Origin of the sequence: Aeromonas sp. FDAARGOS 1418, assembly GCF_019048585.1 — a bacterium.
GTDB lineage: Bacteria > Pseudomonadota > Gammaproteobacteria > Enterobacterales > Aeromonadaceae > Aeromonas > Aeromonas caviae.
The window spans coordinates 900,001-942,500 of sequence record NZ_CP077387.1; the positions used below are offsets into that span (position 1 = coordinate 900,001).

At 61.1% G+C, this 42,500-nt stretch carries 40 protein-coding genes, 1 tRNA gene and 2 rRNA genes (2 of these 43 only partly in view); 24 read left to right on the forward strand and 19 right to left on the reverse strand.

All coding sequences use genetic code 11. The annotated features are described in order from the left end of the window. The 4 genes from I6L48_RS04285 to tcdA form a co-directional block, all read left to right on the forward strand. Positions 1 to 1,335, forward strand: a 23S ribosomal RNA gene (locus I6L48_RS04285); it begins 1,554 nt to the left of the window's first position. Positions 1,336 to 1,416: 81 nt separating this feature from the next. Next, positions 1,417 to 1,531 (forward strand): 5S ribosomal RNA (gene rrf / locus I6L48_RS04290). Between the two features lie 99 nt (positions 1,532 to 1,630). Beyond that, positions 1,631 to 1,707, forward strand: a tRNA-Asp gene (locus I6L48_RS04295). A 147-nt stretch (positions 1,708 to 1,854) separates the two neighbouring features. Further along, positions 1,855 to 2,691, forward strand: coding sequence for a tRNA cyclic N6-threonylcarbamoyladenosine(37) synthase TcdA (gene tcdA / locus I6L48_RS04300; RefSeq protein ID WP_113069361.1), 837 nt, complete (start codon positions 1,855 to 1,857; stop codon positions 2,689 to 2,691). 21 nt (positions 2,692 to 2,712) lie between these two features. Here tcdA and I6L48_RS04305 read toward each other — a convergent pair whose 3' ends face one another. After that, positions 2,713 to 3,147 carry a SufE family protein gene (locus I6L48_RS04305; RefSeq protein ID WP_162726132.1) on the reverse strand — a complete coding sequence of 145 codons (435 nt, stop codon included), beginning with the start codon at positions 3,145 to 3,147 and terminating at the stop codon, positions 2,713 to 2,715. A 13-nt stretch (positions 3,148 to 3,160) separates the two neighbouring features. Next, on the reverse strand, positions 3,161 to 4,381 hold the full coding sequence (locus I6L48_RS04310; RefSeq protein ID WP_113069364.1) for a cysteine desulfurase: 1,221 nt from the start codon (positions 4,379 to 4,381) through the stop codon (positions 3,161 to 3,163). 152 nt (positions 4,382 to 4,533) lie between these two features. Between I6L48_RS04310 and rep the strand changes: the two genes are divergently transcribed. Further along, a complete protein-coding gene (gene rep, locus I6L48_RS04315) occupies positions 4,534 to 6,546 on the forward strand; it encodes a DNA helicase Rep (RefSeq protein ID WP_113069366.1) in 2,013 nt (670 codons plus the stop codon). Here rep and I6L48_RS04320 read toward each other — a convergent pair. From I6L48_RS04320 to I6L48_RS04340, 5 genes are all read right to left on the reverse strand, one after another. Beyond that, positions 6,533 to 8,836, reverse strand: a complete 2,304-nt coding sequence (locus I6L48_RS04320) for a bifunctional diguanylate cyclase/phosphodiesterase (RefSeq protein WP_113069368.1) — start codon at positions 8,834 to 8,836, stop codon at positions 6,533 to 6,535. The genes rep and I6L48_RS04320 overlap by 14 nt on opposite strands. Before the next feature lie 84 nt (positions 8,837 to 8,920). Next, entirely contained in the window at positions 8,921 to 9,373 is a 453-nt protein-coding gene (locus I6L48_RS04325) for a cytochrome c5 family protein (protein ID WP_039041132.1), read from the reverse strand. A gap of 219 nt (positions 9,374 to 9,592) precedes the next feature. Continuing rightward, positions 9,593 to 10,618, reverse strand: a complete 1,026-nt coding sequence (gene tdh / locus I6L48_RS04330) for an L-threonine 3-dehydrogenase (RefSeq protein ID WP_010672427.1) — start codon at positions 10,616 to 10,618, stop codon at positions 9,593 to 9,595. 89 nt (positions 10,619 to 10,707) lie between these two features. Beyond that, the gene (locus I6L48_RS04335) at positions 10,708 to 11,898 is read right to left on the reverse strand and encodes a glycine C-acetyltransferase (RefSeq protein ID WP_039041133.1); all 1,191 of its coding nucleotides are present in this window, start codon (positions 11,896 to 11,898) and stop codon (positions 10,708 to 10,710) included. Positions 11,899 to 12,081: 183 nt separating this feature from the next. Further along, entirely contained in the window at positions 12,082 to 12,726 is a 645-nt protein-coding gene (locus I6L48_RS04340; protein ID WP_010672429.1) for a TetR/AcrR family transcriptional regulator, read from the reverse strand. Between the two features lie 154 nt (positions 12,727 to 12,880). On the opposite strand from I6L48_RS04340, the gene rfaD reads away from it, so the two are divergent. From rfaD to I6L48_RS04365, 5 genes are read left to right on the forward strand one after another with little or no spacing between them, the layout of a single operon-like run. Beyond that, positions 12,881 to 13,840 (forward strand): ADP-glyceromanno-heptose 6-epimerase, encoded by a 960-nt coding sequence (gene rfaD, locus I6L48_RS04345; protein WP_039041134.1) that lies wholly within the window; start codon positions 12,881 to 12,883, stop codon positions 13,838 to 13,840. A 49-nt stretch (positions 13,841 to 13,889) separates the two neighbouring features. Beyond that, the gene (locus I6L48_RS04350) at positions 13,890 to 15,653 is read left to right on the forward strand and encodes a polysaccharide deacetylase family protein (RefSeq protein WP_216987800.1); all 1,764 of its coding nucleotides are present in this window, start codon (positions 13,890 to 13,892) and stop codon (positions 15,651 to 15,653) included. A gap of 22 nt (positions 15,654 to 15,675) precedes the next feature. After that, a complete protein-coding gene (locus I6L48_RS04355) occupies positions 15,676 to 16,998 on the forward strand; it encodes an O-antigen ligase (RefSeq protein WP_225159993.1) in 1,323 nt (440 codons plus the stop codon). Beyond that, positions 16,979 to 17,710: a glycosyltransferase family 25 protein gene (locus I6L48_RS04360; RefSeq protein WP_042864640.1), complete on the forward strand. Its 732-nt coding sequence runs from the start codon at positions 16,979 to 16,981 to the stop codon at positions 17,708 to 17,710. The genes I6L48_RS04355 and I6L48_RS04360 overlap by 20 nt, the downstream gene beginning before the upstream one ends. Continuing rightward, entirely contained in the window at positions 17,707 to 18,402 is a 696-nt protein-coding gene (locus tag I6L48_RS04365; RefSeq protein WP_039041138.1) for a glycosyltransferase family 32 protein, read from the forward strand. Before I6L48_RS04360 ends, I6L48_RS04365 begins: the two co-directional genes overlap by 4 nt. Positions 18,403 to 18,423: 21 nt before the next feature. Here I6L48_RS04365 and I6L48_RS04370 read toward each other — a convergent pair whose 3' ends face one another. The 4 genes from I6L48_RS04370 to I6L48_RS04385 form a co-directional block, all read right to left on the reverse strand. Next, entirely contained in the window at positions 18,424 to 19,473 is a 1,050-nt protein-coding gene (locus I6L48_RS04370) for a glycosyltransferase family 9 protein (protein ID WP_113069374.1), read from the reverse strand. 224 nt (positions 19,474 to 19,697) lie between these two features. Then, positions 19,698 to 20,954 carry a PTS ascorbate transporter subunit IIC gene (locus I6L48_RS04375; RefSeq protein ID WP_113069376.1) on the reverse strand — a complete coding sequence of 419 codons (1,257 nt, stop codon included), beginning with the start codon at positions 20,952 to 20,954 and terminating at the stop codon, positions 19,698 to 19,700. Between the two features lie 60 nt (positions 20,955 to 21,014). Then, positions 21,015 to 21,302, reverse strand: a complete 288-nt coding sequence (locus I6L48_RS04380) for a PTS sugar transporter subunit IIB (protein ID WP_016349013.1) — start codon at positions 21,300 to 21,302, stop codon at positions 21,015 to 21,017. A gap of 32 nt (positions 21,303 to 21,334) precedes the next feature. Continuing rightward, positions 21,335 to 21,778, reverse strand: coding sequence for a PTS sugar transporter subunit IIA (locus I6L48_RS04385; RefSeq protein WP_005307534.1), 444 nt, complete (start codon positions 21,776 to 21,778; stop codon positions 21,335 to 21,337). A 252-nt stretch (positions 21,779 to 22,030) separates the two neighbouring features. Between I6L48_RS04385 and I6L48_RS04390 the strand changes: the two genes are divergently transcribed. The 3 genes from I6L48_RS04390 (at position 22,031) to I6L48_RS04395 (ending at position 23,948) form a co-directional block, all read left to right on the forward strand. Next, complete coding sequence (locus I6L48_RS04390) at positions 22,031 to 23,053, forward strand: LacI family DNA-binding transcriptional regulator (RefSeq protein WP_041212112.1); 1,023 nt, start codon at positions 22,031 to 22,033, stop codon at positions 23,051 to 23,053. A gap of 265 nt (positions 23,054 to 23,318) precedes the next feature. Further along, positions 23,319 to 23,441, forward strand: a complete 123-nt coding sequence (locus I6L48_RS20890) for a hypothetical protein (RefSeq protein ID WP_010672437.1) — start codon at positions 23,319 to 23,321, stop codon at positions 23,439 to 23,441. A 168-nt stretch (positions 23,442 to 23,609) separates the two neighbouring features. Continuing rightward, a complete protein-coding gene (locus I6L48_RS04395; protein WP_041212113.1) occupies positions 23,610 to 23,948 on the forward strand; it encodes a DUF2799 domain-containing protein in 339 nt (112 codons plus the stop codon). A 57-nt stretch (positions 23,949 to 24,005) separates the two neighbouring features. On the opposite strand, the gene I6L48_RS04400 is transcribed toward I6L48_RS04395, so the two are convergent. Next, positions 24,006 to 24,176, reverse strand: coding sequence for a hypothetical protein (locus I6L48_RS04400; RefSeq protein ID WP_010672439.1), 171 nt, complete (start codon positions 24,174 to 24,176; stop codon positions 24,006 to 24,008). Between the two features lie 56 nt (positions 24,177 to 24,232). Beyond that, entirely contained in the window at positions 24,233 to 24,664 is a 432-nt protein-coding gene (locus I6L48_RS04405) for a flagellar basal body-associated protein FliL (protein WP_201927896.1), read from the reverse strand. A gap of 145 nt (positions 24,665 to 24,809) precedes the next feature. Between I6L48_RS04405 and I6L48_RS04410 the strand changes: the two genes are divergently transcribed. Both I6L48_RS04410 and ubiA read left to right on the forward strand, forming a co-directional pair. After that, positions 24,810 to 25,361, forward strand: a complete 552-nt coding sequence (locus tag I6L48_RS04410) for a chorismate lyase (RefSeq protein ID WP_029313450.1) — start codon at positions 24,810 to 24,812, stop codon at positions 25,359 to 25,361. Beyond that, complete coding sequence (ubiA, locus tag I6L48_RS04415) at positions 25,358 to 26,221, forward strand: 4-hydroxybenzoate octaprenyltransferase (RefSeq protein WP_010672442.1); 864 nt, start codon at positions 25,358 to 25,360, stop codon at positions 26,219 to 26,221. The genes I6L48_RS04410 and ubiA overlap by 4 nt, the downstream gene beginning before the upstream one ends. A 63-nt stretch (positions 26,222 to 26,284) precedes the next feature. On the opposite strand, the gene plsB is transcribed toward ubiA, so the two are convergent. Continuing rightward, positions 26,285 to 28,708, reverse strand: a complete 2,424-nt coding sequence (gene plsB, locus I6L48_RS04420) for a glycerol-3-phosphate 1-O-acyltransferase PlsB (protein WP_042014713.1) — start codon at positions 28,706 to 28,708, stop codon at positions 26,285 to 26,287. Between the two features lie 204 nt (positions 28,709 to 28,912). Between plsB and lexA the strand changes: the two genes are divergently transcribed. The 4 genes from lexA (at position 28,913) to I6L48_RS04440 (ending at position 32,382) form a co-directional block, all read left to right on the forward strand. Beyond that, the gene (gene lexA, locus I6L48_RS04425; RefSeq protein WP_010672444.1) at positions 28,913 to 29,539 is read left to right on the forward strand and encodes a transcriptional repressor LexA; all 627 of its coding nucleotides are present in this window, start codon (positions 28,913 to 28,915) and stop codon (positions 29,537 to 29,539) included. A gap of 431 nt (positions 29,540 to 29,970) precedes the next feature. Then, positions 29,971 to 30,180, forward strand: coding sequence for a hypothetical protein (locus I6L48_RS04430; RefSeq protein ID WP_080560358.1), 210 nt, complete (start codon positions 29,971 to 29,973; stop codon positions 30,178 to 30,180). 190 nt (positions 30,181 to 30,370) lie between these two features. Further along, entirely contained in the window at positions 30,371 to 30,997 is a 627-nt protein-coding gene (locus I6L48_RS04435) for an SCO family protein (protein WP_216987801.1), read from the forward strand. A gap of 14 nt (positions 30,998 to 31,011) precedes the next feature. Further along, positions 31,012 to 32,382: an MATE family efflux transporter gene (locus I6L48_RS04440; protein ID WP_201895272.1), complete on the forward strand. Its 1,371-nt coding sequence runs from the start codon at positions 31,012 to 31,014 to the stop codon at positions 32,380 to 32,382. A 31-nt stretch (positions 32,383 to 32,413) separates the two neighbouring features. Here the strand turns inward: I6L48_RS04440 and trmL are convergent, their stop codons facing one another. From trmL to I6L48_RS04455, 3 genes are all read right to left on the reverse strand, one after another. Next, entirely contained in the window at positions 32,414 to 32,878 is a 465-nt protein-coding gene (gene trmL / locus I6L48_RS04445) for a tRNA (uridine(34)/cytosine(34)/5-carboxymethylaminomethyluridine(34)-2'-O)-methyltransferase TrmL (protein ID WP_039041146.1), read from the reverse strand. A 70-nt stretch (positions 32,879 to 32,948) separates the two neighbouring features. Further along, positions 32,949 to 34,304, reverse strand: coding sequence for an ATP-binding protein (locus I6L48_RS04450; RefSeq protein WP_216987802.1), 1,356 nt, complete (start codon positions 34,302 to 34,304; stop codon positions 32,949 to 32,951). Further along, positions 34,301 to 34,996: a response regulator gene (locus I6L48_RS04455; RefSeq protein ID WP_010672450.1), complete on the reverse strand. Its 696-nt coding sequence runs from the start codon at positions 34,994 to 34,996 to the stop codon at positions 34,301 to 34,303. Before I6L48_RS04455 ends, I6L48_RS04450 begins: the two co-directional genes overlap by 4 nt. A gap of 87 nt (positions 34,997 to 35,083) precedes the next feature. Between I6L48_RS04455 and I6L48_RS04460 the strand changes: the two genes are divergently transcribed. From I6L48_RS04460 to I6L48_RS04475, 4 genes are all read left to right on the forward strand, one after another. Further along, on the forward strand, positions 35,084 to 35,995 hold the full coding sequence (locus I6L48_RS04460) for a cation diffusion facilitator family transporter (RefSeq protein WP_216987803.1): 912 nt from the start codon (positions 35,084 to 35,086) through the stop codon (positions 35,993 to 35,995). An 8-nt stretch (positions 35,996 to 36,003) separates the two neighbouring features. Next, positions 36,004 to 36,783 (forward strand): serine O-acetyltransferase, encoded by a 780-nt coding sequence (gene cysE, locus I6L48_RS04465; protein WP_010672452.1) that lies wholly within the window; start codon positions 36,004 to 36,006, stop codon positions 36,781 to 36,783. A 21-nt stretch (positions 36,784 to 36,804) separates the two neighbouring features. Next, positions 36,805 to 38,085: a hypothetical protein gene (locus tag I6L48_RS04470; protein ID WP_216987804.1), complete on the forward strand. Its 1,281-nt coding sequence runs from the start codon at positions 36,805 to 36,807 to the stop codon at positions 38,083 to 38,085. A 221-nt stretch (positions 38,086 to 38,306) separates the two neighbouring features. Next, complete coding sequence (locus tag I6L48_RS04475; RefSeq protein ID WP_010672454.1) at positions 38,307 to 38,516, forward strand: cell division protein ZapB; 210 nt, start codon at positions 38,307 to 38,309, stop codon at positions 38,514 to 38,516. A gap of 72 nt (positions 38,517 to 38,588) precedes the next feature. Here the strand turns inward: I6L48_RS04475 and elbB are convergent, their stop codons facing one another. Next, the gene (gene elbB, locus I6L48_RS04480; protein ID WP_041214118.1) at positions 38,589 to 39,239 is read right to left on the reverse strand and encodes an isoprenoid biosynthesis glyoxalase ElbB; all 651 of its coding nucleotides are present in this window, start codon (positions 39,237 to 39,239) and stop codon (positions 38,589 to 38,591) included. A gap of 401 nt (positions 39,240 to 39,640) precedes the next feature. Between elbB and polA the strand changes: the two genes are divergently transcribed. Beyond that, positions 39,641 to 42,391, forward strand: a complete 2,751-nt coding sequence (polA, locus tag I6L48_RS04485) for a DNA polymerase I (protein ID WP_216987805.1) — start codon at positions 39,641 to 39,643, stop codon at positions 42,389 to 42,391. Between the two features lie 77 nt (positions 42,392 to 42,468). On the opposite strand, the gene I6L48_RS04490 is transcribed toward polA, so the two are convergent. Further along, a protein-coding gene (locus tag I6L48_RS04490) for a gamma carbonic anhydrase family protein (RefSeq protein WP_041212350.1) crosses the window boundary here: on the reverse strand, positions 42,469 to 42,500 show its 3' portion. It continues 508 nt past the right edge of the window; 32 of the gene's 540 nt are visible here — the last part of the coding sequence; its start codon lies beyond the right edge, outside the window — the gene reads right to left on this strand; its stop codon occupies positions 42,469 to 42,471.

Sequence of the window (42,500 nt, forward strand, 5' to 3'; positions counted from 1 at the left end):
AAAAGCCTCTAAGCTTCAGATTACAAGTCATCGTACCCCAAACCGACACAGGTGGTCGGGTAGAGAATACCAAGGCGCTTGAGAGAACTCGGGTGAAGGAACTAGGCAAAATAGAACCGTAACTTCGGGAGAAGGTTCGCTCTTGATGGTGAAGTCCCTTGCGGATGGAGCTGTCGGGAGTCGCAGTGACCAGATGGCTGGGACTGTTTATCAAAAACACAGCACTCTGCAAACACGAAAGTGGACGTATAGGGTGTGACACCTGCCCGGTGCCGGAAGGTTAATTGATGGGGTTAGCGCAAGCGAAGCTCTTGATCGAAGCCCCGGTAAACGGCGGCCGTAACTATAACGGTCCTAAGGTAGCGAAATTCCTTGTCGGGTAAGTTCCGACCTGCACGAATGGTGTAACCATGGCCATGCTGTCTCCACCCGAGACTCAGTGAAATCGAATTCGCCGTGAAGATGCGGTGTACCCGCGGCTAGACGGAAAGACCCCGTGAACCTTTACTACAGCTTGGCACTGAACATTGAACCTACATGTGTAGGATAGGTGGGAGGCTTTGAAGGCGTGACGCCAGTTGCGCTGGAGCCGTCCTTGAAATACCACCCTTGTATGTTTGATGTTCTAACGCAGGGCCCTGAATCGGGCTCGCGGACAGTGCCTGGTGGGTAGTTTGACTGGGGCGGTCTCCTCCCAAAGAGTAACGGAGGAGCACGAAGGTTGGCTAATCCTGGTCGGACATCAGGAGGTTAGTGCAATGGCATAAGCCAGCTTAACTGCGAGACGGACAGGTCGAGCAGGTACGAAAGTAGGTCATAGTGATCCGGTGGTTCTGAATGGAAGGGCCATCGCTCAACGGATAAAAGGTACTCCGGGGATAACAGGCTGATACCGCCCAAGAGTTCATATCGACGGCGGTGTTTGGCACCTCGATGTCGGCTCATCACATCCTGGGGCTGAAGTCGGTCCCAAGGGTATGGCTGTTCGCCATTTAAAGTGGTACGCGAGCTGGGTTCAGAACGTCGTGAGACAGTTCGGTCCCTATCTGCCGTGGGCGTTGGATGATTGAAGGGAGTTGCTCCTAGTACGAGAGGACCGGAGTGAACGAACCTCTGGTGTTCGGGTTGTCACGCCAGTGGCACTGCCCGGTAGCTAAGTTCGGAATCGATAACCGCTGAAAGCATCTAAGCGGGAAGCGAGCCCTGAGATGAGTCATCCCTGACCCCTTGAGGGTCCTAAAGGGCCGTTGGAGACCACAACGTTGATAGGTGGGGTGTGTAAGCGTAGCGATACGTTGAGCTAACCCATACTAATTACCCGTGAGGCTTAACCATACAACACCCAAGAAGTGTTCTAAGGCTTGTAGCAAATACGAACGAATTACTTACATCAGCTTTTTCAGATTGAAGATTTTGCCTGGCGGCAATAGCGCAGTGGAACCACCTGACCCCATGCCGAACTCAGAAGTGAAACGCTGTAGCGCCGATGGTAGTGTGGCATTCGCCATGCGAGAGTAGGACACTGCCAGGCACCCAATTAAACGGTGACGTGAAAAAATCACGTTACTGGCTGCGAGGATGACACCTCACAAACAAGCAGCAAATGATTTAGCGAAAGCTAACCGAATGCGGAGCGGTAGTTCAGTCGGTTAGAATACCGGCCTGTCACGCCGGGGGTCGCGGGTTCGAGTCCCGTCCGCTCCGCCACTACTTAAAAAGCCCAGTCTAACGACTGGGCTTTTTTTCGTTCCCGAGACCGCACCTATTTCCCCTCACATCAACACCGCCATCATCCGATCATCGCCCCTGAGAGAGGTTGCCGCTATAATGGCCGCCCTCAAGCAAGGTGGTGGTATGAAAGCAGAGTATCTACAGCGATTCGGGGGCATTGCCCGTCTTTATGGCCAGCGTGCCCTTGGCTCCTTCAGCCAGGCGAAAGTCTGCGTGGTCGGGATCGGTGGTGTCGGCTCCTGGGCGGCCGAGGCGCTGGCTCGGGCCGGCATCAACCAGATCACTCTGATCGACATGGATGATATCTGCATCACCAACACCAATCGCCAGATCCATGCCATGCAGGGGACGGTCGGCCGTCTCAAGACGGAGGTGATGGCCGAGCGCATTCGCGCCATCAACCCGGATTGCGAGGTGATCGAGGTGGATGACTTCGTCACCGCCGACAACCTGGCCGAACATATCAAGCGGGAGTTTGACTATGTGGTGGATGCCATCGACTCGGTCAAGGCCAAGGTGGCGCTGATTGCCTTCTGCAAGCGCAACAAGATCCCGGTGATTGTGGCGGGCGGTGCCGGCGGGCAGATGGACCCGACCCAGATCACCGTGGCCGACCTGGCCAAGACCATTCAGGATCCGCTGGCCGCCAAGGTGCGCTCCGACCTGCGCCGACTGCACAATTTCAGCAAGAATCCGGCGCGCAAATTCGGGGTGGAGTGTGTCTTCTCAACCGAGCAGCTGAGTTATCCGGATGGCAATGGCGGCACCTGCCAGGCCAAGGCGGCCAGCGACGGCACTATGAAGATGGATTGCGCCTCCGGCTTCGGTGCCGTGACGCCGGTGACGGCCACTTTTGGCTTGGTTGCCGCGTCCCGGGTATTGAAGAAGATTGCCGAGCGGGGAGCCCGCGCCGAGAAAGAGGCCGGAAATGAAGACGCAGGGTCGATTGGCGAAGCCTGATCGACCACTGTACAAGGTGGGTTAGGCAGCCTGCTCCCGGATTGCCAACACGATTGCCCTGAGCCCGTTGCCTCGCGACGGGCTCAGGTGTTTCTCGAGCCCCAATTCGCTGAAATAGGCATCCATATCAAAAGCTTGGATAGCGTCGGCACTCTGATGATTGAGTGCCGCCAGCACGATGACGATAAGACCGCGCACGATGCGGGCGTCTGAGTCGCAGGCAAAATGCCAGTTGCCGTCCTCACCTACCTCTCCCTTGAGCCAGGCCTGGCTCTCGCACCCTTTCAGGCGGTTCTCTTCCTGCTGCCACTCTGCTGGCAAGGTGGGTAGCAGCTTGCCGAGCTGGATGATGAGGCGGTACTGGTTCTCCCAGCCGTTTGCTGCCGCAAACTGCTGACGGATGCTATTTGCGTCGGGCTCAACGCCTATCCGGGTGTAGGTTGCGAGGCTGTTCATGGGGTTGTCTGCCTTAGAAGAAGTCACGGAGTTTGTGCAGGGCGGCCAGCAGGGCGTCGACATCGTCCTGATTGTTGTAGCAGGCCAGCGAGGCGCGCATCGTGCCGCCGATACCGAGCGATTCCATCAACGGCATGGCGCAGTGATGGCCGACTCGCAGGGCTATGCCCTGCATGTCGAGCAGGGTGGCGGCGTCCTGCGGGTGGATATCCTCCAGCAGGAAGGAGACGGCGCCGGCGCGCTGGCCGGGTTCGCCGACCAGACGCAGCCCCGGCACCTGTTGCAGTCCGGCAACCAGATAGTCGGTCAGCGCTGCTTCATGGCTGGCCAGTGAGTCCCTGTCCTGCTTCATCACAAAGTCGATGGCTGCGGCCAGGCCGATGGCGCCGGCAATATGGGGGGTGCCTGCCTCGAATTTGAAGGGCAGGGTGTTGAAGGTGGTACCGGCAAAGCTGACCCTGTCGATCATCTCGCCTCCCGCTTGCCAGGGCGGCATCCGCTCCAGTAGTTCGGTGCGGCCCCACAGCACACCGATGCCGGTCGGGCCATAGAGCTTGTGACCGGAGAAGGCGTAGAAGTCGCAACCTATGGCCTGCACATCCACCTCGAGATGAGCCACCGCCTGAGCGCCATCGAGCAGGGTCAGAGCGCCGACCGCCTTGGCCGCTGCCACCATCTCTTTGACTGGATTGACGGTGCCAAGGGCATTGGAGACGTGAGCCACGCTCACCAGTCGGGTACGTGGTCCCAGCAGGGCCAGATAGGCAGCGATGTCGAGATCGCCCCGCTCATCGAGGGGGATGACCCGGATGACGGCACCGGTACGCTGGGCGACCAGCTGCCAGGGGACGATATTGGCGTGATGCTCCAGGGTGCTGAGCACGATCTCATCCCCCGCCCTCAGCTCGCTCATCCCCCAGCTCTGGGCCACCAGATTGATCGCCTCCGTGGTGCCACGGGTCCATATCACTTCGTGGCTGCGAGGGGCATTGATAAAGCGGGCAACCGTCTCGCGGGCATCTTCGAAGGCGCGTGTGGCCCGGCCGCTCAGGGCATGGGCGGCGCGGTGCACGTTGGCATTGTCGGCCCGATAGTAGTGATTGATCGCATCCAGCACGGCTTGCGGTTTCTGGGTGGTGGCGGCGTTGTCCAGATAGACCAGAGGGTGGCCGTTCACCTCCTGCGCCAAGGCCGGAAACTGGCCGCGCAGCCGAGCGTGCTGTTGCTGATTCATGCTCCCCTCATCTCGTCTGGAAAAGTCGGTCATGATCCGGAAAATGGCGGGCAAACACAAGATGAAGTGGCGGGATCTCGTGCCCGGTTTCGGCTGCCCGCGGGATCTCTGCTACAATGCCGCCCCTCATCATAAGCCAAGAGATCCGGCCCATGAAGCTCAACCCCAATCAGAACGAAGCGGTCAAGTATGTCTCCGGCCCTTGCCTGGTGCTGGCGGGTGCCGGATCGGGCAAGACCCGCGTCATCACCAACAAGATTGCCTATCTGGTACAGCAGTGCGGCTACAACGCACGCAACATAGCGGCGGTCACTTTTACCAACAAGGCGGCGCGGGAGATGAAGGAGCGGGTCGGCCAGACCCTGGGTCGCAAGGAGGCGCGGGGACTCATGGTCTCCACTTTCCATACCCTGGGGCTCGAGATCATTCGCCGCGAGCACAAGAGCCTGAACCTCAAGGCGAACTTCTCCCTGTTCGACGACACCGATCAGCTGGCGCTGCTCAAAGAGCTGACCGAGGCGGAGCTCGACAACGACAAGGACAAGCTCTCGGCCCTCATCAGCCAGATCTCAAACTGGAAGAACGACCTCATCCTGCCGGCTCGGGCCATGCGCATCGCCCGCGGGCCTGAAGAGGTGCTGATGGCCCAGCTCTACGAGCGCTACCACCGCCAGATGGTGGCCTACAACGCGCTGGATTTCGACGATCTCATCGTGATGCCGACCCTGCTGCTCAAGAGCAACGAGGAAGTGCGCACCCGCTGGCAGAACAAGATCCGCTACCTGCTGGTCGATGAATACCAGGACACCAACACCAGCCAGTACGAGCTGGTGAAGCAGATCGTCGGCGAGCGGGCCCGCTTCACCGTAGTGGGAGACGACGACCAGTCCATCTACTCCTGGCGCGGGGCCAAGCCGCAGAACCTGGTGCTGCTGAACGAGGACTTCCCCAATCTGCGGCTCATCAAGCTGGAGCAGAACTACCGCTCCAAGCGGCGCATTCTCAAGTGCGCCAACATCCTGATCGCCAACAACCCCCACGTCTACGACAAGGCCCTCTTCTCCGAGCTGGACGAGGGGGTGAAGCTCAAGGTGCTGTTTGCCAAGAACGAGGAGCACGAGGCGGAGCGTATCGCCGCCGAGCTGATGGGCCACAAGTTCATGAATCGCACCCGGTTCAAAGACTATGCCATCCTCTACCGGGGCAACCATCAGTCGCGCATCTTCGAGAAGGCGCTGATGACCAACCGCATTCCCTACCGTATCTCCGGCGGCACCTCGTTTTTCTCCCGCACCGAGATCAAGGACATCATGGCCTACCTCAAGCTGCTGGTGAACCCGGACGAGGACACTGCCTTCCTGCGGGTGGTCAACCTGCCGCGCCGCGAGATAGGCCCCACCACCCTCGAAAAACTGGGCCAGTATGCCAACCAGCGCGGCAAGAGCCTGTTTGCCGCCAGCTTCGAGCTGGGGCTGGAGCAACACCTCTCCGGGCGCGGTCTATCCGCCCTGCAGGCCTTCACCAACTGGCTGGTACGGCTTGGCGATCAGGCGCTGCGCGGCAACCCGGTGGAGGCGGTACGAGACATGATCAAGGAGATCCACTACGAGGAGTGGCTCTACGAGACCTCCCCCAGCCCGAAGGCGGCCGAGATGCGGATGCAGAACGTCTCCACCCTTTATCGCTGGATCAGCGAGATGCTGGAGGGGGATGAGCTGGAGGAGTCGATGACGCTGGCTCAGGTGGTTACCCGGCTCACCCTGCGGGACATGATGGAACGCAACGAAGGGGAGGATGAGGCGGATCAGGTGCAGCTGATGACATTGCACGCCTCCAAGGGGCTGGAGTTTCCCTATGTCTACATGGTGGGCATGGAGGAGGGGCTGCTGCCGCACCAGACCAGCATCGACGAGGACAACGTGGAGGAGGAGCGGCGCCTCGCCTACGTGGGGATCACCCGGGCCCAGACCGAGCTGACCTTTACTCTCTGCAAGGAGCGTCGCCAGTTTGGCGAGTCGGTACGGCCGGAGCCGAGCCGCTTCCTGCTGGAGCTGCCCCAGGATGACCTGGAGTGGGAAAACCAGAAGAAGGTGACGGCAGAGGAGCGCCAGCAGAAGGGGCAGGTTGGTGTCGCCAACCTGCGGGCCCTGTTCAAGAAGGATTGAGGCCGGAAGGCTTGGCCTCTCGGACGGCCTGACCCAGCAGAGGGGGAATATCGGCTCCCGGCAGCGGGGGGGAGATGTGGCGCCCCTGCCCGAGGGCACAGCCAAGCTCGATGAGCTTTTGCAACTGCTGCTGATTTTCGATCCCCTCGACCACCAGGGTGAAGTCGAGGTCCTGACAGATGTCCCGCATGGCGCGGATCAGCGCCAGATCCTTGGGTGAGTTCAACATGCGATGGGTGAAGCTGTCGTCCACCTTGATGTAATCCACCGGGAAGTGAAACAGGGCGTTGAGAGAAGAGAAGCCGGTGCCGAAGTCATCCAGGCTGACCTGGATCCCTTTCGCCCTCAGTTCATGCAGGGCAGTGAGGGAGTCGGCACTCTGCCGGGAGAGCTCGCGCTCGTTGAACTCAAAGATGAAACATGCGGGGATGACACCCTCCTCCTCCATGATGGTGAGCAGTTGCATGATCTGCTCGTGGCTGGCCAGGTGCTTGCCGGAGAGGTTGATGGCTATCCTGAAACGACCGACCCCGGAGGCGGGTTGCCAAAGCTTCAGTTGCTGGCAGGTGCGCTTGAGGATCTGGCGGTCCAGATCCTGAATGAGGCCGCACTGTTCCGCCAGAGGAATGAAGTCGAATGCATCCTTGAGCTCCCCTTCCTCCGTTATCCAGCGCGCCATCACCTCCAGTCCGACGAGGCGGCTGTCACACAGCCTGATCACCGGCTGGAAGTAGGGCACAATCCGCCCTTCCCGCAAGGCTCTGAAGAGCCGCTCTTCCGGTGACCCCGCCTGTTCGGTACAGGCCTCCGAATACATGACGATGCGGCTGCGACCGTTGCGCTTGGCCTGGTACATGGCGAGGTCTGCCTGGTGCAGCAGTTCACTGACATCGGCCGTTTGCTCCGTCACGCTGGCGACCCCCAGACTGACGGTGATGGTCAGTTCGTTGCCCTGGAGCCGGAACGGATGGCCGATACGGCCAATCAGGCGATTGAGCACGGGGCTGATGTCCTCTTCCCGCTGGCTGTTGTCCAGATAGATGACGAATTCGTCCCCTCCGAGCCTCGCCACCATGTCATTTTGCCGGATGCAGCCTTGCAGCCTGCTGCCCAGCTCCTGCAGCAACTGATCGCCGGCACTGTGGCCCAGGGCGTCATTGACCTGCTTGAAGTGATCCACATCGACGAAGATCAGGGTGAAGCCGGCTGTCTGGTAGCGGCGGTAGCGGGTCATGGCATGATGCAGGTGATTCATCAGCAGCGCCCGGTTTGGCAACTGGGTCAGCGGGTCGTGCAGGGCATTGAACTGGAGCCGCCGCTCCAGCTCCTGATGATGCTTGAGCCGTTTCTGCAACCTCAGGTTGGTTTGGCGCAGCTGTTGGAGGCGCTGGTTGATGGACTCCTCCGAGTTGAGCTCATCGAGTTGCTGTCGCACCCTTTTGAGCTCCAGCAACAGGGTCAGCTGATGGCGCAGGAAATCGAGGAACAGCCTGTCATCGGTTTCCAGAGGCCGGGTCATGTTGAGGATGAGGTGGGCAAAATATTGCTGCTGCTGGCGCAGGGGCAGGCTGTACCAGTAAAGTCCCTCTTCATGGCGCTCTACGCTGTTGGTGCTGTGGCACATGGCCCGAATGATGTCATCGTCGTATGTCAGGTGTGGTGGATAGAGTCGCTCCAGTCGCTGGTTTTCCAGCCGGATCAGCAACATGTCGCTGACCGAGAGCATCTGGCGCAACACAGCTTCCAACTGGGCAAACAGGGCATGCTGAGGCAGGTTGTGAGCCAGGCGCATCACTCGGCCGATCTTCTCGATTTTCTCCTGCCACTGGGGATCCCGTTGCATGAGAGGGGAAGCCTGCCCCGTCAGCTGGGTACCGGTCTGGGTTTCGTGCAGGCGTTTGGCCAGGCACTCCAACAGCAACCTCAGGGTGGGTGCCTGATCCGGGGTGCTGCGTGCCAGCAACCACTGCACGTCGATATGCTCCACAGGCTGCACGCACCAGCCCTGACCTTCATCGAGCCGGGTGAGCTGTTCGGTGAGGCGAGGTTCTTCCCGTCCCAATTGTTGCTTGAACACGTCGGGAAGCTGATAGGTGTAGCGCCAGTTCAGCCCCCCGTCGGCCAACCCCAGCATGGCGAAATGTTGCAGAGGGCAGAGTGTGTCCAGCAGACCGACCAGTCGGGCGTAATCCTCGGGGGAGGCAATGCCGGGGGCGGGGAAATCCATGATGGAGGAAACGACCGCCAGCAAGGAGTGCGAGTCTGGCGGTGTGGTGGGCTGAACTGACATGCAACACTCCCGAAAAAACTTACCTTCAAGCGTAGTCGGAAGTGATGGGATTGAAAGGGCTGCAAGAGGAGCCCTTTCAATTACTTAGAGCTTGTCGATCATGTAGTGAATGGCGTTCTCGATCTCTTCGTCACTGCAGGTGGCGCAGGTCCCCCGCGGTGGCATCATGCCAGCCTTGCCGGTGAAGCCTTCGATGGCGTGTTTGCGCAAGGTGTCGAAGCCCTGGGCGATGCGTGGCTCCCAGGCGGCCTTGTCACCTCGCTTGGGGGCGCCGGCGGCACCGGTATCGTGGCAGGCGAAGCAGGCACCCTTGAACACGGTCTCTCCGTCACGTGGGCCGGAGGAGGCTGCCGCAGGCGCGGCCGCGGCGGTCGCAATGCCTTCCAGATCCTTGGCGGTATAAACCTGGCCAACCGGGGCAATACGCTCGGCGATGGCCTCTGTCGACATGTCATCGGCGGCAAGGACGGCGCCGGACAGAGTGGCGGCCGCCATCCCGGCAGCCAGCAAATAGCTCAGTTTTTTCAACACGCTCATGTACTCCCAGCAGGCTCTTATTATCCCCAGAAAACGACGGGATTATAACCGAATAGTTACAGTCATTTAAACGCTTGTGTGTGAAGTGTTAAGCAATCTGCAAACAAAGTGGCAGAGCAGGAAGGTGTGATCCCACATAAAAAAACCCGGCATGCGCCGGGTTTCGTGAGGCTGAACAAAATAGGGCGCGCTGATTGCCCAGACGCCCCTCGCGCGTCGTCAATCCCAGTTCAGGATCACCTTGCCGGACTTGCCCGAGCCCATGGCTTCGAAGCCCTGCTGGAAGTCATCGATATGGAAATGGTGGGTGATGATGGGGCTGAGATCCAGGCCAGACTGGATGAGGCTTGCCATCTTGTACCAGGTTTCGAACATTTCGCGGCCGTAGATCCCCTTGATGAAGAGTCCCTTGAAGATCACCTTGCCCCAGTCGATGGCCATGGTGGAGGGAGGAATGCCGAGCATGGCGATTTTGCCGCCGTGGTTCATCTTGTCGATCATGTCCTGGAAGGCGCTGGGCACCCCGGACATCTCCAGCCCCACATCGAACCCTTCGGTCATGCCGAGATCTTCCATGACATCGGAGAGCTTCTCCTTGGCCACGTTGACGGCACGGGTGGCGCCCATCTTGCGGGCCAGTTCCAGCCGGTATTCGTTGACGTCGGTGATCACCACGTGACGGGCGCCAACGTGACGGCAGACGGCAGCGGCCATGATGCCGATGGGGCCTGCGCCGGTGATGAGCACGTCTTCACCCACCAGGTCGAAGGAGAGGGCGGTGTGCACGGCATTGCCGAACGGATCGAAGATGGCGGCCAGCTCATCGGGGATGTTGTCCGGCAGCTTGAAGGCGTTGAAGGCCGGGATCACCAGGTATTCGGCGAAGGATCCCGGGCGGTTCACACCCACACCAATGGTGTTGCGGCACAGGTGGGTGCGACCGGCACGGCAGTTGCGGCAGTGGCCGCAGGTGATGTGGCCTTCGCCGGAGACGCGATCGCCGATGGCGAAGCCGCGCACTTCCTGGCCGACGGCGACCACCTCTCCCACATACTCGTGCCCTACCACCATGGGGACGGGAATGGTCTTCTGGGCCCACTCGTCCCAGTTGTAGATGTGCATGTCGGTGCCGCAGATGGCGGTCTTGCGGATCTTGATGAGCAGATCGTTGTGGCCGAGCTCGGGAGCCGGGACATCGGTCATCCAGATGCCGACTTCGGATTTGAGTTTGGAGAGTGCTTTCATGACAGATTCCTCACGGCGCCATGCCGGGTACAGAGGGTAATAAAATGGGGCCCAACCTTGGCCCCCGTTTTAATCAGCCAGCCATGTGATCAAATCACACCGAGCTCGCGACCGATGCGAATGAAGGCATCGATCGCCTTGTCCAGTTGCTCCCGGGTATGGGCGGCGGACATCTGGGTCCGGATGCGCGCCTGACCTTTGGGTACCACGGGGAAGGAGAAGCCCACCACGTAGATACCGGCGGCCAGCATGCGGCTCGCCATCTCGGCGGCCAGTTTGGCATCCCCCAGCATGACCGGAATGATGGCGTGATCGGCGCCGGCCAGGGTAAAGCCGGCGGCGCTCATGCGCTCGCGGAAGTAGGCACTGTTCTCCTTGAGGCGGGCACGCAGGTCGTGACCCTCGGCCAGCATGTCGATCACCTTGATGGTGGCCGAGACGATGGAGGGTGCCAGGGAGTTGGAGAAGAGGTAGGGACGGGAGCGCTGACGCAACCAGTCGATCACCTCTTTCTTGCCGGAGGTGTAGCCACCGGACGCGCCACCCAGCGCCTTGCCCAGGGTGCCGGTGATGATGTCGACCCGTTCCATCACCTCGCAGTATTCGTGGGTACCGCGGCCGTTCTCGCCGATGAAGCCGACGGCGTGGGAGTCATCCACCATCACCAGCGCGTCGTACTTGTCGGCCAGATCGCAGATGGATTTGAGGTCGGCGATGACGCCATCCATGGAGAAGACACCGTCGGTGGCGATCAGCTTGAAGCGGGCGCCGTCGGCATCGGCCTGCTTGAGCTGGGCTTCCAGTTCGGCCATGTCGTTGTTGGCGTAGCGATAGCGCCTGGCCTTGCACAACCGCACCCCATCGATGATGGAGGCATGGTTGAGTGCGTCGGAGATGATGGCGTCTTCGGCACCGAACAGAGTCTCGAACAGGCCGCCGTTGGCGTCGAAGCAGGAGGAGTAGAGGATGCTGTCTTCGGTGCCGAGGAAGGCGGACAGCTTCTGCTCCAGCTCCTTGTGCTGGTCCTGGGTACCGCAGATGAAGCGCACCGAGGCCATGCCGAAGCCGTGGCTGTCGAGCCCCTGATGGGCGGCGGCAATCAGGTCGGGATGGTTGGCCAGCCCCAGATAGTTGTTGGCACAGAAGTTCAGTACCTGCTCGCCGCCCACCGCAATCTGGGCCTGCTGGGCCGAGGTGATGATGCGCTCCTGCTTGTATAGCCCTTCCGCCTTGACCTGTTCGAGCTGTTCGGTCAGGTGACGATAGAATCCGTTAGACATCCTCGGTCCTCATTGCTGTATCGACTGTGTTATCAGGATCCCGGGCCGTGCAACCCGCACGGTTCGGCGTCGTCACGGTCGCGACGAAACGCCGACAGACCCTAGAATGGGCAACATTTTACTGTAATCCCTGCGTATAAATTCAAATTTTTATGCTGATAATCAACAATTGTGAAACAGATCTCACCCGGCTGGTTGGGCCAGTTGGTGATAATGTTGCTCCAGTTGATGTATCTGGGGGGCCACTTGTGGCTGCACGTAGGGGCGCAGCAAAAACAGCACCCGCAAGACCCCCTGGTAGAGCAGGGGTTTGGTGATGCGGGTGGCCGGGGCCTGGGCGATCTGGAACGGGATCCAGCAGGTGACGACCATCTTGATGGTCTGGCCGAGATCCGGCAGGTCTTCATCGCTGACGGCGATGATGCCGCCTTCGCGCAGGCTTCTGAGCAGCGTCTCCACGGTGGCACGGAGCTGCTCCTGTGCCTTGAGGTATTTCTGCTGCAGCAGCTCGTCGCGACTCAGGATGTCCGGCAGATTCGCGTAGAAGAAGCGGAACTGCCACATCAAATAGAAGATGGCATCCAGGTAGCCCATCAGATCCTCCAGCCGGATCTCGCTGCTGCGGATCGGAGTGAAGCTGTCGCTCAGGTGGCGGGCGTACTGATCGAAGATGGAGTGGATGATGTCTTCTTTGTTTCTGAAGTGGTAGTAAAGGTTGCCCGGGCTGATGCCAAGGTGTGCGGCAATGTGGTTGGTGGTGATGTTGCGCTCGCCCTGATCGTTGAACAGCTCGGTGGCGCTGTGGATGATCCTGTCTCTGGTCTTCATCGCTGGTCCCTCTGCCGGGCCCGAAGGGGAAAAGTCATCGAGGTCGAATCCCCTTGCGGCCCGTGATAAACTTTTCGGCAATTTCAAATTGGCCCACTATACACAGCTTTAACAGGCAGTCACACGGGGCCACAACGTACGCGAGGCAAACTCCATGATCGTAGTAACTGGCGGTGCTGGCTTTATCGGCAGCAATCTGGTCAAGCAGCTGAACGCTCAAGGACGGACCGATATCGTGGTCATCGATGACCTGACCGACGGCACCAAGTTCGTCAACCTGGTCGACCTCACCATCGCCGACTACATGGACAAGGACGAGTTCCAGGCGCGGATCGTCTCCGGTGACGAATTCGAGGAGTGGGATGACGGCATCGAGGTGATCTTCCACGAAGGGGCCTGCTCCGCGACCACCGAGTGGAACGGCAAGTTCATCATGGAGGTCAACTACGAGTACTCCAAGGATCTGTTCCACTACTGCATCGAACGGGAAATCCCCTTCATCTACGCCTCTTCCGCCGCGACCTATGGCGGGCGCAACGACAACTTCATCGAAGATCCCAGGTTCGAGCAGCCCCTCAACGTCTACGGCTACTCCAAGCAGTTGTTCGATCAGTACGTGCGTCGCTGGATGCCGGAGATCAACTCTCAGGTGGTGGGTCTCAAGTACTTCAACGTCTATGGTCCCCGCGAGCAGCACAAGGGATCCATGGCGTCCGTGGCCTTCCACCTCAATACCCAGGTGAAGCAGGGTGACAATCCCAAGCTGTTCGAGGGCTGTGACGGCTTCCCGGATGGCGGCCAGATGCGCGACTTCATCTACGTGGACGACGTCTGCAAGGTGAACCTCTGGTTCTGGCAGAATCCGCAGCACTCCGGCATCTTCAACTGCGGCACCGGCCGGGCTGAGCCGTTCCAGAACGTGGCGGAAGCCGTGATCAGGCATCACCAGAAAGGCGCCATCGAATACATTCCCTTCCCGGATCACCTCAAGGGTCGCTACCAGAGCTTCACCCAGGCGGATCTCACCAAGTTGCGCGGCGTCGGCTATGACGGCGAGTTCAAGACTGTGGCCGAAGGCGTGGCCGATTACATGGCCTGGTTGAACCGGGCTTGATCCCCCTCTGGCGGGTGGCTCTGGCCACCCGTCGATCGGATGCGCTTGCATGAACATATTGATGGCTCTCTCCCAGCTCGAAGTGACGGGCGCGGAGGTCTATGCCACCACGGTCGGCAACGAGCTGACCCGCCGTGGCCACCAGGTTTTCTACGTCTCTGACACCCTGACCAAGCCGACTCTGGGGCCGGTCTTTCGGTTGCGCTTCAACAAGCGCAGTATCCTGCGCCGCTTCTGGCACGTCTTCTATCTCATCTATCTGATCCGCAAGCACAGGATCCAGCTTGTGCACGCCCATTCGCGCGCCTCGGGCTGGAGCAGCTACGTCGCCTGCAAGCTGACCAGAACCCCCATGATCACCACGGTGCACGGGCGCCAGCCGGTACACGCCTCCCGCAAGGCATTCCATGCGTTGGGCTATCGGGCGGTGGCGGTGTGCGAGGATATCGCCAGCCAGATCATCGACAACCTGGGGGTGGACCCGGCCATGGTGCAGGTGCTGCGCAACGGCATCGAGACCGACAAGTTCCAGCCCGTGCCGATACCGGACAACGACAAGCCGGTGATCGCCATCATTGGTCGGCTGAGCGGTCCCAAGGGGGAGCTCTGCTACCGGTTGCTGGACGAGGTGCTGGATCTGGAAGCCTGTCGGGTGCGCGTCGTCAGCGGCACCCAGGTGCCGGCGCGTTTTGCGCGTTTTCAGGACAAGGTCGACTTCGTCGGTTATGTGGACGATGTGCCCGCCCTGATGGCGGGCTGCGATCTGGTGATCGGTGCCGGTCGGGTGGCGATGGAGGCGCTGCTGTGCGGTCGTCCGGCGTTTGCCATCGGCGAAGCCAGGGCCATCGGTCTGGTGACGGAGCAGAATCTGGACGAGGCCCTCGCCAGCAACTTCGGCGACATCGGCCCCAGGGATCTGGCCATCGACTTTGCCGGGCTGAAGGCGCAGATCCCCTCGGCGCTGGCCTCCAAGGTGGTGCCAGACCCAGTGCGCCAGCGGATCCTGCAAGAGTATGATTTGCAAGGCGTCGTGACCGGGCTGGAATCCGTCTATCAGGATGCCGTGGTCGAGACCCTGCGCCGGGAGATGCCGGTCATCATGTATCACCGCTTCATCGAGCACGAGAGCGAAAAGGGAGTGCATGGCACCTGGCTCCCGGTCGCCATGTTCGAGAAGCACCTCAAGCTGATGAAGTGGCTGGGCTACGAGACGCTGACATTTGCCGACCTGGCGGAGAACGGGTTCATCCACCGGCTGCAATACGGCAAGAAGTACCTGATGATCACCGTGGACGACGGCTATCGGGACAACCTCACCCGCATGCTGCCGCTGCTGGAAAAGTATGGCTACAAGGCGGTGGTCTATGTGGTGACCGGTGAGGATCACAATCGCTGGGATGTGGAGCACCCGACCCACCCCGATACCCCGGTGACCCTGATGACCCCGGAGGAGATCAAGGCGCTGGTGGCCTCCGGTCATGTGGAGATCGGGGGCCATACCCTGACTCACCCCCGCCTGAGTACGCTCCCCCCAGAGGAGCAGGCCCACCAGATCCAGGCCAACAAGGCCTGGCTGGAGCAGTTGCTCGGCCATCCCCTGATCTCGTTTGCCTATCCCTACGGGGATCTGAACGACAGTGCAAAATCCCAGGCCGTTGCCGCCGGTTATCGCTATGCTGTGGCCACCAACAGCGGCCCCAGAGCCATGCACCGGGATCCGTTCCAGATCCGCCGGATCGCCATCTTCCCCCGCACCGACATGTTCGGTCTGTGGCGCAAGATCCGTGGCAACTATGTCTTCCGAAAAACCTGACAGGGAATACACCTTGCTCCGTATGACAGATCATGACTCATCGACGAGTGACGATTTTCTCCGCATCTTTCACGGCCAGGCGTTCGGCAACTTCATCTTCCTGAATATTCTGGGTTACACCCTGTTCAAGGATTCGATTCAGCTGATCGCCGACGTCTGCCAGACCATCATAGTGTTGGCCACCCTGATGGCCTTCTATGTGGAGAGGGCCTTCTTTACAAGGAACAGGATCTTTCAACTGCTCTGTCTGGCCCTGGTGGTACAGAGCCTGAGCTGGGTCGCATCCAGACAGCTCGTGCCCGACTATGCCCTCAAATACCCTTCTGTGAAGTCGATGGCATACCTCTTCTTCTTCCTTGGTCTCGCCTACTGGCTGAAGGGGGACCCGCGCCGGATTGTCACCACCCTGCTGACCTTCTGCCTCGGTGTCATTTTCACCTTTGCCTATCACTCCTCCTTCTTCTCCATCGTCGAGACAGGTCTTGATGGGGCCAGGGTAGATTTCAATTACCGCAATGCCCAGCACGGCTCCCTGATCGCGGGTGCCTGCTTCCTGTTTTTTGTGCTCTTGTTGCTTACATCGAAATTCAGGAAGCTGTCGCTGGGCAATGCCGGGATCCTGCTTGGTATCCTGTTGTTCGGGGTCTTCTCCGTCATTCTGCAGTCTCGTCAGTCCTGGCTGGCGATCTCGGCTTCGCTGGCCATCCTCCCCTTGCTGGGGGGAGGAGAGCATTGGCCAAGGCGCAAGGTGGTGTTGACCTACGCCATCTTGCTGATGACCATGCTGGCGCTGTATCAGGTTTCGTTCATCCGGGAGCGGCTGCTGGCCGGCTTCGTGCATCAGGGGGATGTGCATGCCATTCTGACGGGTAACTGGAACGAGGTACGGGACTTCAGCATCGGGGTGAGATTGAAGACCTGGCTGGAGGCCATCCAGTGGTTCCTGGCTCACCCCTTCTTCGGGACAGGTTATGGCAGCCAGTCGTTGGTGATCACCCTCTCCAAGACGCTGCCAGACTACATTACCCGGGAGTTTCGTCACCTGCACAATTCCAACATGGAAACCCTGGTGTGCTGGGGGGTAGCCGGTTTCCTTGTGCTGTATGGCACGCTCTTCTCGGTGCTCCGCCAGGTGCTGTGCTGTCCGGTTTCGTCCCGTTTCATCAAGATGCTGGCCATCTCCTTCATCCTCTATTGGCTCATCATCAACAACTTCGAATCATTCTTCTACATGCGTTCCGGGCAGTGGGTATTCAGCGTCTTCATGGGCGCCATCTACTCGGCCGCATTGCATTGGGAACTGAACAGGCTTGGAAAGGAAGGTCATGAAAATTTACGTCATTAGTCTGGACAGGGCCGTCGAGCGGCGCAGTCGTGTCGAGTCTGTGCTCTCTGCCAGAGGCATCCCCTTCGAATTTTTCAGCGCAGTGAACGGCTTTGAGGGGCTGCCCGAGCGGCTGCAGGCCCTGCCGGATGATCAGCACAGGATCCGGTTTCGCAGCAGACCGCTGACGCCCGGGGAAAAGGGGTGCTATGCCAGCCACTATCTGCTGTGGGAGAAGTGTGTCGAGCTCGACGAGCCCATCCTCATCCTGGAAGACGATTTCCTGCCCACCCAGTATTTTGAAGAGGTGGTGGGTACCCTGCCGAAGATCCACGAACAGTACGAGTACGTGAAGGTGGAACCCCAGATCGGCACCGCCACGGCCCTGACTACAGTGGACAACATGCAGCTCATGTTCTGGCACAACAACTCGTGCTGGACCACGGGATACAGCATCTCTCCCCAAGGGGCCCGCCGGTTGCTGGCCCACAGCCAGCGGTGGCTCTGTTCGGTCGACAACTTCATCGGTGAGTCCTATCGCACCGGGCTCATCTGTACCGGCCTGATTCCCTATGCCATCTACAGTCCGCGGGACATGGGCAGCGACATCCAGAATCAGGTCGTGCTGAAGAAAGTTCCGCTGGGATTCAAGTTGACCCGTGAACTCTATCGTTTCTACCGCTTCGTCAGGATGGCCCTGTGGAACATGAAACAGGCGGGGGGCAAGGCATGAGTGCGACCAACAGAACCATTCACGCCATCTGGCTCGGCAGCCGCTTGCCTCCTCTGGCGCACGTGTGCATCGATGACTGGCGCAAGCAGGGTTACGACTACAAGCTGTGGTTGGACACGGATCCGCAGGTCAAACGCTGGATACAGGAGTGCACCTTTGCCCGGGAGTGCTACCGGCGAGGCCTGCTGGCCTTCGTGACCGATTACCTGCGGCTCAAGATCCTCGCTCAGGAAGGGGGTCTGTATCTGGATACCGATGTCACCATCAACCAGGATCCCTTCCCGCTCTTCGAGTCCGTGGCCTTTGGCGTTGGCTACGAATCCGATCGGCTGATCGGCACCGCGGTCATCTACGCCAGACAGGATTCGGCCATGCTGTCCGAACTGGTGCGCTTCTATGAACAGGAGATCATGTCCTCTCCCATGTACATGGGGCCGGAGATCATGACACACCTGGTCTCGGAGAAGCTGGCATCATCAGGGGATACCGCCCTGATCGCCCCCGTGCACTATTTCTACAACTACCAGGGGGAGGCGATTCATTTCGAGCCGGCGGCAGAGCGCTACATGACCCACTGGTTCCAGCACAGCTGGAAACGCTCATCCGGTCTTGTGTTCCTGCGTGCCAAGGCCAAAGGCTGGTCAGGGTATCTCTATGAATGGCAGAAGGAGTTCTTCCGCCTGCGCAAATGACGGCGACATGGCATCACCGTGCTAGACAGTAGGCAGGGGAGTCGTGTCTCCATCTGCCTGCTTGCCGGTGACGGGAGTGACTTGACTCCAGAGCTGATCAAGCTTCATCTGTACCTCGCGCACTTCCTGCTGCGGATCCTGACGACCCGTGTCGACGAAGCGATAACGGGGGTGAGAGACGGGATTGGCAATGGCGGAGTGTCCGAGGGGAGAGACGATGGTGAGCAGGGGGATATCCAGCGCCTGCGCCATATGCCGTGGGCCTGTGTCGTTGCCGACGAAAAGCTGGCAATGGGCGAAGAGCCCCACCAGCTCCCGTACCGAGCGGGTCTGAACATGGTCAAACACGCTGGCCTGCAGCGCTGCTGGCAGTAACGGCTTCAGGCTGCGGTTGTACTCCTCTTCCCCCGGCCCGCAGTAGATCAGGATCTGGGCGTCGTGCTGCTCGATCAGCCAGCGCGCCACCTCGGCGAAACAGTCGATGGGCCAGCGCTTGTAGTGACCGAGGGAGTTCACTCCCATGGCGATGAGTGGCCGGGTCGGGTCGACGCCAGCGGCCAGCAGGGTCTCGCGCCCCCGTTGTCTCTCCCCGTCGCTGAGCCAGAGGTAGTAGTTGCGATCCTCGCTGGCCAGCTTGAGCGGCTTGAGCAGTGAAAACCGGTCGTCCACCAGGGTGCTGTTGCCCTGATGCTCGGTGTCATGGCGAAAGCGCACGATGCGGTTGTGGCCCAGGCGCCATGGGAAGGAGTCGAAGCCGATCCGCAGGCGGGCGCCGGAGAAGAGGCAGGTGAGCAGGCCTATCATCTGGCCCTGGCTGTTGATCACCACATCGTAGCGTTCGCGGCGAATGCCCAGCAGCAAATCCTTCATGTAGCGCCACTCGTTGCGGCGCGCCTTCTCGATGATGATCAACCGATCGATGTTGGGGTTTCCCTCTGCCATGCCCGCGCAGTAATCCATGACCAGATAGTGAACTTCCCCGGCAGGATCGTGCTGCTTGAGGTTGTTGCACAGGGCGGTGGAGATCAGCACGTCCCCTATCTGTTTGGTTTGTACTACTAGGTATTTCATGGAGAAGGCCTCATGTGAGGTCATGGTTGAACGACAGCGAAACAGCATATCGTACTCGACCGTCAGATGCTGCCGCGACGGCGTGAAAATCCGATCCTTGGCACTGTGCTGACCCGATTTTTTTATCGCTGCTGGATTATTCGCCACTCAAGGCGGGTCAGCGCGGTGAAATGCAGAAGGCACGACCTTGGGTCGTGCCTTTGCTTGGCAAGATGTCGGTGTGATCAGCGCACGATGAGGCCGAGCAGGATCCCCACCACGCCGAAGTCGGCATCGCTGAAGGTGGTGTTGGCAAAGCCGAGATCCCCCAGCACCGGCAGCAGGAACACCGGCAGGAAGGTGATCAGCAGGCCGTTGGCGAAGGCCCCCAGCAGGGCGCCGCGACGGCCGCCGGTGGCGTTGCCGAACACCCCGGCCGCCGCGCCGACGAAGAAGTGTGGCACGACGCCTGGAATGATGACGGTGAGCCCCAGCAGATAGAGCAGCACCATGCCCACCAGACCGGCGGCAAAGCTCGACAGGAAACCGATCAGCACCGCATTGGGGGCGTAGGGGAAGACGATGGGGCAGTCCAGCGCCGGCTTGGCGTTGGGCACCAGCTTGTCGGAGATCCCCTTGAAGGCCGGCACGATTTCGGCGATGACCATCCGCACCCCCTGCAGGATCACGTAGACCCCGGCGGCGAAGGTGATGGACTGCATCAGGGAGAACATGAACCAGTGCTTGCCCTTGGCGACTTCCGATACGTAATCCGCACCGGCAAACAGAGAGGTGATAAGGAAGATGATGCCCATGGTGAAGGAGATGGCCACCGGGGTATCGCGCAGGAACAGCAGGCTCTTGGGCACCTGCACCTCTTCGCTGCTGTGGGCCTTGTTGCCGAACTTGGCGCCGATCCAGCCGGCCAGCACGTAGGAGCAGGTGGAGAAGTGGCCGAGCGCCACGTCATCGGAGCCGGTGATCTGCTTCATGTAGGGGTGGGCGAGGGCCGGGAACAGCACCATGGTCACGCCGACCACCAGGCTGCCCACCGCGATGAGCGGGATGCCGCTCATGCCGCCTGCGGAGAGGATGGCCGCCACCATCATCGACATGAACAGAGTGTGGTGACCGGTCAGGAAGATGAATTTCCACGGGGTGAGCCGGGCGATCAGGATGTTCACCAGCATGGCGAAGAACATGATCATCGCCATCTCTTTGCCGAACGCCTGCTGGGCGATGGAGACGATGGCCTCGTTGTTGGGCACCACCCCCTTGATGCCGAAGGCGTGCTGGAAGATGGTGGCGAAGTCGCCCAGCGAGTTCACCACCAGGGTGGCGCCGGCCCCCAGGATGACGAAGCCCATGATGGTCTTGACCGTGCCCTTGATGCACTCGGTCACCGGTTTCTTCTGGGCGATCAGGCCGATGAGGGCGATCAGGCCAACCAGCACGGCCGGCTCCGACAGCACGTCAAACATCAGAAAATTGAAAAATTCCATGGTCAGCTCCAAGCAGATGGAAGCGGCGGCTCACCAGCCGCCCAGACAGTCGCAAAGGGGTTAGAGTGCGCCCAGCTCGCGCAGGGCGATGGCGAGTTTTTCTTTCATGGCGGCCTTGTCGACCATGTTGTCCAGGGATACCAGCCGGCCGTCGACCCCCATGCTGACCAGCTGTTCGGCGATGTCGCGGGTGGCGACAAAGATCTCGGCGCTCTCGCTGCCGGCGGAGGCGAGATCCCGGTGATCCACCTCGGCCGTCACGGCCAGCTCCTTGAGAATGCTCTTGATGCTCATCTCCATCATCAGGCTGGTGCCCAGGCCGTGTCCGCATACAACCAGAATTTTCATGCTCTCTTCCTCTGTCGGGCGCAGGGCGCCACTCAATAACGCGCCAGGATGCGCAAGATGTCGTCTTTGCTGGTGGCCGCCATGATGGCCGCCACGTCTTCTTCATTCATGAACAGCTCGGCCAGCTGGGCGATGGTCTCCACGTGGGAGTTGCTGTCGCTGGCGGCCAGGGTGACCAGCAGCCGGACTGGGTCGTTGCCCTCGGAGCCGAAGTTGACGCCCTCCTTCAGCACGGTCAGCGCCAGTCCCAACCGGTTGACGCCGTCTTCCGGGCGGGCGTGGGGCATGGCCAGGCCCGGTCCCAGCACGTAGTAGGGGCCGAGCTCCTCGTGGGAGCGATAGAGCGCCGCCACATAGGAGGGCTCTATGGTGCCGTTGGCCAGCAGGGGGGCGGTGGCCAGCTCGATGGCGTGACGCCAGTCGCGGGCGCCCGCTTCGATGGAAATGACCTCCTCGGTCAGCAATTGGGTCAGCATGGCAGTGTCCGGGCTGGATAGGATGGCGCCAATCTAGCGATCTTGCCTCTTGATAACTGTGAGCTTGATCGCGAAAGTTAGCGCTACCAGATAGCGCTAACATTGTTCTGTGATAGCGCTATCATTTTTCTCACAGAAGGGATTCATCCTGCCCCTTATCGGCCTCAAAGAAGGTAAAATCCGGTTTGAGCAAATAGTCAGTGCCCCGCTTTTGCCTTAAAGTGAATGCCCGTATGCCGAGGAAGGGAAAGGATGTCAGAAGCGAAAAAACGCCGCAGCACGGGTCGGGTGACCCTCAACGACGTGGCCCAGTTGGCTGGCGTGGGAGCCATGACGGTGTCGCGCGCCCTGCGCACCCCCGAGCTTGTGTCAGACAAGATGCGAGAGCGCATCGAGGCGGCGGTGGATGAACTCGGCTACATCCCCAATCGGGCGGCGGGGGCGCTGGCATCCGCTACCTCCCAGACCATAGTGGTCATCGTCCCCAGCCTGGCGGAGCGCGCCTGCGGTGACATGATTGCCGGGCTGCAGCAGACCCTGCTCGCCGAGGGCTACCAGATCATGCTGGGGGATGCCCAGCACCTGAAGCAGCAGGAGGCCAGCCTGCTCAGCAATTTCCTGCAGCACAATCCGGCCGCCGTGGTGTTGTTTGGGGGGGATCCCGGGGAGGTCATCCGGCAGCGCCTGCAGGCGGCCCGCTTGCCGGTGGTGGAGGTGGGAGCCATGGCGCGCCATCCCATCGACATGAACGTCGGGGTCTCCAACTTCGATGCCGGTTATCAGCTGACCCGCCACCTCATCGAGCGCGGTCATCGCAACATCGGCTTTCTCTGTGCCCGCCAGGAGCAGTGGATGCTGCAGCAGCGCATGCAGGGTTGGCAGAAGGCGCTGCTGGACAACTACCTCTCTCCGGACGCCATCATCAATACCTCTGAGCTGCCGAGTTTTAGCACGGGGGCGGCCATGCTGGGGGAGTTTCTGCTGCGCTGGCCCGAACTGGATGCGCTGATCTGCGTCAACGACGAGCTGGCGGCCGGGGTGCTGTTCGAATGCCAGCGCCGCCATCTGAGCGTGCCGGGCAAGCTCGCCATCGCCGGTTTCGACGATCTGGATGTGGCGCGCGCCTGTCATCCTGCGCTGACTTCGGTCAGGATCCCCTATCACCAGATGGGCAGGGAGGCGGCGGAGCTGATCCTGCGCCAACTGGCGGGCGAGGAGGTGGCCGGCATGAGCCTCGCCCTGGATTTTCAATTGCAAAAGCGCCAGAGCACCTGACGAGCGATGCCACGACAGGGCGAGGCAAGCATGTTCAAGGCGTTGTGACCTAAGACCCGGTCGGTGCACCGTCGTCCTGCGCGGAAACTGCCAGCCGGCGTGTTCGCCCGGTCTGTCACCGGGTTGGAGCAGAGCGTGGATGCCACCGGAGCCATGACTCCAGGTGGCTGGCTGCACCCAGGTAAAGCTCTGATCGGAACCACTGGCGAGCCCCATTATTCTGGATAGACTTTGTAGGCCGGTGCACTATCCAAGGAGAATGAGCATGGGTACGCAGACGCCTGATTTCGATCTCGATGATGACTGGGAGCCGGAATCCTGGGAAGACGAGCTGGAGGAGCTGGATGACGAGAGCTGGCAGGACTATGACCCTCTCGACGATCAGTGACTCCCTGTAACGCCTGAGGGCGGGCCTGGTGCCCGCCCGATTTTTTGTGTGGCGAGGGGGGCAGCCCTTGGTGAGAACGGGGCGGGCTGGTTAGAATGAACTGCTCAAATGACGCTGTACGAGGCAGGCAGCGGCTCAACAACGATTCCAACGACGCCAAGGATGAATATGCGCTCACTCGTCATCATGTTTTGTGCCGCCCTGCTCGGGGGCTGTGTTTCCAACTCCGACGACCCTTGCGAGAAGGTGTGGAGTGACGTGGGAGAGGCGGACGGCAAGCTCGGTTTTGCTGGCGATCGGGTGGCTTTTCACCAGACCCAGTGCGGGGAAAAAGTGGACCTTGCCCTTTGGGAGCTGGGTCGCCAGAAGGGGCTGGCCTGGTATTGCCGACCCGAGCATCTCTATCTGGCAGGACGGTCGGGAGAGGAGTATCGCGGCGTCTGTCCCAACGACGTGCAGGCCCGTCGCCTGTTTGAACAGGGTCGCCATGGCTGGACTGATCAATAAATCAGCCTTCCTCTCTCTTCTGAAATCTTGCGTGAACCTCTTCGTGAGAAGAGGGAGCTACCCTTCTTTATGCTTCAGCCGCAGCGGCTGGCACAGGTAATCCTTGTCATTGGCGCTGCGGGCACACTTGCCACACACGAATTTGGGTTTGCGCACAATCTTGCGCAGCGTCTTGAGATCGGCGGGGATCTCGTGACGGCGCCACTCACACAGCGTCTTGTGACCCATGACGTCCTCGACAGTGAATGCAACGGGTGAGAGGGGCAGGACCCCTCCCGGTGTGGTTACTGGTACAGGTATTTGGTGAAGATGAGCTCGCGGACCGCCTTCTTGCCCGTCTCCTTGACCAGCAGTTCGTTGACCTTGGCCTCACACTCCTTGCGCAGCTCTTCCCGGTTCACCAGGGACTTGATCTGTGCGCCCGTCTTGCTGCCAATCAGCCGGATGATGGCGTCGCGGATCAGGGGGTCGTGCTGCTCCAGCAACTTGAGGTCGGCAGCGTCCGTGGCCATCAGCTCTACCGTCACCCGTACATAGCCGAGGGTTTTGCCGTCGCCAAGGTAGTTGGTGATGATGTCCGGATCCAGAGCGTGATAGGCGAATCCCGGCTGGACGGCGGAGGAGGCGGGATCGGTGGCCTCTTCCTCATTGGCGAAGGCATGTGTATTCAAGAGGGTACACCCCAGGGACAGCAGCAGAATTCTGAAGATCTTCATCTGGATGGCTCGGCAGCGACGGATGCCCCATTTTTGATGCTGCCATCGGGGCCGTCAAGCACGGATGTTCTTACAATTCGCCATTGATTTACGGATAATAAACCGGTTTTTAACCTGACAACGGAAATCTCCGGATGGTGAAGCTGTGAAGTCCGAGTTGACTGTTCCCCTCGTCCAGCTCGTCCCGTGGCGGGCGCCTGCAGAGTGCGAACCACCCGAGGCGCTGCGTCCCTGGTTGCTGGAGGCCGATTCCATGACCCGGCGCCTGCGTCGTTACAATCATCACCTCTCGGTGCAACTGCTCGGCAATCGCGCCGTGTCGCTGACGGTGGACGAGCAGGCGCTGGTGGCGGTGTCGGCCCCCGTGGGCATGTGCCGCGAGGTGATCCTGCACGGTGATGGCGGGCCTGCCATCCTGGGTTGGACCCTGTTTGCCGAAGCGGCCTTGCAGGGGGGCGGTTTGCAGGATCTGGGAGAGCAGCCGCTGGGAGAGCGCATTTTCGGTGATGCACCGGCGCGGCGGGATCACCTGCAACTGGCCTGTTTCGAGATAGCGAGCAATCCCTGGTGTCCGGCCGCCACCGTCTGGGGGCGTCGTTCCCGCCTGTTTCTGGGGCAATGGCCACTGCTGGTCCATGAACTTTTCCTGCCCTCGCTATCGTCTCATTCGTTGCCATCGGATAAGGAGCTGGAGTGAAGCTGTTAACCAAGGAGCGGGGACTGGCCTATGCGCAGTTGGCCCGCATCGACAAGCCCATCGGTACCCTGCTGCTGCTGTGGCCGACTCTGTGGGCGCTCTGTCTGGCGGCTGGTGGCCTGCCTGACCCCTGGATCCTGACCGTGTTCGTGGTGGGCGTCTTCCTGATGCGCTCCGCCGGCTGTGTCATCAATGACTATGCGGATCGCAACTTCGACGGTCATGTGAAACGCACCGCCGGGCGACCGCTGCCCATGGGGCGGGTCGCCGAGCGGGAAGTGCTGGTACTGTTCGCCGTGCTGGCGCTTCTCTCGTTCGCCCTGGTGCTGACGTTGAACCCGCTCACCATCAGCCTGTCCTTTGCCGGTCTGCTGCTGGCAGTCTGCTACCCCTTCATGAAGCGCTTCATCCCCATCCCCCAGCTGGTGCTCGGCATGGCCTTCTCCTGGTCCATTCCCATGGCCTATGCGGCCCAGGCCAATGCCCTGCCGCCGGAAGCCTGGCTGTTGTTTCTTGCCAATTTGCTGTGGACCATCGCCTATGACACCGAATACGCCATGGTGGACAGGGATGACGACCTCAAGCTCGGCCTGAAATCGAGCGCCATCCTGTTCGGCCGCCACGACAAGCGGATCATCGGCGCGCTGCAACTGGCGACCCTGCTGATCCTGCTGGGGGTCGGGCAGCTGATGGGGTTGGGATCCGGTTATTACTGGGGGCTGCTGGGGGCGGCGGCGCTGTTCGTCTACCAGCAGCGACTGATCCGGGAGCGGCAGCGGGAAGCCTGCTTCCAGGCGTTTCTCAACAACAACTACGTGGGGGCGCTGGTGCTGCTCGGGGTGATGGTTCACTACCTCTAACCTGCCCCCTTCCTTGATGAAAAAAGGCCGCATGATGCGGCCTTTTTGTTGGGTGTCGACGCCTCAGAGCCGGTTGCCCGCCTGGATGGTGCGGCGGATCTTGTTGCTGAGCAGCGGCACTATATTGTCGGCCAATGCCTGGAAGCGGCCGAGATCCGGTTTGCAGCCCGGATCCAGATAGCCTTCGCTGCGCAGGGTGTGGATCAGGGTGCTGAACAGCTTCTGGTCGAAGAACTCGGGGGCGTTGATGCCGTGCAGGGTGCCGAGGCGCTCCGCCATCATCAGGCCGTCCGCTTCCAGCTGCTCCGCCTCGATGTGGGGCTGGGCCAGCATGCGGGTCAGCACGATGGCGTAGCGCTGCAGGGTCTCCTGGATGCTTTCGGCCAAGAGCAGCAGGCGCATCTGGTTGCCGGGGTTGACCCAGTAGCCGCCGTCGCGTGCCTCGACCAGTTGCTGGCGTAACAGCTCGGCCAGCAGGGCATCGATCAGTTCCGGCAGCTCCTCCTCTTCATAGCGCAGGAAGAGTTCGGTCTTGAGCAGGGGGTAGATGTCGACACAGCGGGCGACGATCTCGCTGCGGGAGATCCCCTCGCACCGCTCGATCAGGGCCGCCACCAGGGAGGGCATGGCGAACAGGTGCAGTATGTTGTTGCGGTAGTAGGTGAGCAGGATCGCCTGATAGCGGTCCAGGCTGATGATCTGGCCCAGCTTGTCCTCGCTCACCTCGAACTTGTTGAGCTCCATCGCCTGCTCCAGCAGGGTCCTGGCGTCCTCGTCCGGCATGGTGCTGTGCGGGCTGTAGGGCACCTGCTTGAGCAGGTCCAGATAGGTGTTGAGCTGGGCCTGGAGTTCGTCCCGGGTCAGGGCGTGGCGCTCGGCGGCCAGCAGGGCCAGGGCACTCAGGGTCAAGCCGTTGACGGCGGCGGCATCGTTGATGCGGGTCATCAGCAGCTCGGCCAGCTGGTTGACGGTGGAGGCCATCCACTCGGGACGTTCCTCCCGGCCGATGCTCTCCTTCCAGGTGGGTACATGTTCGCCGAGGTAGCTGTTGAGGGTCAGCGGTTCGCCGAAATTGACGAAGCCACGGCCATAGTTGCGCAGCTTGCGCAGGATGCCGAGCACCTGCAGGAAGCTTTCCTTCTCCTTGCGGCTCCCCTTGAGTTCGTTGTGGTAGGTGTTCACCTCCATCACGTGCTCGTAGCCGAGGTAGACGGGGACCAGGGTCACCGGCCTGTCCAGCCCGCGCATCATGGCCTGCAGGGTCATGGCCAGCATGCCGGTCTTGGGGGGCAGCAGGCGACCGGTACGCGAACGCCCGCCCTCGGTGAAGAACTCCACCGAGTAGCCCTTGGCGAACAGCAGGTTGAGGTACTCCCGAAATACCGTGCTGTAGAGCGGATTGCCCTTGAAGGTGCGGCGGATGAAGAAGGCGCCGCCGTGGCGGAAGATGGGGCCTGCCGGCCAGAAGTTGAGGTTGATGCCCGCCGCGATGTGGGGCGGTACCATGCCCTGGTGGTAGATGACGTAGGAGAGCAGCAGGTAATCCATGTGGCTGCGATGGCAGGGGACGTAGACGATCTCGTGCCCTTCCTGGGCCAGCTGACGCACCTGCTCTGCTCCGTTGACCGAGAGGCCGCGATAGAGCTTGTTCCACAGCCAGCCAAGGAAGCTTTCGCCGAGGCGGATCAACCGATAGGAAAAATTGGAGGCGATCTCGTCCATGTAGCCGTGGGCACGCTTTTGCGCCTTCTCCAGGCTGATCCCTTCCCGTCTGGCCTCCTCCTCGATGGCCTGCTGGATCACGCTCGAATCCAGCAGTTGCTTAAACAGCAGGTTGCGGTTCGGCAGCTTGGGCCCGGTGGCGGCCAGCTGCTGGCGGCTGAAGTGGGTGCGGGCCACCCGCGCCAGCTTGTGGGCGATGGCCTCGTCGGTGCCGTGCTTGTCCGCCATGTAGCGCAGGGAGAGGGGCGGGGAGAAGCGCACCAGGTTCTCGCGCCCTTTCAGGATCACGATCAGCGCCTTCTTCAGGCGGTTTGGCGCCAGGCTGCTGATGATGTTCCAGCCGGAGGCCTCCTCGCCTTCCCGGCCCGGTGCGCGGCCCCAGAACAGGGTGACGGGTACTACCTGGATGTCCAGCGCCGGATCCTGCTTGTGCAGGTCCAGCAACTGGTGGAACTCCTGCAGGAAGGGGAGTGGCTTGTTGCGTGTGCCGAACAGGGGAGGCGGACGATCCAGACAGACGTAGCGTGGCAGCAGTTGACCGTTCAGCTCCAGCGGCGTGAAGGGGCCGGGCAGGCCGAGATCCTCGCAGCACTGTTGCAGGGTCATCAGGTCGGTGATCGAGCTGGTCTTCAGGGCATAGACGATGGGTCTGGCCGGATCCAGCTTGAGCTCGGTGATGGGGTTTTCCGGCAGGCTCTTGTGATTGACCAAGCCGCTGACCGGCCATTGCAGGATGGCTCTGGAAATCTTCTGTCCAAGGGACATGTGCGTCTGCTCTCCAAAAAAATGCGGCGTGAGCATAGCAAATCACCGACTGCTTGTCGCCGAGAGGTACGATGAGTCGGTACTTCAGAGCGGGGGGAGGGGCAAATGTGCGTCGGGTCGCGACAAATGCCAGTTGCGCCTTGCCTTGGCCCCAGCACTGTATATACTGCCAGTGTGCTGTATAAAAAGACAGGTGCCCATGCTATGAAACCCCTTACCCCTCGCCAGGCTGAAGTACTCGAGCTCATCAAGGCGAACATGAACGAGACCGGCATGCCGCCGACTCGCGCCGAGATTGCCCAGAAGCTTGGCTTCAAGTCGGCCAACGCGGCCGAAGAACATCTGAAGGCCCTGGCCAAAAAAGGGGTCATCGAGATCATGCCGGGCACGTCCCGCGGCATTCGTCTGCTGCTCGAAGAAGAGGACGTGCAGCCTGAAGAAAACGGCCTGCCACTGATTGGCAAGGTGGCGGCCGGGGAACCCATCCTGGCTCAGGAACACATCGAGAGCCACTACCAGGTGGATCCCGCCCTGTTCCACCCGCGGGCAGACTTCCTGCTGCGGGTGCAGGGCATGAGCATGAAGAACATCGGCATCATGGACGGGGACCTGCTGGCGGTACACAAGACCCAGGAGGTACGCAACGGCCAGGTCGTTGTGGCACGGCTCGACGAGGACGTCACCGTCAAGCGCTTCCAGCGCAAGGGCAGCCAGGTGTGGCTGCTGCCGGAAAACGAAGAGCTCTCCCCCATCGAGGTGGATCTCGCCAGTCAGCACCTCACCATAGAGGGCCTGGCGGTCGGCGTGATCCGCAACGCCGACTGGATGTAAGCATCCGATGCGATGAAGAGGCCTCCTGCGGGAGGCCTCTTCATTTTCATCTGCCGATGGCATCTCCCTCCCCACCTTTTCGCTTCTCCTTCCTGTGCACATAGTCTCGCCGCACGACATGCATTTCGGATATATCCTTTGATAAGGCCCCTGTCATGGTCGGTGATCAGGGAAGGGGGAGTCGCACCGGGCAGTACGCCATGGCAGGGATGCATGATCGCCGGGTCGGTGCGCAGAAGGGAGAGTCGCCTCACACTGGGGACTCGTACAGTCAGTACGCTGCCGTGGTTGGTTCGTCGTTGGGGACAAAGAGACCCGTCAGCGTGACCTGTTGAGCAAGGAGGACAGGTATGGCTTCAAGCTCGCCGTGGGATCCGGTGCCGGCCGCAGCGCCCGCATCTTCCATCACCCGATTCATCAAGGGCAGTCGGATGACATGGTTCTATGCGCTCTGGGTCTATCACAAGGGAGATGGCTGGACCATCTGGCTTGGGTGCCCCAAAGACAAGATTGTCCGCCTGGTTCGTCTGTTTCGCCGTCATCACGACATCGGATTGCCGGATGAACCCTGGACTGCCCCCGTCATCCCGCTGCGCGTCCCCCTGAGACGTGCCCAGCCGCAGCACAGGCTGCGGCCCTGATCCCTCTTCCTGTACAAACAAGAGCCCCGCCAGAGCGGGGCTCTTGTTTTGGCGCCGATGCGGCTTATCCATGGCACAGACGCTTTCCCGCCGGGATGCAAGACTAGCCATCGGCGGGGGCAGGCGGGTTACAATGACCCCTACCGGTTTTGCCCCCTGGGCTTCTAACATAAGCAAGGCTTTGTTTTATATGGTTAAACCACGCTTTTACCTGCTGCTATTGCTGTTCATCGGCGCCATTGCGGCGGCTTATTACTGGAGTCAGCCCGCGGTGCCGGAACAGGCCGATTACTACCCGGCGGGGCGAGACATCAACCCGTTTACCCTCACGGATGCGGATGCACAGCCCTTTACCCCTGCCAACCTGACGGGACACTGGAGCTTTCTGTTCATCGGCTACACCTACTGCCCGGATGTCTGTCCGACCACGTTGGCGGATCTGCGCAGCGTCTATCCGGCGTTGAAGAAGATAGCCCCCACTAGCCAGGTGGTATTCATCTCGGCGGATCCCCAGCGGGATGACAGCGCCCGCCTGAAGAGCTATACCGCCTTCTTCGAGCCCGAGTTCAAGGCGGCGACAGCACCTCACAGTGCCCTCTTTCCTCTGGTCCGCAATCTGGGGCTGGTCTATTCCATCGTGGAAGGGAATCGCAAGGACTACCTGATCGACCACTCCGCCTCCATCGTGCTGATCAACCCCGAGGGGAAGCTGGTGGCCACCTTCCGACCCAAAGTGGCACCGGGTGAGGTGCCCCACGTGGACATGCAGACCATGGTGGCCGACTTCGCGCGCATCGTGCGGCTGGCTGGCGAGTGATCCCGGCGCGCACCATGCTGATTCCCGCCTGGCTGAAGGATCCTCGCCGCCACCGAGCCGTCTTCGCCCTGGCCTTGCCCATGGTGTTCTCCAACGTCACCACGCCCTTGCTGGGGTTGGTGGACACCTGGGTGATCGGTCATCTTGGCCAGGCCTGGTTTCTCGGCGGCGTCTCGGTCGGTGCGACCTTCATCAATCTGCTGTTCTGGTTGCTTGGCTTCCTACGTATGTCCACCACAGGGCTGACCGCCCAGGCTCAGGGTGCAGCCCATGCCGAAGGGCAGCTCGACACCCTGGCGCGGGCCCTGGGCTTGGCGATCGGACTGGGCATGGCGCTGTTGCTCCTGTTGTTGCCGTTCCTGCCTGCCATCATCGCCCTCGGTGGCGGCTCTTCCGAGGTACAGACCTATGCCGGTCAGTATGTATCGGTACGGGTCTGGAGCGCCCCGGCGGCCTTGTGCAATCTGGTCATCATGGGGTGGTTGCTGGGCATGCAGGATGCACGCAGTCCCATGCTGCTTCTGATCCTGGGCAATCTCGTCAACATGGTGCTGGATGCCTGGTTCGTGCTGGGATTGGGCTGGCAGGTGAAAGGGGTGGCCGCAGCTTCCCTGCTGGCGGATTACAGCACGCTAGGGGTGGGGTTCTGGCTGGTGAGCCGGCATCTGCGCCGACTTGATCCCGGGGTGTGGCACAACGCCTGGCTGCGCTGGCGCCAGTGGCCGGCCCTGCTACGGCTGCTCGCCCTGAACCGGGATATTTTCATCCGCTCCCTCTGCCTGCAACTCTGCTTCGTGTTCATGACTCTGCAGGGGGCCAGGCTGGGGGATGTGGCGGTGGCCGCCAATGCGGTGCTGCTCAATTTCCTGATGCTGATTTCCTACGGGCTGGATGGATTTGCCTATGCGGTGGAAGCCATGGTAGGGCGCGCCATCGGGCGGCGTGATAGGCCGCTGCTGCGGGAGGCCATCGTCCTCAATCTGGGCTGGGCGCTGCTGATCGCCCTGGCATTCACCCTCTCGTTTGCCCTGGGGGGCCACTGGCTCATCCGTCACATTACCGACATACCGGCGGTGATCGCCGAGGCGCAACGTCAGCTCCCCTGGCTGGTGGCCATGCCGCTGCTGGCGGTCTGGTGCTTCCTGCTGGACGGGGTCTTTATCGGCGCCACCCGGGCTCGGGAGATGCGCAACAGCATGCTGGTGGCGGTGTTTGCCGGCTTCTTTCCCATCTGGTGGCTCTGCCAGGGATGGGGTGTGGCGGCCCTGTGGGCCGCCATGAGTGCCCTGATGGCAGGTCGTGGCCTGACGCTGGGTTGGCTCTGCTGGCGACTGGAGCGTGATGGACGGCTGCTGGCGGGGCAGGGGACGGCGCAGTCAGTCTGAATTCTGGCCGCCTTGCCAATATCGTCAGCGGTCAGAGCGAGCCTGAATAGTCGAACTGTCGCCAGCTCTCGTAGACGAACACCGCGACGGCGTTGGCCAGATTCATGCTGCGGCTCTGGGGCAGCATGGGGATGCGCAGCCGCTGCTCGAATGGCAGGCTCTCGATGATCTCCATGGGCAGGCCTCGGCTCTCGGGCCCGAACAGCAGGGCGTCACCGGGGGCAAACCGGGCCGCCGAGTGGGCGGTGCGTCCCTTGGTGGTGCAGGCAAAGACCCGTTGGGGGGCGACGGCCGCCAGAAACGCCTCATAGTCAGGCCAGCGCTTGACGTCGGCAAACTCGTGATAGTCGAGCCCGGCCCGCTTGACCCGTTTGTCATCCCACTCGAACCCCAGGGGCTCTATCAGGTGCAACCGGTAGCCGGTATTGGCGCAGAGGCGAATGATGTTGCCGGTGTTGGGGGGGATTTCCGGTTGGTAGAGCACGATATCGAGCATGGAAGGATCCTGGGCTGGTGCGAAACGGGCGCCAGCATACCCAGCACCCGTGCCGATGAAAAGGGGGAGGTCAGGGCATGGGCAGGCGGATGGTGATGACCAGTCCGGTCGGCTGATTGCTGCTGGCCCGGATGGTCCCCCCATGACGTTGGATCGCCTCGGCGGCGATGGCAAGGCCGAGACCAGTGCCCCCGGTCTTGGCGTTGCGGGCATCGTCCACCCGAAAGAAGGGCAGGAACAACCGGGGCTGCTGCTCCACCGGCACGCCAGGGCCGTCATCCCGTATGGTCATCACCCATTCCCGTCCCTCCCGGTACCAGTCCACCTTGATGAACTCGCGGGCATACTTGAGGGCGTTGCGCAGCGGGTTTTCCAGGGCGCGGGCCAACAGTTCCGGCCACATGGTGAGGGATTCGGCGGGCAGGGAAGGGAGCCTGAGCTGTTTGCCGTTCTGGTTTGCCTCGAACATGGCGTCGTCCAGAATGGGCTCCAGCAGCTCCGCCAGGGGCAGCGTCACTGGCGCCTCCACATGTTGCTGCACCCGCGACAGATCCAGCAGATCCCCGATCAGCTTGTCGAGCCGGGCTATCTCCCCTTCGATGCGCGCCAGCTCGGCGCTGTCCCCCTGCTTGCGGCGGATCAGCGCCTGTGCGAGCTGGATGCGGGTCAGGGGGCTGCGCAGCTCGTGGGAGATGTCGGAGAGCAGCTGCTTCTGCTTCTGGATCATGTCCTTGAGGGTATCGACCATGCGACAGACATGTTCGGCCAGCTGGCCTATCTCGTCGCGCCGCCCCAGGTTGGGGATCTGTATTTCCAGGTTGCCCTGGGCGAGTTGGGAGACCGACTGCTGCAACTGCAGTATGGGGCGGGTCAGGCGCCAGGCGAGCAACAGACAGAGCGGGGTGCTGACCAGCATGGCGATGCCGAGGATCTGGATGGGGTGATCCAGGATCTGGATGAAGAGGAACAGGTAGGAGTTTTCGACATTCAGACCGAAATAGACGTGATAGGTCTGGCCGTGATGGACCATCTGGAAGGGGCCGGCGATGGCGCGCTGGTGTTCGCTGCCCAGCATGGGCTTGGCCGGGTTGTCCGAGTCGAGCATGAAACGGATCACGAACTTGCTTAGCCGGGTGCTGGACTGCATCTGCCCCTTGGCATCGCGTAGATAGATGTTGTCCACCGGCAAAAGGCCCGCGGCATCGATGGCCTTGGCCAGATCGAAATCCTGCTCGGGATCCGCGCCCCGTTGCAGCGCCGCCAGGTTGTTGTTGAGACGGGTGATCTCGTGGGCCGGCAGCGGGATGATGTTGCGGGGGTCCAGGGTGGGGAGGATTACCACCGCGGCCACGACCAGCAGCAGGATGAACCAGAACCAGAGGAAGATCTGGGTGGAAAGGCCGTTGAAGGTGCGGGCCGATTTCATGCCTGCTCCAGCCACAAGTAGCCTCGTCCCCGCACTGTCTTGAAGCGGGGCTGGCCGTCGGCCCGCTCCGGCAGCTTCTTGCGCAGGTTGCTCAGGTGCATGTCGATGGCCCGATCGAAGGGTTCGAGCTTCTTGCCCAGCACCTGCTCGGAAAGCAGGCCCTTGCTGACGATCTGGCCCGGATTGCGCAGCAGGCACTCCAGCAGGCCGAACTCGGTGGCGGTGAGTTCCAGCAACTGATCGTCGCAGCGAGCCTGTTGCAGGCCGGGCTGCAGCACCAGATCCATGAAGCGCACCTCTTCCGAGCTGCCGCCGCGCTGGGGAGCCTGGCTCTGGGTTCGACGCAGGATGGCGCGCACCCGGGCCAGCAGCTCCCTGTCGTCGAACGGCTTGGCGAGATAGTCGTCGGCACCGGCCTCCAGCCCGTTGACCCGATCCTGGCTGTCGCCACGGGCGGTCAGCATCAACACCGGGGTGTCGTGGGTCTTGCGCAGCCGGGTCAGCATGGCGAAACCGTTGAGTCTGGGCATCATGACGTCCAGCAGCACCAGGTCGAAAGCCTGTTCTGCCAGTCGCTGCAATCCCTCTTCCCCATCCTCGGCGACGGTGACCTCAAACCCCTCCAGGGTCAGGATTTCGGTGAGCAGCTGGGTCAGTTCGAGATCGTCGTCGACCAGGAGTATTTTGTTCATCTGGGAGTCACTCTGTTGATTTTGCACGCCAAACTGACGTCCGGGTCAGGGTATAATAAGTTTTTACGCGTCGGAGGAAAGCCGGTTTTGAGCCACCAACACTATTCCCGCTGGGTCACCCTGGCCAGCATGGCCGCTGTGACCACCGCCACCCTGCTCATCCTGGGCAAACTGATCGCCTGGCTGATGACGGATTCATCCAGCCTGCTGGCATCCCTGACCGATTCCTTCATGGACATCAGCGCCTCTCTCATCAATCTGCTGGCCATCCGTTATGCGCTGGCCCCTGCCGACGAAGAGCATCGCTTCGGCCACGGCAAAGCGGAGTCCCTGGCGGGTCTGGTGCAGTCGGCCTTCATCTCGGGGTCCGCCCTGCTGCTGGTGATGCACGGCATCTCGTCGATGCTGAATCAGGTGCCCGTGGTGAGCCTGGAGGCCGGGATCTGGGTCAGCGTCGGCTCCATCGTGCTGACCCTGCTGCTGGTGAGCTTCCAGAGCTTTGTCATCCGCAAGACCAACAGTGTGGCCATCAAGGCTGACATGCTGCACTACCGTTCCGACCTGCTGCTCAATGGCGGCGTGCTGGTGGCACTGGTGCTGGCGGGGCAGGGGTGGTACTGGGCCGACGGCCTGTTTGCCATTCTGATCGGTCTGTTCCTGGTGTGGGGGGCTGTCCATATCGGCTACGAATCGGTGCAGGCCCTGCTCGATCGTCAGTTGCCAGAGGAGGAACAAGCGAGAATAATGGCCCTCTGCTGCGCCGTAGAGGGGGTGCATGGCGTACATGACCTGCGTACCCGCCAATCCGGGCCGACCCGTTTCGTGCAGTTGCATCTGGAACTCGATGATCAACTGCCTCTGGTCAGGGCCCATCAGATAGCCGACGAGGCTGAACTGGCCGTCCGCCAGGCCTTCGAGCGGATGGATGTGATCATTCACATGGACCCCATCTCGGTGCTGACAAAAGAACGACAAAGCACTCACCCTGAACAACAGTAGGCTGCAACATGGATGATCTGGTTGCCAGAACCTGGCAAAAAATTCAGCAGGAAGCGCAGAGCATGGCGGCCCAGGAGCCCATGCTGGCCAGCTTCTTTCATTCCACCATTCTCAATCACCGGGATTTGCGCTCGGCGCTGAGCTTCCAGCTCGCCAACAAGCTCGACAGCACCACCATGCCTGCCATCGCCTTGCGGGAAGTGATCGAGCTGGCCCTGCGCAGCGAACCCGAGCTGCTGGCCGCAGTGGCCGCCGACATCTGCGCGGTGCAGGATCGCGACCCGGCGGTCGACCTCTTCTCCACCCCGCTGCTCTACCTCAAGGGATTCCATGCTCTTCAGGGGTATCGGGTGGCCAACTGGCTGTGGCGTCAGGGACGCCGTGCCCTGGCGCTCTATCTGCAAAACCAGATCTCCGTGGTGTTCGGCGTGGATGTACACCCTGCCGCCCGCATCGGCAAGGGCATCATGTTTGACCATGCCACCGGTATCGTGGTCGGGGAAACCGCCGTCATCGAGAACGACGTCTCCATCCTGCAGAGTGTGACTCTGGGGGGGACCGGCAAGGAGAGTGGCGATCGTCACCCCAAAATCCGGGAAGGGGTGATGATAGGGGCGGGGGCCAAGGTCCTCGGCAACATCGAGGTGGGTGTCGGCGCCAAGATCGGTGCTGGCAGCGTGGTGATCAACCCGGTGCCGCCTCACACCACGGTCGCTGGCGTGCCCGCCAGGATTGTGGGCCGCCCCGAGTGCGACAAACCTTCCCTGGACATGGATCAGTGCCTCTGATCCCCTGACCGAGGCCGTTGTATGGTCAAGCGCTGGTCAGGCTTTCTGATCCTGGGGATGTGGATGCTCAACCTGCTGCACCTCTATCTGGACTTCTCCCCCTGGCCCGCCGCCATCGCGGCCTGGGCCGCCTCCCTGCTCACCTGGCCCTGGCTGGTGGGTGCCGCACGGCGCCAGGCGCTGGCCCTCTACGGCGCGGCGCTCCTGCTGCTGCTCTTTTCCTGGTGGCGAGGTGCCAGCCTCAGCCCAGGTGACTGGCTCTTGCCGAATATCAACATGCTGACCATGTTTGCCGCAGTGAGCACCCTCAATCTGGCTACCTCCGGTCTCTTGACCGGCACCGCCTCCTGGTCCGGTCGCAAGGGGCTGTGGAGCACCATGGCCAGCCTCAATCTGCTGGGGGCCGTCATCAATCTTTCGGTGCTCTTCATCATCGGCGATCGGCTGGAGCGCAACGGGACGCTGGAGCGGCGTCAGGTCATGGTGCTGAGCCGGATCTTCTGTGCGGCTGCGTTTTGGTCCCCCTTCTTCGTCGCCATGGCGGTGGCCCTCACCTATGCACCGGGTCTGCAACTGGGCAGCATACTGCCTTTTGGCATACTGGCGGCCTTGCTGGCCATGGGGCTGACGGCCTGGCAGGTAGAGCGACTCGGTGTGGAGACCTTTGAAGGTTATCCGCTGCGGCTCCAGACCCTGGGGCTACCGGTGACCCTGGCACTGCTGGTGCTGGTGATCCACCGTTTCTGGCCCGGACTCAGCATTCTGGCGGTGATCGCCCTGGTGGCGCCCTTGCTGGCCTTGCTGTTCATGCCGCAAGCGGGGCGAGGGGCAGCTCTCAAGCGCCAGGTGGTGGAGCGCTTCCCGGCCATCGGTGGCCAGCTTGTGCTGTTTCTGGGGGCCGGCCTGCTGGCGGCTGGCATCAACAGCGCGCTGTCAGTACTGGACTTTGGCAGTGGCCACGGCCTGCCGCTGTTCAACCACTTCGGCTGGCTGGAAGCTTGCCTGACCCTGCTGCTGATCTTCCTGGTGGCCATAGTGGGCGTGCATCCTCTCATCAGCATCTCGGGGGTGGCGCCGCTGCTCTGGCCGCTGGCACCGGATCCTAGCCTGCTTGGCATGTGCTTCCTCATGGGGTGGGGGCTGGCGACCGGGACGAGCCCGCTCTCCGGCTCCAATCTGGCGCTGGCGTCCCGCTACAACCTGAGCGCCGGGCTGCTGCTGCGCTGGAACCTGCTCTACGGCCTGTTGATGTACGCCGTGGCCTGTCTGATGATGGGGGGCTTCATCGCCTTGCATGGCTGATGGTGGCATCGGCAGGAGGGCGGGTTATGCCACGGCGGACGCCCGGGATCGAGGTTCCTGCTGCCTGCGAGAAAAACCGACGCATATTTAAGCAATACCGGGCTGCAGGGCGCATTTTGCAACGTGCTGGCTTGTTTGTGCCGAGCGCATCAGGGTATGCTGGCTCCACGCGCTTGAATCGCCCTCTGTGGGGCATCGCAATTGAACATACAGGTATGCATATGTCACTAGAAGTCCTTGAGCAACTCGAATCCAAAGTACAATCCGCCGTCGACAACATCTCCTTGCTGAAGATGGAGCTGGACGAGCTGAAAGAGCAGAACAGCAAGCTGCAAGACGAAAACCACCAACTGCGCAACGAGCACGTTGCCTGGCAAGAGCGTCTGCGTGCCCTGCTGGGCAAGATGGACCAGATGGGCGATGCCATCTGATCCCGTCTAGACTGACCGAAATGAAAGCGGGTCGCTCCTTGAGCGGCCCGCTTGTTTTGGTCTGCCGGGCAATCAGAGTGCCAGCAGCTGTTTGACGGTCTTCTCGATGCCGTCCGCCGCCTCCACAATATTGTTGGCCAGCATGTAAGCAGGGGTGGAGATGACCTTGCGCTCCTGATCCACCACGAATTCGCTCACCGGGCAGTCGAGATGACTGCCACCCATGGCTTCGATGGCGTTGGCGGCGCCCTCGTCGTTGCCAATGGTGGCCAGGGTGCCTGCCCCATAGATGAGCGGGATCATGGCCGGTGCGATGCAGATGTAGGCGGCCGATTTGCCGGCTCTGGCAAAGCTCTGGCAGGCCTTCAGCACATCCGGCTGGATGCGGCACTCTGCGCCCTTGATGGCGAAGTCACACAGGTTTTTGGCGGCGCCGAAGCCGCCCGGCACCAGCAGGGCGTCGAAGTCGGCTGCATCCAGTTCAGCTACATCCCTGATCTGGCCGCGGCAGATGCGGGCCGCCTCGACCAGCACGTTGCGGCTCTCTCCCTCGCTGACCTCGCCGGTCAGGTGATTGATGACATGAAGCTGAGGGACATTGGGGGCGAAGCATTGAACGGATGCTCCCTGACGGGCCAGCGCCAGCAGGCTGATGACGGCCTCGTGGATTTCGGCGCCGTCAAACACGCCACAACCACTCAAGATCACGGCCACTTTTTTCATGACAGACTCCTCGTTGTTGAAAATGTGAGCCAGGGTAGATTGTTGTACTTTTGTATGGTTATCGTTCGACCTCCGCTGGTCAAGTCATCTCCCTGTGCTAGGATTGTTTCGTTTTGGATCCTGCCTCAGTACCCCCCTTGAATTTTTTTCCACATTGATCGAGATCATGATGAGTGTGTCATGTTGAGTTTTCATGATCTCAACGTAATGTTTTAAAAGATATTTTTTGTTTTAATCCACAGCTTTGTCACGGCCGTGATGCAATGGTGCCATTTTTGAGCACAGAGTTATCCACAGCAATGTGCCCCACCGGTGCGCCGGGGTGATGGTGGGAGTCCCCTTGGTGTGGTGCGGGCCCTGTGGCATCCTAGCGGCTGTTTATTCTTGGCAGGACGATTTTCATGGCCTCTAGCAATCCTCTTATTCTGGTCGACGGCTCTTCATATCTTTACCGCGCCTTCTTTGCCTCCCAGCAGGCCGATCTGCGCACCTCGACCGGCTTGCCTAGCGGCGCCGTCCGTGTCATGGCCAACATGATGCGCAGCCTTCGCAAGCAGTACCCCGACTGCCACGTGGCCGTGGTGTTCGACGCCAAGGGCAAGACCTTCCGTGACGACATCTATCCCGAATACAAGGCAACACGCGCCAGCATGCCGGACGATCTGCGCAGCCAGGTCGCTCCTATCCACCAGATGATCAAGGCAATGGGTTTCCCCTTCCTGATGGTCGAAGGGGTGGAGGCCGACGACGTGATCGGCACCCTGGCCCGTCAGGCGACCGAGAAACAGCTGCCTGTGCTCATCAGCACCGGCGACAAGGACATGGCGCAGCTGGTCTCCGACCATGTCACCCTGATCGACACCATGAAGGATGTGAAGACCGATCGGGAAGGGGTGATCGAGAAGTTCGGCGTACCGCCCGAGCTCATCATCGATTACCTGGCGCTGATGGGGGACAAGGTGGACAACATTCCCGGCATGACCGGTGTCGGCGAGAAGACCGCACTGGCCCTGTTGCAGGGGATAGGCAGCATCGACGAGATTGCCGCCAACCTCGACAAGGTGGCGGCGCTCGGCTTCCGAGGCTCCAAGGCGTTTGCCGACAAGTTCCGCGAGCAGGAAGAGCAGGTGCGCCTCTCCTACGTGCTGGCCACCATCAAGACCGACGTGGTCCTGGAGCAGAGTCTGGAAGAGCTGCAGCTTGGCCCCATCGACAAGGAGGCCCTGCTGGCGGTCTACCGCGAGTATGAGCTGCGCAACCTGATCAAAGAGCTGGAGTCTGGTGGCGAGGAGAGCGAAGCCGCAGGTGATGAGGAAGGCGCCGCCCCGGCAGCCGCCATCGAAACCGACTATCGCTGCATCCTGGATGAGGCCGAATTCGACGAGTGGCTGGCACGGTTGCAGGCGGCGCCGCTGTTTGCCTTCGATACCGAGACCACCAGTCTCGACTATATGGAAGCGCGGGTCGTGGGCATCTCCTTTGCCATCGAGCCGGGCAAGGCGGCCTATGTGCCTTTCGGCCACGACTATCTGGGGGCGCCGGTGCAGCTGACCGAGGCCGTGGTACTCGGCAAGCTCAAACCGCTGCTGGAAGATCCGGCCCGTCTCAAGGTGGGGCAAAACCTCAAGTACGATCGCAACGTGCTGCTCAACCACAGTATCGAGCTGCAGGGCATCGCCTACGACACCATGCTCGAATCCTATGTGCTCAACTCCACTGCCAGCCGCCACGACATGGATTCCCTGGCCCGCAGGTATCTGAACGTCGAGACCATCTCGTTCGAAGAGATCGCCGGCAAGGGGGTCAAGCAGCTCACCTTCAACCAGATCGAACTGGAGCAGGCGGCCCCTTATGCGGCGGAAGATGCCGACATCACCCTGCGTCTGCATCAGACGCTGTGGGGCAAGCTCTCTGCCGAGCCGGGACTTGCCAAGGTATTCAGCGAGATCGAATTGCCGCTGCTGCCGGTTCTGGCGCGGATGGAGCGACTCGGTACCACCATCGAGCCCAAGCTGCTGCATCAGCAGAGTCAGGAGATCGAAGTGCGCCTGGCAGAGCTGGAGAAGCAGGCCCACGAGCTGGCCGGGCAGGAGTTCAATCTCTCCTCGCCCAAGCAGCTGGGTGAAATCCTCTTCACCAAGCTGGGGCTGCCGATCATCAAAAAGACCCCCAAGGGAGCGCCATCCACTGCGGAAGAGGTGCTGGCCGAGCTGGCGGAGACCTATGAGCTGCCGCGCCTCCTGATGGAGCACCGTGGGCTGGCCAAGCTCAAGTCCACCTACACCGACAAGCTGCCGCTGATGATCAAGCCGCAGACCGGGCGGGTGCACACCTCCTATCATCAGGCGGTGGCGGCGACCGGTCGGCTCTCGTCCACCGATCCCAACCTGCAGAACATCCCGGTGCGCAACGAACAGGGGCGTCGCATTCGGCAGGCCTTCATTCCGTGCGCCGGTTACAAGCTGGTGGCGGCGGATTACTCCCAGATCGAGCTGCGCATCATGGCCCACCTCTCCGGTGACAAGGGGTTGCTGACCGCCTTCGCCGAGGGCAAGGACATCCACAAGGCGACCGCCGCCGAGGTGTTCGGGGTCGCGCTCGATGCGGTGACCAGCGACATGCGCCGCAGCGCCAAGGCGATCAACTTTGGTCTCATCTACGGCATGAGCGCCTTCGGTCTGGCCAAGCAGCTGGGGATCGGTCGCGCCGAAGCGCAGAAGTACATGGATCTCTACTTCGAGCGTTACCCGGGGGTGCTGGAGTATATGGAGCGCACCCGCCAGCAGGCGGACGCCCAGGGCTATGTGGAGACTCTGTTTGGCCGTCGCCTCTATCTGCCTGACATCAAGTCCCGCAACGCCGGTCTGCGCAAGGCGGCCGAACGGGCCGCCATCAACGCTCCCATGCAGGGCACCGCTGCCGACATCATCAAGCGGGCCATGATCAACGTGGATGGCTGGATCCGTGGGATTGAAGACGAGTCGATCCGCATGTTGATGCAGGTACACGATGAACTGGTGTTCGAGATCCGCGAAGAGAAGCTGGAAGAGTACATCGCCCTCATCAAGGAGAAGATGTCGGGTGCGGCCGAACTGGATGTGCCGCTGGTGGTGGAAGCGGGCACCGGTGACAACTGGGATCAGGCCCACTGATCCTGTCTGATGGTCACATAGCTATATAAGAAGAGAAGCCCGGCATCATGCCGGGCTTCCTGTTTGTGGCTGCAGGGTCAGGCCTCTTGCAGGTATTCATCCTTGAGCA

What these genes read in the sequence shown, in the direction of transcription:
- I6L48_RS04320 (WP_113069368.1), bottom strand. Translation starts at nt 8,836, where the DNA reads ATGTCAGTTCAGCCCACCACACCGCCAGACTCGCACTCCTTGCTGGCG.
- tcdA (WP_113069361.1), top strand. Translation starts at nt 1,855, where the DNA reads ATGAAAGCAGAGTATCTACAGCGATTCGGGGGCATTGCCCGTCTTTAT.
- I6L48_RS04435 (WP_216987801.1), top strand. Translation starts at nt 30,371, where the DNA reads ATGGTTAAACCACGCTTTTACCTGCTGCTATTGCTGTTCATCGGCGCC.
- I6L48_RS04370 (WP_113069374.1), bottom strand. Translation starts at nt 19,473, where the DNA reads ATGAAATACCTAGTAGTACAAACCAAACAGATAGGGGACGTGCTGATC.
- I6L48_RS04475 (WP_010672454.1), top strand. Translation starts at nt 38,307, where the DNA reads ATGTCACTAGAAGTCCTTGAGCAACTCGAATCCAAAGTACAATCCGCC.
- I6L48_RS04450 (WP_216987802.1), bottom strand. Translation starts at nt 34,304, where the DNA reads ATGAAATCGGCCCGCACCTTCAACGGCCTTTCCACCCAGATCTTCCTC.
- tdh (WP_010672427.1), bottom strand. Translation starts at nt 10,618, where the DNA reads ATGAAAGCACTCTCCAAACTCAAATCCGAAGTCGGCATCTGGATGACC.
- I6L48_RS04365 (WP_039041138.1), top strand. Translation starts at nt 17,707, where the DNA reads ATGAGTGCGACCAACAGAACCATTCACGCCATCTGGCTCGGCAGCCGC.
- I6L48_RS20890 (WP_010672437.1), top strand. Translation starts at nt 23,319, where the DNA reads ATGGGTACGCAGACGCCTGATTTCGATCTCGATGATGACTGGGAGCCG.
- I6L48_RS04375 (WP_113069376.1), bottom strand. Translation starts at nt 20,954, where the DNA reads ATGGAATTTTTCAATTTTCTGATGTTTGACGTGCTGTCGGAGCCGGCC.
- plsB (WP_042014713.1), bottom strand. Translation starts at nt 28,708, where the DNA reads ATGTCCCTTGGACAGAAGATTTCCAGAGCCATCCTGCAATGGCCGGTC.
- rfaD (WP_039041134.1), top strand. Translation starts at nt 12,881, where the DNA reads ATGATCGTAGTAACTGGCGGTGCTGGCTTTATCGGCAGCAATCTGGTC.
- lexA (WP_010672444.1), top strand. Translation starts at nt 28,913, where the DNA reads ATGAAACCCCTTACCCCTCGCCAGGCTGAAGTACTCGAGCTCATCAAG.
- polA (WP_216987805.1), top strand. Translation starts at nt 39,641, where the DNA reads ATGGCCTCTAGCAATCCTCTTATTCTGGTCGACGGCTCTTCATATCTT.
- I6L48_RS04440 (WP_201895272.1), top strand. Translation starts at nt 31,012, where the DNA reads ATGCTGATTCCCGCCTGGCTGAAGGATCCTCGCCGCCACCGAGCCGTC.
- trmL (WP_039041146.1), bottom strand. Translation starts at nt 32,878, where the DNA reads ATGCTCGATATCGTGCTCTACCAACCGGAAATCCCCCCCAACACCGGC.
- I6L48_RS04395 (WP_041212113.1), top strand. Translation starts at nt 23,610, where the DNA reads ATGCGCTCACTCGTCATCATGTTTTGTGCCGCCCTGCTCGGGGGCTGT.
- rep (WP_113069366.1), top strand. Translation starts at nt 4,534, where the DNA reads ATGAAGCTCAACCCCAATCAGAACGAAGCGGTCAAGTATGTCTCCGGC.
- I6L48_RS04380 (WP_016349013.1), bottom strand. Translation starts at nt 21,302, where the DNA reads ATGAAAATTCTGGTTGTATGCGGACACGGCCTGGGCACCAGCCTGATG.
- elbB (WP_041214118.1), bottom strand. Translation starts at nt 39,239, where the DNA reads ATGAAAAAAGTGGCCGTGATCTTGAGTGGTTGTGGCGTGTTTGACGGC.
- I6L48_RS04390 (WP_041212112.1), top strand. Translation starts at nt 22,031, where the DNA reads ATGTCAGAAGCGAAAAAACGCCGCAGCACGGGTCGGGTGACCCTCAAC.
- I6L48_RS04355 (WP_225159993.1), top strand. Translation starts at nt 15,676, where the DNA reads ATGACAGATCATGACTCATCGACGAGTGACGATTTTCTCCGCATCTTT.
- I6L48_RS04360 (WP_042864640.1), top strand. Translation starts at nt 16,979, where the DNA reads ATGAAAATTTACGTCATTAGTCTGGACAGGGCCGTCGAGCGGCGCAGT.
- cysE (WP_010672452.1), top strand. Translation starts at nt 36,004, where the DNA reads ATGGATGATCTGGTTGCCAGAACCTGGCAAAAAATTCAGCAGGAAGCG.
- I6L48_RS04335 (WP_039041133.1), bottom strand. Translation starts at nt 11,898, where the DNA reads ATGTCTAACGGATTCTATCGTCACCTGACCGAACAGCTCGAACAGGTC.
- I6L48_RS04405 (WP_201927896.1), bottom strand. Translation starts at nt 24,664, where the DNA reads ATGAAGATCTTCAGAATTCTGCTGCTGTCCCTGGGGTGTACCCTCTTG.
- I6L48_RS04310 (WP_113069364.1), bottom strand. Translation starts at nt 4,381, where the DNA reads ATGAATCAGCAACAGCACGCTCGGCTGCGCGGCCAGTTTCCGGCCTTG.
- I6L48_RS04305 (WP_162726132.1), bottom strand. Translation starts at nt 3,147, where the DNA reads ATGAACAGCCTCGCAACCTACACCCGGATAGGCGTTGAGCCCGACGCA.
- I6L48_RS04350 (WP_216987800.1), top strand. Translation starts at nt 13,890, where the DNA reads ATGAACATATTGATGGCTCTCTCCCAGCTCGAAGTGACGGGCGCGGAG.
- I6L48_RS04385 (WP_005307534.1), bottom strand. Translation starts at nt 21,778, where the DNA reads ATGCTGACCCAATTGCTGACCGAGGAGGTCATTTCCATCGAAGCGGGC.
- I6L48_RS04325 (WP_039041132.1), bottom strand. Translation starts at nt 9,373, where the DNA reads ATGAGCGTGTTGAAAAAACTGAGCTATTTGCTGGCTGCCGGGATGGCG.
- I6L48_RS04470 (WP_216987804.1), top strand. Translation starts at nt 36,805, where the DNA reads ATGGTCAAGCGCTGGTCAGGCTTTCTGATCCTGGGGATGTGGATGCTC.
- I6L48_RS04340 (WP_010672429.1), bottom strand. Translation starts at nt 12,726, where the DNA reads ATGAAGACCAGAGACAGGATCATCCACAGCGCCACCGAGCTGTTCAAC.
- I6L48_RS04430 (WP_080560358.1), top strand. Translation starts at nt 29,971, where the DNA reads ATGACATGGTTCTATGCGCTCTGGGTCTATCACAAGGGAGATGGCTGG.
- I6L48_RS04455 (WP_010672450.1), bottom strand. Translation starts at nt 34,996, where the DNA reads ATGAACAAAATACTCCTGGTCGACGACGATCTCGAACTGACCCAGCTG.
- I6L48_RS04400 (WP_010672439.1), bottom strand. Translation starts at nt 24,176, where the DNA reads ATGGGTCACAAGACGCTGTGTGAGTGGCGCCGTCACGAGATCCCCGCC.